Here is a 55,110-nt window from a genome sequence, read left to right on the forward strand (position 1 = left end):
CAGATCGATCTCCACCTCGCCGACAATCTGTTCGACGAGGCGCACGACGGTTGCGGACAACATGGTCGACAACATGCCGCTGGGCGCGGGCGCGAGCAGGTCCAGCGCCTCGGCCAGGCGCGCGCGCGCATCGGTATCGGCGGAATTGGCCTCGGCGGTGACGCGGCAGCCTTCGTCGAAGCCCAGCGTGAAAGCCTCCATACGGGCTTCCTCGACCAGATCGACTTCCGGCTCCACCTCGATCACAGCGCCGCGCATCGCGGCGGTCAGCTGCCCCGCAGGCGCGGTATAGAGGCTGCGAAAGCCGCCTTCGGCCGGGCGGAAGCCCGCGACGGTGACCGGCGCGACGTCCCGAACCGCCTCTGCGCCCCAGATCCTAGACAAAGTCGTTGCCCTTTCCGCCGAGCATGATGGTGCCGGCGTCCGCCATGCGGCGCGCGGTCGCGATGATGAGTTTTTGCGCGTCGATCACTTCGGCCAGGCGAATAGGGCCGCGCTCCTCGATCTCGTCGGCGATCGCCTGCGCCGCGCGGGCGGACATGCAGCTGAAAATCTTGCCCTTGAGCAGGTCGTTCGCGCCCTTGAGCGCGACAACCAGCACCGTGCTGTCGATCGTGCGCATCAGCGTGCCCAGATTCTTGTCATCCATGTCGATGAGGTTGTCGAAGACGAACATCTCCTCCTCGATCGTCTGGGCGATCATCTTGTCGCGCTTGGCGACGGCTTTCATGATCCGCTGTTCATTGTCCTTGCGGACATTGTTCATGATCGCGGCCGCCTCAACCGTGCCGCCGCGCTGGGATGCAGCGCCCTGCTTGGAGGCGGGACCGCGCAGCAGCAGTTGCTCCAGATCCTCCAGCGCCTCGTTCGACACGGGGCCGAGCGTGGCGATACGATAGACGATTTCCTCCTGATATTCGGACGGCAGCAATTGCAGCACGTCGGCCGCGACCGGCGCCTCCAGATGCGCCAGCACGATCGCCATAATCTGGGGATGCTCCATTTCGATGAGCACCGCGATTTCCTTGGCATCCATCCATTTGAGCATTTCCAGCTGGGTGGAGCGGGTCGGCGGGGTGATGCGCGCCAGGATGGTTTCCGCGCGCTCCTCGCCCAGCGCCTTGGTCATCGCGCCGCGGATATGGCGAGTCGCGCCATAGCCGATGGTGGTGCGCTTCTTGGCCTTGGTGACGAAATGGTCGAGCGCCTCGTTCACTTCCTCCGGGTCGACATCCTGCACGTCATACATGGCATAGCCAAGCTGGCGCACTTCGTCGGGTTCCAGGCGGGAAAGGATCTGCGCGGCTTCATCCTCGTTGAACAGCATCAGCAGGACGGCGGCGGCGGCGCTGCCCTTGAGCGCCTCGGGACGGCCAGGGACGATCTCAGGCATTTTCCTTTTCCTTCTTCGCGTCCTTCAGCAGATCGCGCACCACCAGGGCGGCGCGATCCGGGTCCTGCTTCACGAAGTTGCGAATGAGGTCGGCGCGCTGCGCATAGTCATAGGTGGACGAAATCATGTCGAGCGTCACCGGGGCGGAGGGGTCGGCCGGATTGGCGACCGCTTGCTTGGTGAGTTCGGTCGAGATCGCCTGGCCGATCACCTGCTTCTGTTCGGCGCGTTCGGCAGCCGCAGCCTCCTGCGCGGCGGCGCGGCGTTTGAGCAGCGGGCGGCCGATGCCGAAGATCACCAGCAGCGCAACCAGCAAGGCCGACACGTTGCGCGCCAGCGGCGCGATCCAGTCCGCTTCATACCAGGGCGTCTCGGCGGTCGCTTCCTTGACGAAGCTGCGCGAGGAGAGCGCGACCACGTCGCCACGGGTCTGGTCGAAACCGACCGCGCCCTTCACCAATGCTTCCAGCGCGGCGATTTCCTGCGGCGAACGGGGCTTGCCGTCCGGGCCATTGTCCAGCGCGACCGCGACCGACAGCCGCTTGACCGTGCCGGTGGCGTCGCGGACGACGGACACTTCGCGGCCCAGTTCGAAATTGCGGTTGAATGTTTCCTCGGTCTTCATCAGCGGATCGGCGGGCGTGCCGGGACCCTGCGCCTGAGCCGTCTGGCCCTGCGTCACCGCCTGGCCATTGGGGTTGGTCTGCGTGACCGTGGGGTCGACGGGCGCCTGGTTGCTGAGCGCGCCGGGGATGCCGCTCGCCTCGCCCTTGCCCTGCCCGCGCGGGTCGGACGCCCAGCTGCCCGCTTCGCTGCGCAGCCGCGCTTCGTCCTGCGGATAGGTTTCGCGGGTCGCCTGGCGTTCGGCGAAATTCAGTTCGGCATGGACTTCGGTCGAAAAATTGCCGTCGCCCAAAATCGGCGTCAGCAGCGCGATCACCGACTGGCGATAGCGATCCTCGATCTTGCCCTGCATCGCAAGCTGGCGGTCATCGCCCGCATTGCCATCATTGTCGGTCAGCAACCGGCCATTCTGGTCGACCAGCGAGATATCGTCCGGGCTGAGTTCAGGGATGGAGGACGCGACCAGATGGACGATCGCGCTCACCTGCTGCTGGGTCAGTTGCCGGCCCTGCGCCAGGCGCAGCATCACCGATGCCGACGGCTTGGTGCGTTCGCGCAGGAACACGCTGGGTGGTTCGACGGCCAGATGCACCTTGGCGGTTTCGACGCTGTCGATCGCCTCGATCGTGCGAGCGAGGTCCATTTCGCGGGCCGAGCGCAGCTTTTCGCCCTCGACCGCGCGGCTGGCGCCCATCGGCAGGCTGTCGATCATGCTGTTGCCGTCGGGCGCGCTCTTGGGCAGGCCCTGGGCGGCGAGCATCATCTTCGCCTTGAAATAATCATCTTCCGCGACCGTCATCGCGCCCGAATTGTCGAAGTCGTAGCGCACGCCATTCTGGTCCAGCACCTGCGCGACGGCCGACTTGTCGGAATCGGGCAGGCCCCGGAACAGGTCGCGTTGCGGCGGCTCGCGCAGCGCGAGCCAGGCCGCGCCGGCGACCGCGACGGTGCCAATGAGGCCCAGCAGCGGCAGGCTTTTCGCCACGGCGGGCTGTTTCATGAAGCCGGTGACGCGCGCCTTGATCGCGTCCATGCCCTTGGCGCCATTGCCGCCAAAGCCGGTGGTCGCCCCTGCGGGCAGAGCGGGCGCTGCGGCGCCGACGGCGGTGGAAAGTGCGTTCTCGCTCATCGATTATACCGGCATGCTCATGATGTCCTTGTAGGCGGACAGGAGTTTGTTGCGGACTTGCAGGGTCGCTTCGAAGCTGACCGACGCCTGTTGCTTGGCCAGCATGACGCCGGCGATGTCGGTGGTTTCGCCACGCTCGAACGAGGCGGCGGCCTCACCGGCCTGCGTTTGCAAGCCATTGACCTGTTGCAGCGCGCTGCTCAGCGCCTCGGTAAAGGCGCCGGGCTTGCTATCCTGAACGCCGCCAGCCGCGCCCGCGCCCGTAGCAGGGCCGGTCTGGGCGATATCGCGCAACGCTGCGTTCTTTTGCAGGATGGCGTTGCGGATCGCCATCACGCTGTCCGTAGGGGAAATGCCGTTCATGTCACGCGCTCCTGTCAGGCGGCGGCAAGGTCACGCATCTCGGCGAGCCGATAGCGCAGGGTGCGTTCCGAAATGCCCAGCTTGCGCGCGGCGGCGGCACGGTGGCCGTCGGTTTCGCGCAGCGCCAGCCGCACCGCTTCCAGCTTGGAATGGCGGGTCAGGTCGCGCAGCAGGATCGGTTCGGCGGCGCTCATCGGCGCGGCAGTGCCGGCAACGACGCCCAGCGGCTGCGGCGCGCCGGCCATGTGCAGGTCGTCGGCGTCGATCCGATCGCCCTCGCGCAGCACCAGCGCGCGCTGGAGCACATTGCCCAGTTCACGGGCATTGCCGGGCCAGCCATGGGCGGCCAGTTTGTCGAGCGCGGCGGCGGTCGGCCAGACGAAGCCAGCCTTTGCGCCGTCCTGCTGGCGCAACAGCATGGCGGCGGCGATCGCGGCGATGTCGCCCCGGCGTTCGGCCAGCGGGCGCAGTTCCAGCGCCATGACGTTCAGGCGCCAGTAAAGATCTTCGCGGAAGCGCCCGGCGGCGACTTCGGCGGCGAGGTTGCGGTTGCATGCGGCGATGATGCGGACATTGACCGGCACCGGATGCGTCGCGCCCACGGGCAACACTTCGCCTTCCTGCAAGGCGCGCAGCAGCTTGGCCTGGAGCGCCAGCGGCAGCTCGGCGATTTCATCGAGGAACAGCGTGCCGCCATCGGCTGCCAGGAACAGGCCTTCGGACGATTGGGCCGCGCCGGTGAAGCTGCCCTTCTTGTGCCCGAACAGCATCGCTTCCATCATGGTTTCGGGCAACGCCGCGCAGTTGACGGCGATGAAGTCATGCGCGGTGCGGCCGGACCGGGCATGAAGGAAGCGCGCCATGCCTTCCTTGCCGGTGCCGGTGTCGCCCTGGATGAGCACGGTGGCGTCGCTGCGCGCGACCCGGGCGGCGAGCGACATGAGATGCGCGCTGGCGGCATCGCCCACGGCCGGAACCGATACGGGCCGCGCGAGTTCAGCGATCAGGGCAAAGGCAAAGCCCATGTCCTCAAGGCCGAAGGCGACACGCGCCGGCAAGCCATTGGCGGCAGCTACCAGCGATGGCGCGCCGTCGATCAGGCTGATCAGGATGTCGCGATGCGTTGCGTGACCGATCTCGGTCGCCAGCAGCACCCGGCGGCTGTCCTTTTCACGCGGGCTTTGCGCATCGACGATACGGACGCTGTAGAAAGCATTTTCGAGCCAGTGCTGCAGCCCGGGAACGAGCGCGCAGACCCCACGGCTCACGTCAAACGATGACATGAACTTTTCCCACCTATTTGTCTGGCTTGTGCCCCCGCACGCCCCAGTCCCTTCGATGGTTAACTTTTACCCGTTCCGTGGTTATCAGATGGTTAACACGGCAAGTTTGTTGCCGCTTGCCGGCAAATAATTTCCGCCGCTGCCGCCGCTTGCAGGCTTTAGATTATCGCGCGCGCGTAAAAAGCCCTGAAAACCGGCCGATTCCAGAAAAATCGCATATAGCCCTAAAAGCCTCAGCCGCCCCGCCGTTATCCCCTTTCGAGGCCGCAAGCAGCCTGATGGCAGCGACCTGATCGACACACGGAAAGGGAATATCATGACTGTTATCGGAACCAACACCGCAGCGCTGCGCTCGGCCAACGCTTCCTCGATGGCCAGCAAGTCGCTGAGCACCGCCATGGAGCGCCTGTCGACCGGCAAGCGCATCAACAGCGCCAAGGACGACGCCGCCGGCCTCGCCATCGCTTCGTCGATGACCGCACAGATCAAGGGCATGACCCAGGGCGTGCGCAATGCCAATGACGGCATCAGCCTGGCGCAGACGGCCGAAGGCGGCCTGGGCGAAGTCAGCAACATGTTGCAGCGTATGCGTGAACTGACGGTTCAGGCGCTGAACGGCACCAACGACGCCGACGCCAAGAGCAACATCCAGGCGGAAATTTCGCAGCTCGCCACCCAGATCACCGACACGCTGGCGAACACCGAATTCAACGGCACCAAGCTGTTCGACGGTTCGACCGCCACGGTCAGCATCCAGGCTGGCGCGAACGCCGCCGACACGGTCGACATCGACCTGGACGACGTCGCTGGCAACGCCGACGTGACCGCAGCGCTCGCCGTCGACGCCACCACGGCGACGACCGCTGACCTCGCCACGTTCGACGATGCGCTCAAGGCGATCGCGACGACCCGTGCGAACCTGGGTGCGGTTCAGAACCGCCTCGAATCGACGGTCAACAACCTGACCAACAACATCACCAGCCTGACCGATGCGAAGAGCCGCATCGAAGACGCCGACTTCTCGGCCGAAACGACCGCTCTCGCCAAGCAGCAGATCCTGAGCCAGGCGTCGACCGCGATGCTGGCCCAGGCCAACCAGAGCCAGCAGGGCGTGCTCAAGCTGATCGGCTAAGACTGACGAAATTGGACGGCTGAGGCCTTGGTCACCGCCAGCCGTCCAATGGAGCTTCCGGCGCATCAACAGTCCCCACCGCGCCGGCGGCGACACCTTCGATCGAACGACCTCCCTGTTTGAAGCCTCCGTCCCCCCGGGCGGAGGCTTCTTCGTTTCGGGAGGGATACAAGTCCGGGCTTGATCGTTTTGCCGCTCGATGAGCCAGACCATGATCCAGATCGACCGGCGCGCGATGATCGCGGCTTCGGGCGCCGCCCTCCTCCTGCCCTCCATGCTCCATGCACAAGGCCTGACCGGCAACCGCCCCACCCCCTTTTCCTGGGACCGGCTGGTGGCGCACGCGCAGCAGTTGACCCGCACCCCCTTCAAGGAAACCCCCGCCCATCCGGGCGCGGCCAAGGTCGACTATATCGCCCAGCATGAAGCGCGCTTTCGCGACGACCGCACCTTGTGGGGCGACCTGCCCGGTGACACTGGCATCCGCTTCTTCCCGCTGTCGCAATATTCGACCCAGCCGGTCAGCATCGCGACGGTCGAAAATGGCAGAGCGACGCCGCTGCGCTATGATGCCGACATGTTCGATGCGCCGGCCGGCAATGCGGTAAAGGCACTTGGCCCCAATGCGGGCTTTGCCGGTTTTCGCATCATGAACGCGGCGCGCGACGGCGACTGGCTGTCCTTCCTGGGCGCCAGCTATTTTCGCGCGCCCAGCCCGCAAAAGCAGTTCGGCCTGTCCGCCCGCGCCATCGCAATCAACACGAGCCTGGGCAAAGAGGAATTTCCCCGCTTCACCCATTTCTGGCTGGAGCGAACGGGCAAGAGCAGCGTCACAATTTATGCCTTGCTCGACGGCGCGTCGATTACCGGCGCCTATCGCTTCGTCAGCCGATTGGGGGCCGATGGCGTCACGCAGGATGTGACCGCCGCCCTGTTCCCGCGCCGGCCGATCGAGGAACTGGGGCTGATGGCGATGACCAGCATGTTCTGGTATGATCAGGCGAACCGGGGCAAGGGCACCGACTGGCGGCCCGAAATCCACGACAGCGACATATTGTCGATCGCCAGCGCCGACGGCACCGCCCATGCCCGTCCGATCATCAACCCGCCCAACCCACTGGTAAGCGCCTTTGCCGAGCGCGATCCCAAGGGCTTCGGCTTGGTCCAGCGCGACCGCGATTTCGACCATTATCAGGATGACGGGGTCTATTATGATCGCCGCCCGACGCTGTGGGCGGCCCCGTCCGCGCCGCTTGGCGCAGGCGAGGTGCGGCTCTACAGCTTCCCGACCGACAGCGAATATACCGACAATGTCGTCGCCTACTGGGCGCCGTCGGCGCCTGCGACACCGGGCCGGCGGATCGACGCCAGCTATCGCGTGGACTGGAGCGCAGCGCGCGCACCCGCGTCGGAAGCGCTGGGGAACGAGGTCGCGATCGTCCAGAATGTCTGGCGCGGGCGCGGCGACGAAGAAGGCAGCGACCGGCTGGTCATCGATTTTGCCGGCGTCGCCGATGGCGCAAAGCCCGAAATCTGGACCGACATCAGCGCGGGCACGATGATCAAGACAGCGGGCTATCCCGTGCTCGGCCAGCCTGGCCTGTATCGCATGGTGCTCGACCTCAAGCGCGAAGGGGCCGGGCTGACCGATATTCGGGCGCAGTTGCGGCTGGGCGATCGTGCAATCAGCGAATATGTGCACTATCCTGTCGGCCCCTGAGCGGAACCGTTACGGACCCGATCGGTTCTGACGCTTTGGGTCAACAGGGAACGGGGCCGAAATCATGGACGAGCACGTCGTGCCGACGACCGACCCGCCGGCCGGGGACAAGCCCCTGCCCCGCGCCTTTGAACAGGTGCCCGCGCAAAGTCCGCTCGCCATGCCGGAGCAGGATTTCGACACGACGCCGCCGCTGATCGCGCGGCGCCGCTTCAATATCGACCTGTGGGCGCGCCGCCTGCTGGTGATCGCGCTGACGCTGATCCCTGCCGCGCTGGCCGCCCATGAAATGCGCCGGTCCATCGGGCTGGACGGCATCAGCGCGTTGGAGGGTGTCTATCTCGCCCTCTTCATCTCCCTTTTCGCCTGGATCGCCTTCGGCTTTGCGACCGCCGCCATCGGGTTCCTGCTGCTGACCGTGGGCAAGGGGCGCAGCGTCACCCCCCGCCCCCTGCGCGCGTCCGAACCGCTGCGCGGCAAGACCGCGATCCTGCTGCCGGTGTGCAATGAGGATTTTCTGGGCGTACTTGGCCGCCTGTCGATCATGGAGCGCAGCCTGGCGCAGGTGATGGGCCGGGAGCGGTTCGAATTCTTCATCCTGTCCGATTCAAACGTGGAAAGCGGCGAAACCGAAAAGCGCGCCTATCTGGAAATGCGCGACTCTTTTTCGCGCCCGGTCCATTATCGCCGCCGCGCGCTCAATATCGGGCGCAAGCCCGGCAACATCGCCGAATGGGTAACGCGTTTTGGTGGCGGCTATGATCACATGATCGTGCTGGACGCCGACAGCATCATGAGCGGGCAGACCATGGCGCGGCTGGCCGCCGATATGGAGCGGCACCCGCATGTCGGCCTTATCCAGACCGTGCCCACAGTCATGGGCGCGGCAACGCTGTTCGCGCGCTGGCAGCAATTTGCCAGCCGCCTGTTCGGCCCGATTTCCGCTGCGGGCATGATCTGGTGGGCGGGCAGCGAAGGCATGTTCTGGGGCCATAACGCGATCGTGCGCGTGCGCGCCTTCGCCGAAAGCTGCGGCCTGCCCGAACTGCCCGGTCGCGCACCCTTTGGCGGCCATATCCTCAGCCACGACATGCTGGAAGCCGCGCTGTTGCGCCGGCGCGGCTGGGACGTGCACATGGTGACGGCGGACGACAGTTTCGAAGAATTTCCGCCGTCCATGCCCGACCTGTTCACCCGCGACCGCCGCTGGTGCCAGGGCAATATCCAGCATGTGCCGCTGCTGATCCGCATTGCGGGCCTGCACCCTCTAAGCCGGTTCCAGCTGCTGGTCGGGGCGACCGCCTATTGCACATCCCCCATGTGGCTGGCGCTAATGCTGGTGGTGCTGGGCGGCGCGGCCAGCGGCATCTGGCCGCCGGCAGAGGTGCTGCCATCGGGCGCCCTGCTGGGCGTTACGGCGCTGCTGTTGTTCGGCCCGAAAATCCTCGCGATATTCTGGGCGATGGCGGACCCGGCGCGGCGCATCGGCTTTGGCGGCGCAGTGCGCATGACGCGCGGCGTCCTAGTCGACATCATCCTGTCCATCCTGATGGCGCCGGTCGCGATGCTGACCCAGACGATCAACCTTGTCACCATATTGATGGGTCGCAAGGCCAGCTGGAACGGCCAGACCCGCGACCGCGACGGCATGGCGATCGGCAGCGCGATCTGGCTGTTCAAATGGCATATCTTGCTGGGCGTCGGCCTGACCTGGCTGGCGGTGGAGGCGGGCGCGGTCGGCTGGACGCTGCCGGTGGTCGCTGGCCTGTTCGCAGCGCCCCTGCTCGCGGCGATTACCGCGCGCAAGGATTTGGGCGCACGGGCGGAAAGAAGCGGTCTGTTTCAGGTCGCCGACCCATGGTGGCGAACGCAAAGCTATCGCCCTCTGCGTTTCCGCTGGCCAAATGGGGAAAAGCGCCGCGCGATCGCGGCCAACGACGAATAGTCAAAAAATGCGCCCCGACTGATAGCGGGCTAGGCTGCGCCCGTCACTCGTCCCAATCGCGCAATTTCTCGCGCAGCTTGTCGAGCGCGGCCTTCTTGATCTGGCACACGCGCGCCGCGCCGATGTCCAGCGTCTGGCCGATTTCCTCCAGGTTCATTTCCTCGACGAAATAGAGTTGCAGCACCATCGCCTCGCGCTGGGGCAGTTCGCTGATGCAGGCAGCCATTGCCTTCTTGAGTGATTCGCGCTCCAGCACCTGGTCGGCGCGGTCCTCGACATCGGCGAACCACATGGACTGGTCGGAATAGACTTCGTCCATGCTGGTATGCTGGACCATTTCGACGCTGTCGGCGGCCTCGCGATAGGCGGCCGGCTCCAGCCCCATCTCGCTCGACATTTCCGCCTCGGTCGGCAACCGGCCCAGCTGCTGCTCCAGCCGATTGCGGACCCCGGCAATTTCTTTCCGCCTCGCCATTGCCGACCGGCAAAGCGTTGCCTGCCGCCGCAAATGGTCGATCATCGCGCCGCGCACGCGCAGTTGCGCATAGGCGGCAAAGCCAAGCCCGCGATCCTCGAAACTGTTGGCGGCCTCGACCAGCGCGACCATGCCGATCTGGAGGAGGTCCTCCACCTCGATGGCGGTCGAAACCCGCCCATGGACATGCCAGGCGATCTTGCGCACCAGCGGCATATATTGGCGGGCCAGCCGCTCGGGGCTATGCTCGCCCGGTTTGCCATAAGTGTGGGCGCCAACCGCGATCTTGTTCATATACATGACCTAGTCCCAGTTTCTTCAAGCCACGCGTTCGCGCATCTGATCCGGCCGGGGCAGCGGATCATGGCGGGGCGCGGGGCGCGATTCATTGCCTACCACCGCAACCACTTCCACACCCTTACCGTCGGGAATTTCCAGGAAGGACAGGACCGGCGTTTCGGGCAGATGCGGCTTGAACAGACGCGCAAGCGCGCGCCGCGCGACGGGTGATGTGACGATGGCGAAATTGCGTGCCTGGCCCAGCATCGGGCGGGCGGCGTTCACCACCTGCTCGACAATGCGGTTGGCGAGGCTCGGCTCGATCGGATGGCGGGCATCGCCTGCGACGCGCATCGCCTGCGCCAGCATCGCTTCCAGCTCGCCGTCCAGCGTAATGACCGGCAGCGGCATCTTCACCGGCACCAGCCCCTGGATGATCAGCGCGCCGATCCGCTGGCGCACCGCTTCGACCAGCTGCTCGTGGCTCATGTCGGGGCGACCGCCATCGACCATCGCCTCGCAGATGCGGCGGAAATCCTTGAGCGCGATGCCTTCGCTCAGCAGCGCGCGGCACAGCGCGCTGATCTGCGTGAGGTTGAGCAGGCCCGGCGTCAACCCATCGACCAGTTGCGGGGCGACGTCCTTCAGATTGTCGAGCAGCTTGCGCGCTTCGTCCAGGCCGAACATTTCGGCCGCGTTCATCGCGATCAACTGGTTGAGATGCGTCGCGACCACCGTCGGCGGATCGACCACGGTATAGCCCGCGACCACCGCCTCGCTGCGCTTGGCCTGCGAAATCCACACCGCGTCGAGGCCAAAGGTCGGATCCTTGGCCGGGCGGCCGGTGACGGTGCCTTCCAGCGCGCCGCTGTCGAGCGCCAGCAGATCGTCGGGCCAGATTTCATCCTCGCCCACGACGACGCCGGCGATGGTGATGCGATATTGATTGGGCTCCAGCGCCAGATTGTCCTTCACGCGCACCATCGGCACGACGAAGCCCAGTTCCTTGGACAGCTGGCGGCGGATTCCAGTGATGCGGGCCATGAGCGGCGCACCCTTGCGCTCGTCCACTAGGGAGATGAGGCCATAGCCGATCTCCAGCCCGAGGATCGCGCCGTCCGACACGTCGTCCCATTCGATCAGCGCGGGGTTGGGCGCGGGCGGCGGCGGCGCGGGCTCGGCGGCCTTTTTCTGGCTCGCCTTGCGCAATTGCCAGGCGATACCGCCGGCAACGGCAGCGGCCGGCAGGATGATCATGTGCGGCATGCCCGGCAGGATGCCCAGGAAGCCAAGGATCGCGGCGACCGGCACCCAGGCGCGGCCTGTGCCGAATTGCCCGGCGACTTGCGCCGACAGATCCTGCTCGCTCTTGACGCGGGTGACGATGGACGCCGCCGCGATCGAGAGCAGCAACGCCGGAATCTGCGCGACCAGCGCGTCGCCGATCGCCAGGATGATGTAGGTCTGCGCGGCCTCGCCAATGGCCAGGCCATGGCTGACCACGCCCAAGATGATGCCGCCGATGATGTTGATGACCAGGATCAGGATGCCCGCGACCGCGTCACCCTTCACGAACTTGCTGGCGCCGTCCATCGACCCGTAGAAATCCGCTTCGGTCGCGACTTCGGCACGGCGGATCTTGGCCTCTTCAGGGGTCAGAAGACCGGCGTTCAAGTCGGCGTCGATCGCCATCTGCTTGCCCGGCAGGGCGTCCAGCGTGAAGCGGGCCGACACTTCGGACACGCGGCCCGCGCCCTTGGTGATGACGACCAGGTTGATGATCATCAGGATGGCGAAGACGAAGATGCCCACGACATAGTCGCCGCCGATCAGGAAATGGCCGAACGCCTCGATCACCTGCCCCGCCGCATCCGCGCCCTCATGCCCCGACACCAGCACCACGCGGGTCGAGGCGACGTTGAGCGCCAGGCGCAGCAAAGTCGCGAACAGAAGGACCGTCGGGAAGCTGGAGAAATCGAGCGGCTTGGCGGCGTTCAGCGCCACCATCAGCACGGCGAGCGAAATCATGATGTTGGTGATGAAGCCGATGTCCAGCATGACCGCCGGGACCGGCACCATCATGAACAGGACCACCATCAGGGTCGCGAAGGGCAGCACCGCGCCCTTGACGGCGCTCATCCAGATCTTCGCTTTGACTTGGGCAGGGGACATGGTCGGCCGTTACCTTCCGAGGGTGGCAAGCATGAGATAGGCAAGACGCGCCGTCTGCGGCTGCGGCCGGACGCTGACGTCGGGCTGCTGGCTGAGGCGCTGGGTTTCGATCCGCACATAATCGGCGGGCTGGACGGTCCGTGCGCCACTCGGCAGGCTGGCAGCGGCGCTGGAGGCGTCGGCATATTGGACCGGGCCGCCCAGGCTGTCGGAGCTTTTCTGCAACTTGGCGGCGAAACGGTCGCGAATTTCCGAAAAGCTGCGCGCATTGCCGGACCGGTCGTAAAAGATAGACCGGTTGGCGCGCGCGGCGGACGGGAAGAGCGAGGCGGCGCTCGCGCCGGGCGCGCGGTCATGGACCGACAGGAATTTGGTCGCGCCGCCCACCCCCAGGAAATGCGCGAGATAGAGATCGACCGGCTCGGCCTCCCGGCCCAACTTCGATTCCAGATAGGCCTTATTGTCGGCGGCATGCTGCGCGGCCATCACCGACGCGGTTTCGGGATGCTTACGCAGATCGAGAATCTGCTGGCGCAATTGCGGGTCGGACACATGATAGCGGCCGTTGCTGCCCTGGCTGATCGCGTCCGACGCCCAGCCCAGCCCATATTCGCTGCCATGCTTGTCGATGACGGCAAGCCAGCTCTGGTCGATGAACTGATAAAGGCCGGTGGCGGAGGAGGTGGTGGCCCGCGCGGTCGGATTGAGGCTCGATTCGATCTTCGCCTGCCCCAGCAGATAGCTGAAGTCGACACCCGTGCGCCGGCTCGCCATGGCGATCGCGTTGGTGACGCGATTGCCGGTCGATCCGGAAGTTGCCGAAATGTCTGCGAATGCCGACACGATGCTCTAAATCCCCAATTGCTAGCGAGGACATTAGAGCAAGGCTTGTGCCAAGATTTGGTTAACGCGCAGGCAGGAATTTGTCCGCCCCGCAACGAAAAACGGCGCCCGAAGGCGCCGCTTTAGGTTTAACGCAGAAAAATTTTCAGCGGCCGTAGGTCAGGGGCGCGGCGCGCGCGCCGTGCGACGCCAAGATGGACAGGCGCTGGCTGGCATGATCGGCCAGCAGATTGACGCGCACCCGCGCGCTTTCGATCAGCGGCAGCATCGCGCTGATCCGCTCCACCACCGCCGGGTCGGACCGCCAGGCGCCAATGGCGCGCACCCCGGCGGCGGCGCGGCTGACCCGGTCGCTCGCCTGCTCGATCGCCGACACGTCACTGCCGGTCAGCGCGTCGCGCAGGCCGTCAAATGCTGCGAACAGATCATCAAGGGCGGCAAGGCCGAGCGGCATGGCGGCAAATCCTTATTTCTGGGGCAGATCGAGTTCGAGCATGCGTTCGGCGATCGCATCCGCGTTCACCGGATAATTGCCCGACGCGATCGCGCTCTTGATCGCGGCAATCTTGTCCATGTCCACCGGCGCGCCTTCGGCCGCCATGCGGGCAGCGGGGCTGGCGACGTCCGCCGCCGCTGACGCCGGCACGGAACCGGTTGGCGCGGCAGCGCGCGTCTTGCCGCTTTCGCGCAGGCTGGTCGCGCCGATCGCATTGCCGATGCTCTGTCCAACAGAGTTGATCATGATCTTAATCCTTCACTCGTCCTTTGACCCTTATAACGGACAAGTTCAAAAATCATTAAATCCTGGAATGCGCACCATGCCCATTTCGACGATCTGGGCGAAAACCGGCGGACTTTTGCGGTCTTCGCGCACGCGGATCGTGTCGCCGATCGCGCCGCCTTCGTCCGCGATCATCATGCGCGACACGCTGAAACGGGCATTGCCGGCCATCAGCTGCACCGGATCGCCCTTGCGCACCACATCTTCCCTGGGCGCGGCGGCGACAGCGGCGCGGGTAAAGCCGTTCGACGGCCCAGCGCGTGGATTGGAACCGGGCACGGGGCCATAGCTGGCGGCGGCGACGCCCTTGACCAGCGGCACGCGGATGCGCCAGCCCAGCGCTTCGCACTTGACCATCGCCGCGCCGAAAACGGGACCTTCGACCGTGGGGGTGCTGGGGCAGGACGCCAGGCGCAGCCGGCGATCGACAGGTGCGGCCGGACCGCCCGGCTCACCCATATTGGCGCCGACGGTCATCGCGACAAGGCTGTCGATGCGATCGAGATTTTCGAACGTCTGCTGCGCCAGCGCGGGCTGCACAGTGGCAATCGCGGCGATGGCGGAGAGGAGGAACGAAAGGCGAAGCACGGCAGTCTCCTGTCAGGACTAAAGTTTCTGCCAGTCGAATACGCAATTTTCGTGCCAGTCGGTTCAACCCGCGGCTTTGCTGCCGGGGGCGACGCGGATCCATTGCCCCTGCCCCGCCTGTCCGTCCGCCTGGTCCAGGCCCCGGATCAGCAGCCGGTCGCGGACCAGCCCGCGCGCCTGCAACGCCCGCGCAACCGCGCCCAGTCGCGCGGCGGCCAGATCCCATTCGTCGAACCGCTCGTGGCGGGCGTCCGCACCATGGCTGCGGATTTCCACCGCCGGCGCATTGGCGAAGCGGCGCGCAAGGGCGGCAATCTGCGCCTCCCCTCGCGCGCTCAGCAGCGCTTCGCCCGGCAGGAACAGGTCAGCGGCGCGGATCTCCACGCCATCGGCCATCGGCCGGCCGCCAAATTGCCGGCTGACCTGCGCCAGCATCGCATCGCGCCGCGCCGCGATCCGCTCGCCTGCAACAGCACGAAGAAGGCAAGCAGCAACAGCAGCAGATCGGCAAAGCTGATTGCCCAGCGATTGCGCCGCACAAGGGGGAGTGGGCGCGCGCTCATGCCACTTCGCGCATGGCCGCGCGGCGCAACGGCGCATTTTCGCGCCGCGCGATCACCAGCATCCGGTCCGCCGCCTCCCGCTGCCAGGCCAGTTCCCGCTCCGACAGGTCGGCCAGGCGCGCGGCGATGGGCGCTGCGATGATGTTGGCGATGACGACGCCATAGAAGGTGGTGAGCAGCGCCAGCGCCATCGACGGCCCCAGCGCGGCGGGATCATCCATCGCCGCGAACATGCCGATCAGGCCCAATATCGTGCCCGCCATGCCCAGCGCTGGCGCGGCATCCGCCACCGACAGCCAGACGCGATGCGCCGCGCCATGACGCTGCGCCCGGTCAGCGAGCGCCTGCGTCGCCCACAGCGCGAATTGTTCGGTGCGGTCGCAATTGGCCAGCTTGTGCGCGGCCTGCGTCAGGAAGGGATGAGCGGTCTTCACCCGGTCGGTGCAGGACAGTCCGCGCAGCTGCGCGACATGGTCGATCTGAAGCAGGGCGGCGCGCGCGGCGTCCTGATCGCGCAGCGGATTGGCGCGCAGCAACGGCGCCAGTGCTCCGATCGCGCGCCCACAAGCTGCAAGGCCGTTCTGGAACAGCGCCACCAGGGCAATCCCGCCCAGCATCGCCAGCAGCGTTGCCGGATCGAACAAATGGCTGAAAATCGCGAGCATGCGCCGTGTCGTCCCCATCGTTCATCGGCGGCCGGCAACGCCCTGCCGCCGACCGGCAAAAACTTGCCGCCCTTGCCGTCTCGCCTGCGAAAAGCCCGTATTCCCCAGCTTTGCCGCCTTGCCGATGCGTCACCCACGCAAATTGGCACGGCTCTTGCTGATCACAGGCTGGATCACCCGCAGGCGATGCCATCAGGCTTCAGAACGGCGGGTGAAGGATAAACTTTAGAGCGAATTTTTGAGCATGTCGGTCGAAGACAATCTGTTTGGGATCCATGGAAAGGCGCTGGCGCTTCGCTCGCAGCGCCTGTCCCTGCTCGCGTCCAACATCGCCAATGCCTCCACGCCCGGTTACAAGGCGCGCGACATCGACTTTGAAGCCGCGCTTAAGGAAGCGACGGCGCAATCGTCGGGCGCGACCTCCACCGACATGGGCAAGGCGGTCGAAGACGCCATGGGCTATCGCGTGCCGCTTCAGCCCAGCCTTGACGGCAATACGGTCGAACTCAGCACCGAACAGACGCTGTTTGCCGAAAACGCTGTCAAATATCGCACGACCCTCTCCTTCCTCGAGGGCCGGATCAACACCATCAACCGCGCGCTGAAGGGAGAATGAGCATGAGCGGCAATGGCGCCATGAACATCTTCGACATCGCCGGCCGCGCCATGAGCGCGCAGCTGGTGCGTCTCAACACGACCGCGTCCAACATGGCGAATGCCGGCAATGTCACCGGCAGCGCGCAAGATGCCTATCGCGCGATCAAGCCAGTCTTCACGTCCGTCACGGACAGCCCCGGCGTGTCGACGGTCAAGGTTTCGGACGTCGTCACCACCAAGGCCGAGCCGACCAAGCGCCACGACCCCAATCATCCGCTGGCCGACGCCAATGGCGATGTGTGGGAAGCGGCGGTCGACAGCAATGCCGAGCTGGTCGACATGATCGAGACTGCCCGCATGTACCAGAACAACGTCCAGGTGCTCAACACCGCCAAATCCCTGATGCTCGAAACCATAAGGATCGGCAAATGACGAGCGTTTCCACCGTCACCGACAGCGCGGGGCTTTCGGTCTATAATCCCAATGCGACCGTTGGCACCGGCAGCGCGACGATGGATCAGGCCAGCTTCCTCAAGCTCCTGACCGCGCAGATGCAATATCAGGACCCGTTCGAACCCGTCGACAATGCCGAGATGGTGTCGCAGATGGCGACCATCACCAATTCGAGCGGCATCGCCGAGATGAACGCCAACCTGGCGTCGATCAAGGAGGAGCTGACCGGCACGCGCCTGGGCGATGCGGCCAGCTGGATCGGCAAGTCGATGCTGGTCCAAAGCAATGTCGCCGTGCCCGACGCCAGCGGCTATTATGCCGGGCAGGTCAGCTTCGCCGACGCCACCAACGGCGCGACCGTCGACCTGGTCGATGGCAGCGGCAATGTCGTCAAGACCATTGACTTAGGGTCGCAGCAGGCGGGCGACGTCACCTTCTACTGGGATGGCAAGGACGACATGGGCGAAACCGTGTCCACCGACGCCCTGCAGGTGAAGGTCAACGGCGCCACCCCCAGGAAGGTCGCGACCTGGGCCACCATCGCCGCCGTCCAGTCACCCGCGGACGGTTCCTCTTCCAAACTGATCACCGCGCTCGGCAGCTACAGCCCGTCCGACGCGCTGAGCCTGATGTAGTTCTTAACCCCATCCTTTTCACCCAAGGAGCAACGCCATGTCCTTCTATGTTTCGCTTTCCGGTCTCAAGGGCGCGCAGGCCGACCTGTCCGCCATTTCCAACAATGTCGCCAACGTGAACTCGACTGCCTTCAAGAAGAGCAAGGCGCAGTTCGGCGATATCTTCGCCGCCTCGCCGATGCAGACGACGCATCAGGTCGCGGGTCAGGGCGTGCGCGTGCAGGGCATCACCCAGCAGTTCACGCAGGGCACGATCGAAACCACTGACAAGACGCTGGACCTTGCCATCACGGGCGAAGGCTTCTTCACCGTGAAAGGCGAGGATGGCACGATCAGCTACACCCGCAACGGCGCCTTTTCGGTCGATAATGACCGCTTCGCCGTCGACACCACCGGTTCGCGCATTCAGGTGTTCGCCGTCGATCCTGAAACCGGCGACCTCACCACCCCGCCGACGAGCGCCACGGGTCCGGGCGACCTCACCGACCTGCAAATCCCGACCACCTATAATAACGAAGCCGACGGCGCGCAGCTGACCAGCGTCGGCGTGTCGAAGGAAGGGCTTGTTTCGGCCATTTACGCCGATGGCAGCACCGTTTACCTGGGCCAGGTCGCGATGGCGTCCTTCAACAGCCTGGAAGGGCTGCGCCAGCAGGGCGACGCGCACTGGACCTCCACCGTGGAGAGCGGCAACCCGATCCTGGGCACCGCCAATCAGGGCATGTTCGGTTCGGTCAATTCCGGCTCGCTGGAACGCTCCAACGTCGACATCACCGACGAACTGGTCCAGCTGATCGCCGCCCAGCGCAATTTCCAGGCGAACAGCAAGGCGATCGAGGCGGCCAATACGCTGACCACCACCATCGTCAACATCCGTACCTAAGCGGTTTAGGCGCGGGATCAGGAGGAACAGCCCATGGACCGGCTCGTCAACACGGCACTGACGGCGATGCGCGGCGCGATGGCGCGGCAGGCGTCGATCGCGAACAACCTTGCCAATGCCAACACCGTTGGCTTTCGCGCGGAAATCGCCAATGCCGAAACGCGCTGGATCCAGGGCGAAAGCTTCGACACCCGCGCCCAGGCCTCCGAACAGGTGATCGCCGCCGACATGGCGCAAGGCGCGGTCACCGAAACGGGCAATCCGCTCGACGTGGCGCTGGACGGGGACGCACTGCTCACCGTTCAGGCCACCGACGGCAGCGAAGCCTATACGCGCCGCGGCGACCTCAAGGTTTCCGACAGCGGCCTGCTGACCACCGGCGACGGCCTGCCCGTGCTGGGCGAAGGCGGCCCGGTCATCCTGCCGCAGATGGACAGCGTCTCCATCGCCAAGGATGGCAGCATCTGGGGCGTGCCGCAGGGCGGCGATCCGGCCAACCCGCAGCAGGTCGACAAGCTCAAGCTGGTCAATGCGGCCGGCTCCAGCATCGCCAAGGGCAATGACGGCCTGTTCCGCGAAGTCAATGGCGGCGCCCTGCCCTCCGATCCGCTCGCCACCGTGACATCGGGATCGCTGGAAGGATCGAACGTCAATTCGACCCAGGCGCTGATCGACATGATCGAGGCCAGCCGCGCCTGGGAGACGCAGGTCAAGATGATCGACACCGCCAAACAGCTGGACGATGGCGGCGCGTCGCTGATGCGCCTCGACGGCTAGACCCTATGGTTAATATTGGCACGCCTCTTGCTTTGATGCGTGCATGAGCGGTCCGAGTGAGGATCGCATAACCGACTGAGCGGTCCGCGCGAGGATCGCGCCACGGAGAATGCACGATGAGCAACGCCGCCCTTCATGTCGCCCGCACCGGCCTTGACGCGCAGAACACGAAGATGCGCGTCATCGCCAACAACCTGGCGAACGTCAACACGACCGGTTTCAAGAAGGACCGCGCCGATTTCGAGACGCTGGCCTATCAGCAGATCGTGCAGGCCGGCGCCAATTCCGACGCGGAAAACAAGTTCGCCACCGGGCTGAACCTGGGATCGGGCGTGGCGCTCCAAGGCACCAGCAAGATCAATACGCAGGGCACGCTGACCCAGACCAGCAATGCGCTGGACATGGCGATCGAAGGATCGGGCTATTTCCAGGTGCAGCAGCCCGACGGCTCCATCGCCTATTCGCGCGCGGGCAATTTCAGCGTCACCGCCGAAGGCACGATCGTCACCGGCGACGGGCTGCCGCTCATCCCCCAGATCACCGTGCCGCAGGGCGCGACATCGGTGTCGATCGGCAATGACGGCACCGTTTCCGCGACCTTGCAGGGCGAAAGCGAACCAAGCCAGCTTGGCCAGATCGAACTGGCCAGCTTCATGAATCCGTCGGGCCTGCAATCGATCGGCGGCAATCTGCTGGTCGAAACCGCCGCCAGCGGCACGCCGCAGGTCGGCGTCGCTGGGCTGGAAGGGCGCGGGGTCATCCGGTCGGGCTATCTGGAAACGTCCAACGTCAACATCGTCGAGGAACTGGTCGACATGATCGAGACGCAGCGCGCCTATGAGGTGAACAGCAAGATGATCAAGGCGACCGACGAAATGCTCCAGTACGTCAACCAGAATATCTGAGCTGTGACGATGCGCATCTCCTTCACCCTTGTCGCCGCCGTTTCCGTGCTTGCCCTTGCCGCATCGCCCGCCGATGCGCGCAAGAAGAAGCGCGAGGTGGAGCGCGAATATTTCGCGCCGACCGTCATCGCCCAGCCGGCCGCGCCTGCGGCCAACGGCTCCATCTTCCAGACGTCGGTCGGCTATACGCCGCTGACCAGCGGCGCGCGCGCCACCACCGTCGGCGACATCATCACCATCGTGCTGGTCGAACGCACCCAGGCGTCCAAGAGCAACAGCGCCGACACCAGCCGCAGCGGCTCCTTCGGGCTGACGCCGCCAAGCACCGGCGTTCTTTCCAAGCTCTTTTCGCCCAGCGATGTCGCCATGGGCGGCAATAACGGATTCACCGGCAAGGGCGCGGCGACCCAGTCGAACGCGCTGTCGGGCGAAATCACCGTCACCATCGCGCAAGTCTATCCCAATGGCACCATGCTGGTGAAGGGCGAGAAGGCGTTGACGCTCAATCGCGGCGACGAATTCATCCAGATCAGCGGCCTTGTCCGCCAGGCCGACATCAGCCCGGACAACCGCATCGCCTCCACCCGCGTCGCCGACGCCAAGATCATCTACAAGGGCAAGGGCGAGATCGCCAATGCCAGCCGCCAGGGCTGGCTCCAGCGTTTCTTCTCCGCGATCAGCCCCTTCTGATGGAGAGCCAAGTGAGCGTTTTCCACCGCCTCTTTTCGCTGGTCGCGCTGTTCGCCGCCTTCGCCCTCGTCACGCCCGCCCATGCCGAGCGGATCAAGGATTTGGGCACGTTCCAGGGCGTGCGCCCCAACCAGCTGACCGGCTACGGCATCGTCGTGGGCCTGGCTGGCACGGGCGACGACAGCATCGAATATGCAACGCAGGGCATGAAGGGCGTCGTGTCGCGCTTTGGCCTGACGCTGCCACAGGGCGTCAACCCGGCGCTTAAGAACGCCGCCGCCGTGCTGGTGACGGCCGACCTGCCCGCCTTTTCCAAGCCCGGCCAGCGGCTGGACGTCACCGTGTCGGCGCTGGGCAAGGCCAAGTCGCTGCGCGGCGGCACGCTGATCATGACCCCGCTGCGCGGCGCGGACAATGAAATCTACGCCATGGCGCAGGGCAACCTCGCCGTCGGCGGCCTCGGCGTATCGGGTGCCGACGGCAGCCAGGTGTCGGTCAACATCCCCTCGGCCGGCCGCATCCCCAGCGGGGCGACAGTCGAGCGCGCGGTTGCGACCGGTTTCGACACCGCTCCCACCCTGACCTTCAACCTCGCCGAAGCGGACCTGACCACCGCTCTGCGCGTGGCCGATGGCATCAACCGTGCCTTTGGCGACAATCGGGCGAGCGCGGTCGACGCTGTTTCGGTGACGATCGCCGCCGCGCCGGGCGCGGAGCAGCGCATCATGATGATGGGCATGATCGAAAATATCGAGGTCGCGCCCGCCGACGCCCCGGCCCGCGTCATTGTCAACGCGCGCACCGGCACGGTCGTCATCAACGGCGCGGTCAAGATCCATCCGGCCGCCGTCGCGCACGGAAAACTGACGGTCAGCGTCAATGAATCGCCGCGCATCGTGCAGCCCGCCCCCTTCAGCCAGGGGCAGACTGCGGTCGAACCGTCGAGCAACATCAGCATCGACGAACAGAAAAAACCGATGATCAATTTTAAAGGTGGGGCGTCGCTGGCCGATATAGTCAAGGCGGTCAACGCCATCGGGGCATCCCCGGCGGACATGGTCGCGATCCTCGAAGCCTTGAAACAGGCGGGCGCGATGAAAGCCGATCTGGTGGTGCTGTGATGCAGGTGACGACAACTTCTCCGACGACGGCAGCGGCCGGGTCCGGCGCAGGGGGCGCGGATCGCGCCGCGCTGGACAAGGTCGCGCAGCAGTTCGAAGCGGTGTTCCTGCGCCAGATGATCGGCGCGATGCGCTCGGCCAGCCTGGCCGAGGGCATCACCGATTCCAGCGCCACCCAGCAATTTCAGGACATGGCCGACGCGCGCACCGCCGACGCGATGGCGAGCAAGGGCGCCATGGGCATCGCCGAACTGCTGATCAAGCAATTTGGCGCGCGCGTCGCCCCCACAACTGCCGACGCGCCCGCCCCTGACGGCGCGGCCGGGACGCCCGGCGCATGAGCGATCTTTTCATCATCGGGTCGTCGGGGACCAAGGCCTATCGCACCGCGATGGCCGCCATTTCCGAAAATATCGCCAATGCCGGCACCGACGGCTATGCCCGGCGCACGGTGACGACGGCGGAATCGGGGGCATCGACCTCCACCATGTCGCTCTACATCGCCAAGGCCAATTTCGGCGGCACGCAGGTGATGGGCGTCGATCGCGCGAGCGATCCCTATCTCGACGCGACTGTACGCACGACCGGCATGAACCTGGGCAGCGCGACGGCGCGGCTGCGCTGGCTGACCGACGCAGAAACCGCGATGAACGACAGCAGCACCGGCGTAGGCCAGCTGATGACCAGCATGTTCCAGAATATGGAAAAGCTGGCCGCTAGCCCTGGCGACACGTCACTGCGCGTCACCACGCTCGACAGCATCAGTCGCGTGGCGCAATCGTTCAACCAGACTGCGGCCGACCTCAAAAATGTGTCGGACGGCATCGCGACCGAAGCCACCGCCTCGGTCCAGACGATCAACCGTTCGCTGTCCGCGCTCGCCAATATCAACAACAGCCTGCTGCGCGCGCAGCCGGGCACATCCGCTTATGCGCAGTTGCTCGACAGCCGCGACGCCGCCTTGCAGGACCTGTCGGAAAATCTGAACGTCACGATCAGCTTTGGCGCGCATGACAGCGCCGAAATCAGCTTCGCCGGGCAGACGTTGGTCAGTGGCAACAGCGCCGCCAGCCTGTCGGTCGCGGCCAATGACGATGGCACGCTGGCGCTCAGCCTGAGCGACGGCACCGCGCTCAGCGCGCCTGCCAACGGCACGCTGGGCGGCCTGTTTTCCGCCGCGCAGACCGTCACCGAACGCCGCGCCAGCCTCGACACGCTGGCCGAACAGTTCGTCACCGACGTCAATGCCTGGCACGCGCAGGGCCTGACCGACGCCGGCACGGCGGGCGTTCCGCTGCTGTCCTATGGCGGCGGCGCGGCCAATGTCGCGGCACTCGTCACCGATCCCGCGCTGCTGGCGCTCAAATCCGCTGACGGCACGCTCAACGGCAATCTTTTGACCGTCACCTCCACCCTGCGCGGCAATGGCAGCGTCGAACAGGCCTGGACCTCGCTGGTCGCCACCCACGCCAACCTGCTGGGCGCGACCCAGGCGGAATTTGACACCGCCACCAACCGCAGCGACCAGGCCGTCGCCGCGCGAGAAGCGGTAAGCGGCGTCGATCTCGACATGGAAGCGGCCGACCTGCTGCGCCTGCAACAGGCCTATTCGGGCTGCGCCAAAATCCTGCAGATCGCCAAGGAAACCATCGATTCCATCCTCAACATCATCTGACCGGCAAAGGGCTGACTCATGGTAGGCATCACCAACAAGATCATGCTCGCTGAAATGCGCCGGCAGCAGAAATTGTCGCAAAGCATCGTCGACGGGCAGACCGCCATTTCGACCGGCATCACGCTTAACAAGCCGTCCGACAATGCGCTCGCCTGGGTGCAGGTGTCCGACATCGGCCGCGCGCAGGCGCAGCAGGCCGCCTGGCAGGCCAATGTCAGCTATGGCACGACCCGCGCCGCCACCGCCGAATCCAATCTGTCGGAAATCAACAGTCTCCTCACCCGCGCGCAGGAACTGGTGACGTCGGCCCGCAACGGGTCGCTCAACGACACCAGCCGCGCCGCCATCGTCGAGGAATTGGGCACGATCCGCACCACGATCGACGAAATGCTCAACCAGACCGACTATCAGGGCACGCCGGTGTTCGATGATGGGCAAAGCACGCTTGTCCCGGTCAGCCGGGGCCTCAACCTCGCCGTCGTCGGCACGAGGCAGGAAGTGTCCGAAGGCATCGACGTCAACGGCGCGCCCATGTCGATCAACGATGTCCTCTCCGCCAGCATCAGCGCGATCCAAAGCGGCGTCGACGCCGACATCGCCACCTCGCTCGACGGGGTCAAGGCGGCGCAGGCGCACATCACAGTCGAGCAGGCGAAGCAGGGCGTGCGCAGCGACCGGCTGGAAGTCATCGGCGACCGGCTGACCGATGTCGACATCGACCTCACCGAACGGCGGGCGGACCTGGAATCCACCGATCTTCAGCAAGTCATCTCGCGCCTTCAATCCCAGCTTCTGCAACTGGAAGCGGCGCAGTCCGCCTATGCGCGGATCAACCAGAAGACGCTGTTCGACATCATTGGCTGACGGCCGGGTAAAAAGCAGCCCTTGTCCTAAAGCGGATGCTAACCAGTCCGTATTAACCAGAAAGGGACCGGCGCACCGGCGCTGACGCAGCCACCGCCACACAGGCGCTACTTTCGGGGATAATCATGTTCGCAATCATCGGCCTTGTCGTGCTTCTGGGCATGGTGTTCGGCGGCTTCATCTTCACCGGCGGCGATATCGGCCCGGTGCTCCACGCGCTTCCGCACGAAATGCTGATCATCGGCGGCGCGGCGGTCGGCGCGCTCATCATCGGCAATTCGGGCGCGGACTTGAAAGCGCTGGGCGGCGGCCTTGCCAAGGTGTTCAAGGGGCCGGCCTACAAGAAGCAGGATTTCCTCGACTGCATCTTCCTCGTCAGCAAGCTCATGAAGACGCTGCGGGTCGAAGGGCCGGTCGCGCTCGAACCCCATATCGAGGATCCGGGCACCTCCCCCATTTTCGCCGAATATCCCAAGTTGATGAAGGACAAGACGCTCATCCACCTCATCAGCGACACGCTGCGGCTGGTGGTCGTCTCGTCGGGCACGCTTGATCCCCATGCGGTGGAGGAGGTGATGGACAACAGCCTCAAGACCCATCACCATGAAGCCCTCAAGCCCGCCGACAATCTTCAGGGCCTGGCCGACGCGCTGCCGGCGCTGGGCATCGTCGCGGCGGTGCTGGGCGTGGTCAAGACCATGGGCTCGATCGACCAGCCGCCTTCGGTGCTGGGCGCGATGATCGGGTCGGCGCTGGTCGGCACTTTCCTGGGCGTGCTGCTCGCCTATGGCATGGTCAACCCCTTCGCCAATCGCTGCCGCACGGTGATCGAGCAGGACGGGGCGATCTATCATGTCGTCAAGCAGATCATCATCGCCTCGCTGCACGGCCACCCGCAACCGCTGGTGATCGAAGCCGCGCGCTCCAGCCTCATCCACGCCAACCAGCCCGGCTTTGCCGAGGTGTTCGACGGCATGCGGAACAAATAAGCCATGGCCGAGAAAAAGCGCGGCGCGAACGAGCCTGAACCAAGGCCGGTCATCGTCAAGAAAATCATCGTCGAAGGACATGGCGGTCATCATGGCGGCGCATGGAAGGTCGCCTATGCCGACTTCGTGACGGCGATGATGGCCTTCTTCCTGCTGATGTGGCTGCTGGGCGCGACCACCGAAAAGCAGCGCAAGGCGCTGGCTGACTATTTCACCCCGACGCTGGTCGAACTCAAAATGGCATCGGCCGGGTCGACCGGGCTGATGGGCGGCGACAGCCTGACGGGGAAGGATAATTATCCGACCACCGGCGGCGTGGGCAACCTGTCCATCACCATCCCGCGCGACGCCACCGGCACCAAGGACCAGGGCGGCAAGGCGATGCGCGCGGCCGATCGGCAGAAGTTCGAATCGATCAAGAAGGATCTGGAAGCGCGCATGAACCGCAAGGGTCTGTCGCGCCTGCGCAAGAATGTCCGCTTCACCGAAACCCGCGAGGGGCTGCGCATCGACCTGATCGACGAAGCCGATTTCGCGATGTTCGCCATGGGCACCGACCGGCTCGTCACCGAAGCGCGCGCGCTGGTGGGCGAAGTGGCGAGCGTGCTCAAGACCATGCCCAATGACCTCATCGTGCGCGGCCATACCGATGCCCTGCCCTATGCGTCGGGCAAGGCGATGAACAATTGGCGCCTGTCATCGGCCCGCGCGGAATCGACGCGCCAGGCGCTGGCGGACAGCGGCATCGGCAATCCCCGCTTCGCCCGGATCGAAGGCGTCGCCGACCGCGAACCCTTCGTGAAAGACAATCGCTACGATCCGCGCAACCGGCGCATGTCGATCATCCTGGGCTGGAGCCGCGGCGGTGGCGGGGATACCAGTGACGAGGACATAGACGCTGAAACCCGCGCGGCGATCAAGGAACGCGACGACCCCCGCCGCGTCGCGCAGGAACAGGCGCGCAAGCTCGACATGGGCGGCACCGCCCTCCCCGCCGGCGTCGACCTGCTCAACCCCGCCGCGCCCGGCACATCGAGCAAGCCGGGCAAGCATTGAGGCACGGGAAACGGAATTTGCGCGCGTGACGCACCGGTCAGGTCAGTTTGAACCGGGCAGCGCGTGATCATCGGATGGGTTGCGAACAATCTCTCGCCATCGTCACCCCCGCATCCATCGTCATTCCCGCGAACGCGGGGATCCATCTCCCGGCACTGAACATGGCATGACATCGGAAGATGGGTTCCCGCCGCTGCGGGAATGACGGGGATGGGTGGATTGCGGACTGTCGCCTTTCGGGTGGTCAGGTGAGAAGAGCAGGCACGGCTAGCCCTTTGGACGAAGCCACTTGGTTACGTCAGGCTCCATCCAGCCCAAGTCCTCGCGCAGATCGAACGCGTAGCATTGGTTCCGCAACGTCTCGATCGCCAAGCCAAGGCCCATTCGATAGCCGTCGTCGAATTCGGTATTCCCGGTGATATCCACCAGACGCTGCTGAAGGTCGATCACGGTATCCCGTAACATTAGGGCATGGGGGGAGGGTTCGTCTCTCATAGCCTATCATCGCAGGTAGGCCGTGCACTGACAACAGAGCGCGGCAGAAATGTCAGCTATCGAGATCAGCGAACCAACTCAGCTAGGTTGGACGTTGGTCGCCTACAGACCACCCCCTTAATTCCGAATGCCAATGTATGAATGTCAAACCTGATAAGAAAATACAGAATGATAATATCGCAATGCCCCACCATTCCAGAGTTTCAGGGACGAAGTGAAATGACAGCGCCATCAGGGGAGCCTCAATCAAAAGAAGGCAGGCAATCGTCAACCACGCCGATAGATTGAGAGGTAAGTAGTTATATCCGAGCCAGCGCCGGAAGCGGGGTTTGTCCATCGGCGTATAATAGCAGCACATCCAATGTCTGCAATCGCGGCGCTGCTTAGAGCAATTGAATGGCAAAAAATGGTCGATATACGACCTTCAATTTCACCAAAGAAGAGCAATCGGGCGCAGGCGAGACAAGACATGCCGCTGGCTTATGATGGCTGGCTCACACCTCCGCTAGTCCGGCAGCCTCCGCACATAAGGGGGTAGAAACCCTACCCACCCAATGCACCACCGCGCCCGCCATGCCGGGCTTGACCCGGCATCCCGCTCTTCCTTGCACAGATGCACGCAAACAAAAGGACCCACGCGGTCACGGACATACCGCGCCGCCCAGCGCGTCCTCGCTCAATGCACGAAGCGCGCCACCACGTCGCGGTAGGAGCGGCTGACCTTCACCTGCGCGCCGCTTTCCAGCACCAGGAAACATTCGCCATTGGTGTGGGGCTTGACCTGCCGTACCTGGCTCAGATTGACGATGGTGGAGCGGTGGACACGCTGGAAATTGCGCGGGTCCAGCCGCTTTTCCAGGTCCTTCATCGTTTCGCGCAGAATCAGCGAATTGTCGGCGGTGTAGATGCACATATAGTCGCCGGCCGCGTCGATGCGCTCGATCGAATCCACATCGACGCGGAAAATCTGGCCACGGTCCTTGATGTTGATGAGCTTTTCAAAGCGATTGGACGCAGGCGCGCCATCCTCGCTCGCGGCGAAATCGGTCATCGCCTGGGGCGCGACCTCGGCCAGCACCTCACGCAGCTTTTCGACCTCCTGCCCCTGCCGCTTTTCGGTCAGGCGCTGGCGCACGCGGTCGAGCGCGTCAGCCAGGCGCCCTTCCTCCACCGGCTTCATCAGATAATCGACCGCCTGCGCCTCGAACGCGCGGATCGCATGGTCGCTATAGGCGGTGACGAAGATGAACAGGGGCGGTTCGACCTCCATCATGCCCTGAACGACGGAAAAGCCGTCAAAGCCGGGCATCTGGATATCGAGGAACACAAGGTCGGGTTTATGCGTCTTGATGGCGCGGATGGCTTCGCGGCCGTTGGTGCAGGTTTCGACGATTTCGACATCCTCATGCGCTTGCAGACGCAGGGCCAGCCCCTGAATGGCCAGGCTTTCGTCGTCGACGAGGATTGTTCTGATGGTCATGCGGCGACTTTCGATCTTTCATCCATGTTAAGCGGAATTTCGATGATGACCGAAAATCCGCCCGGCGTGGAACGCGTTTCAAAGCGCTGTCGTTCCCCGAAGGCCTGAATTAACCGGTCCCGGATGTTCGGCAGGCCAACACCTGTTCCCTCGCTCATGGGAATGTGCGGCTTGATGGCGCCATCGTTCAATCCCGGCCCGGTGTCCGATACGATGATCCGGACATTATCCCCGGCAGGTTGCGCCGTGACCGTGATATCGGCCCCTTCCTCCTTGGGCGTGACCGCATATTTGATCGCGTTTTCGACCAGCGGCTGCAACAGCAGCGATGGCAGGCGCGCATGCGACACGGCGGGATCGATCACGAAGGCCGGGCGCAGCCGCTCCTCGAAGCGCATCTTCTCGATCTCCAGATACAGCTTGAGCGTCTCCACCTCCTGCGCGATCGTCACCTGCGCGGTCGGTTCGTTGATCAGCGTGTAGCGCAGGAAGGACGACAGGCGCGAGAGCATCGCATTGGCCCTGTCCGTCTGCTTCAAAAGCACCAGCGTCGATATGCTGTTGAGCGTATTGAACAGGAAATGCGGATTGAGCTGATAGCGCAGCATCGCCAGCTGCGCGCTCGACGCCTGGGTTTCGAGGCGCGTGAGCTGGTCCGCCTGCTCCTCCACCGTCAGGTAGAAATTGATCGCATAATAAAGCGCGGACCAAGCCCCGATCAGCGTCACCGACAGATAGAAGGCGCCCAGGAACAGCTGCACGCCCGCCGTGTCGCCGCTGCGGTTCTGCGTGGAAAAGACCCAGGCGTCGATGAACGCCACCAGCGCCGCGGCCAGCACCACGGTCAGGATCGACACGCCCCAGGTGACGATCGGCCGTTGCTTGAGCAGATAACGGAACGCCACCGCTATCAGCAGCGTCACCGAATAGCCTGTGACCGTTGAGATCAGCACCGGGATCAGGCTGGAAAAGGATTGCCCGTTCGCGATGGTCGACGAACCACGCAGCAGGAATGCGCCGGCCCATCCCAGCGATTGCAGGTTCCAGAAGGCGCGGTTCTTGTCAGCGAAAAAGGGCTGGGGCTGGATGCGGGTCACGGACATGGGACCCATGCCTATGCCATTATCGCCCGGTCGGGAAGCCGGCTCACGCAGCGGCAGCCGGTTCCTCAGCCATGGGCGTCACTTCGTCGGGACACAGCCACACCAGGTCGGCCAGTTCCAGCGTGCGTCCGTCCTGCGCCTGAATCGCGATGGGGCGGATCGGCTGCCCGTCGCGCTTGTCGGCCAGCACTTGGCACGCCTGCGTCCCGCAGCCCCAGCGTTCGCCCCATTGGCGCAGCGCCACCATGGCGGGGGCCAGATCCTGCCCCTTTGGCGTCAGGCGATATTCCACCTTGCGCCGGTCGCATTGCATCGGCTGGCGCACCAATATGCCGTTTTCCACCAGCCGGGCGAGCCGGTTGGCCAGGATGTTGCGGGCGATGCCCAGAGTCGACTGGAATTCCTCGAAATGGCGGATGCCCGACAGCGCGCCGCGCAGGATGAGGAAGGACCAGCGCTCTCCCATCATCTCCAGCGCGCTGGGCAGCGCGCATTGTTCCAGATCCTGTGCCAGATTATGTTTCATCTGTCCCACATATAGCGCAAAGCAACACCCGTTGCAAAATCGCCACCTTATTATCGCAACATGGCGTTTTTTTGTTGCACGACAAGAGGGTTCCCACACAATCGGCGGCGATGCTGCGTCAATATGAACTTGTCGAACGGGTAAAGCGCTACGATCCGGAAGCGGACGAGGCGATGATCAACCGCGCCTATGTCTTCTCGGTCCAGAAGCACGGCTCGCAGAAGCGCGCCAGCGGCGACCCCTATTTCAGCCACCCGATCGAAGTCGCCGGCATCCTCACCGACTTCAACCTCGACGATCAGACCATCGTCACCGCCCTCCTCCACGATACGATCGAGGATACGCTCGTCACCTATGACGAGATCGAAAGCGCCTTTGGCCCCGACGTCGCCCGCATGGTCGATGGCGTGACCAAGCTTTCCAAGATCGAGGCCATGTCCGAAAATGAGCGGGCGGCTGAAAATCTGCGCAAGTTCCTGCTCGCCATGTCCGACGATATTCGCGTGCTGCTGGTCAAGCTTGCCGATCGCCTGCACAATATGCGCACGCTGCACTTCATCAAGAATGAGGGCAAGCGCCGCCGCATCGCGCGCGAAACCATGGATATCTACGCCCCGCTGGCCGAGCGGATCGGCATGTACGATTTCATGCGCGAGATGCAGCTGCTCGCCTTTCGCGAGCTGGAGCCGGAGGCCTATGACAGCATCACCCGCCGCCTGGAGCATCTGAAGGAAGGCGGCCATGACAAGGTCGACCGCATCGGCGCGGAGCTGCAATTGCTGCTGGGCGGCAACGACCTGTCCGTCACCGTCTCGGGCCGCGAGAAACACCCCTATTCCATCTGGCGCAAGATGCAGGAGCGGCACATCAGCTTCGAACAGCTGACCGATGTCATGGCGTTCCGCGTCATCACCGACAGCCCGGCCGATTGCTACCGCGCGCTCGGCATCATCCACCAGACCTTCAAGATGGTGCCCGGCCGGTTCAAGGATTATATCTCCACGCCCAAGCGCAACGGCTATCGCTCGCTCCACACCACCGTCATCCATCAGGACAATGCCCGCATAGAGGTGCAGATTCGCAGCCGCGCGATGCACAGCGATGCCGAACTGGGCCTTGCCGCCCATTGGGCCTACAAGCAGAAGGGCGACGCGACCGATCATCACGCCGCCTGGCTGCGCGACCTGGTCGAAATCCTCGAACAGAGCCAGGACGCGGACGAGCTGCTCGAACATACCCGCATGGCGATGTATCAGGACCGCATCTTCGCCTTCACCCCCAAGGGCGAGCTGCACCAGCTGCCCAAGGGCTCGACCCCGGTCGATTTCGCCTATGCCGTCCACACCAGCCTTGGCAACCAGACCGTGGGGGCAAAGGTCAACGGCCGCGTCGTGCCGCTGCGCACCTCGCTCGACAATGGCGACCAGGTCGAAATATTGAAGTCGGAGGGGCAGGAGCCGCAGCCCGGCTGGCTCTCCTTCGCCATCACGGGCAAGGCGCGCGCCGCCATTCGCCGCTTCATCCGCCAGAAACAGCGCGGGGAAGAGATCAAGCTGGGTGAGAAACTCTATGAGGAAATTATCGGCCGCTTCCCTGCCGACCTTGCCAGCGAACTGGGCGACAAGGCGCTCAATGCCGCGCTCAAACGCCTGAAGCTGGAGGATCGCGCCGCGCTGATGGTCGCCATCGCCACCCACCGCGTGCTCGACCATGAAGTGATGGAGGCGCTGGTCCCCGGCTCCACCAGCGCGCAGGGGATGGAGGAAGCCCATCCGCGCCAGCATGAACCCGTGTCGATCCGCGGCCTCACCCCCGGCATCGCCTATAATCTGGGCGATTGCTGCCACCCGGTGCCCGGCGACCGCATCGTGGGCGTGCGCCGCACCGGCGAACCGATCGAGGTCCACACCATCGACTGCCGCTCGCTCGAGGTGGAGCAGGATGACGACTGGGTCGATTTGAGCTGGGACAGCAAGTCCAAGGGCGGCACCGCCCGCCTCTCCGTCATCGTCAAGAACCAGCCCGGCGCGCTGGCCGCCGTCGCCAACGTGTTCGGCGCGACCAAGGCGAACATCCTCAACCTCCAGCTCGTCAACCGCGAAGGCCCCTTCCACACCGACGTCATCGACCTGGAAGTGGCCGACGCCCAGCATCTGATGCGGATATTGTCGGCGCTACGGGCGATCGATGTCGTGGTGCAGGCGGACCGGGTTTGAGTGGATTTGCGCCCATCCAAGCCGTTCGACCGCGAATTTTCTGATGCGTGAAAACAGACCGTCAGATTATGACTCGGTCTGGGACATATCTCCCATTCCCGCCAGCTTTTCAAACGTCAGCTTTCGAAACGCGCTGACATTCTTACTTTCGGGCACCTTGACTCAATGAACGAGCATAATTGGCCGTTTCAGGATCGGCACGTAACTGGAGAAACAGACATGCTGCAGCGCCAAGCATCTGCTAATGAAGGCGCATGATGACGCGACAGACACTTCCATGCCCGTGATCGTGATGCTGGAGATCGAGGCCGGCTCGCCGGATCTCTGGCCTGCGGAGTTTTTCGAATCGCTCGGCTCTCCAAGCTGCGCCCGGGTCAGCGAGACTCTGTGCCTTGCTGCGATCGATCGCCGCGCTGCGGACATCCGCGAACGCCTCACGACCTACACAAAGCGATCCGCCGTTGGGGCGGCCGAGATCTGGGCCCAGTTCCCCGAATATAAATCGGAATACTATGTGAAGATCGAGCGCATGACGCCTTATGGGCCGGCGAGCAGAGAAGTCCGGCTGGGCGATGTCGTGAATGGCGACCGCCTGACCGAAATGGCGCTCACGCTCTATGATCAGCGATCCTTCGGTGACCCACCGCCAAATCCCAAGGCCCGCGAAACGATCAGAGTTTCCAAGGCGGATCTGGGCACATTCGTGTTCCTCCTCGAAACGGGTATCTCGCCAGCTGCGGCACTATCCCAGATCGAAAGTATCAAAGGCAAGGAACTCTATTTCTGCCGTATCTTTTCGATTGTGGGCCTGCCCGATCCTGAAATCGTCCCAGGTGTCCGCTTCCTAACGATGCGGGAATTCCTCGCTACCGACTGTCTACAGTTAATCGCCGCCCATAACGCTCAGCATGCAGCGAATGTCGAACAGTTCAGAAGCAAGGGCATCACGATTCCATCGCTCCAGATTACGCTGCCGCAGGACGCCAGCGGCGTTTTCCTTGCCGATCTCTCATGCATGAGCAAATCCTACGCCGACGCCCTTGTCAGCCGCCTGCTCGCAGCGGTCGCGCTCACCTCGGGCGTGTCGGGCCAGATTACCCTACAAATGAATATAGACGACGATCGCTTTTCGTCCCACGTGCGTTCAGAACATTGGAGCCGCCCCTATCAGAACAGAGCTGGCTTCTGGCAGAATGTCGCCTGGGCTGACAACCCGGTCCTACAGACTCTCATCTCGCTCATCGCCAGATCGACCGAGGGCAAGTTCATCGCTGGCAAGGAGGATTACCGGCTGCTTGCGATCGATACGGTGGAGGACAGTCGCCGGCCTGGGATCGCCGTGCTGCAACTCGCCCAGCTTTGGATGGCGATAGAGCGGCTGCTGTCCTTCAAGAACGAAACCACCATCCAACTCGCGCTTGCTTTGTCCGCGCTGTCCCCCGCGACGGATCGGGTCAAGGCTTTCGAGGTGATCAGGAAATCTTATAATCTGCGCTCGCAGATCGTTCACGGCTATGCCTTCAAGCGAGATGAAACCATCAACGCCGAAATCCAGCAACATGCCCAAACTTTCCGCGAAGTGCTGGCACTCGCGCTCGACCCTATGATGACCAACGGGGACAGCCTGCGTACTGCGATGGTCGCGCACGTCCTGTCTGGCGCCGCCTCACCGATGACGGTCACACTACCCCCGCCCTAATCACCAACGCGCCGCGCCTCCTGCCAGGCGCACTCCAGCAGCACCGTCTCTACCGCGACCCTGCTATCGTCTTGCATGCCGATAGACGCGTTCTTGGCCGCTAGGCCCTGTGCCAAAGCAGTCCGCTCAGCCGGACGACGAGATGAGCGGTGCGATCGTCCTTCTCGCCTTCGACTAGATCCTTGGGATCAGCGGAGACACACTTTACTCCGATGGCGACTACCAGTTTTGAGCCTATGGGCGGCCTTCTAAAGGAGGCCGCCCATTTTGACTTTGTCTTCGCAAGGGAGGTCTGCTTTTTGGGCGGGCTTCTCATCGCGTGAATGGCCAGGAAGGGTGTGCTGCTGGACCGACGAATGGTATAAGAATGGCGGTTCCCGACAGGATCGGTCACTCATGCTTACGCAGTGGGCAGACGTAAATTTGTCGGCAGCCGACGCCGCTTAAAGGGCCGCTCTCCTTGAAACCCCGCTCTGAACCGGACGGTTGCCTACCGCCCACTCCCTCCTATTCCCCTTCCCTAATAGGAGTTTCTCTGGTCTATCCTTGTCGATGGACCGGCCCGCCGCCTTACCCCTTTTTCTCCCGCCGCGCGCGCCCGCATGCCCCGCAGACAGGTGTCGCTTCGTGGTCGCCTTGTGGTCGCTTCATGGTTGCGTCACTTCTGGTTTTTCCCTGTTTTGCGTCGACAAAGCCCGACGACACTGTGAACTTCGTAGGAAAAATTTCCCCGCCCCCTTTCGGCCCACGCGTCCCACGCCCCGCCCCCGCGCCAGATTTGGCGTGACATTGCCGGCCGCTTTCGCTAAGGGCGCACCCGCAGGCCGTGGCAGCGATGCCGTCGGCCTTCCGTCCGAGACAGTCGGTGAAGGGAATATGCCCTTCTTAATGCCCGGCCTAGACGGGGAAAAGCTCTTTACCGGACGGGCGCTTGCCCGATTCGGGTCTGCCTGTTCCTTTTGGGGGTCCAGGCCGGTTGATCTCTCCCCTTCGGACTTTGTGCCCCGTGCGCCCACCCGGCGTGCGGGTTTTGAGCCGTCCTGGCGCGGGCCTTCACCGGCGCTGCGCGGGACATGAAGTGGAGTAATGGCATGGATCGTAATCAGAAAGCTGAGGTCGTTTCCGCGCTGAACGCAGAGCTGGCAGAAGTTGGCGTGGTCGTCGTGACCCGCAACCTCGGCATGACCGTCGCCCAGTCGACCGTCCTGCGCCAGAAGATGCGCGACGCCGGTGCGTCCTACAAGGTTACGAAGAACCGCCTCGCCCGCATCGCCCTTGATGGCACCGCCTATACCGCGCTGAGCGACATGCTCACCGGTCCGGTCGGCCTCGCCACCTCGGTCGATCCGGTCGCCGCCGCCAAGGTTGCGATCGATTTCGCCAAGACCAACGACAAGCTTGAGATCGTTGGCGGCGCGATGGGTGAAGTGCTGCTCGATGCAGAGGGCGTCAAGGCGCTCGCATCGATGCCGTCGCTGGATGAACTGCGTGCAAAGCTGGTCGGCCTTCTGGTCGCGCCCGCTACCAAGCTCGCAACCGTCACCCAGGCGCCGGCCGCGCAGCTCGCGCGTGTCTTCAACGCCTATGCGGAGAAGGAAGCGGCATAAGCCGTTCGCCCTCCGATTTTTTGACCCAAATCTGACGGGGCGCATCGCCCCAAATAAGGAACTGAACACATGGCAGACATCAACGCTCTGGTCGACCAGCTTTCGGCCCTCACCGTCCTCGAAGCCGCCGAGCTGTCCAAGGCTCTGGAAGAAAAGTGGGGCGTTTCGGCCGCCGCTGCCGTCGCCGTTGCCGGCCCCGCCGCTGGCGCCCCGGCCGCTGCCGCTGAAGAAGTGAAGGACGAATTCGACGTCGTCCTGACCGGCGACGGTGGCAAGAAGATCAACGTCATCAAGGAAGTCCGCGCCATCACGGGCCTGGGCCTGACCGAAGCCAAGGCGCTGGTCGAAGGCGCGCCCAAGGCCGTCAAGGAAGGCGTGAACAAGGAAGAAGCCGAAAAGCTCAAGAAGCAGCTGGAAGAAGCCGGCGCGACCGTCGAGCTGAAGTAATCGGCCAGGCGTTCGCGAGGGGGCATTCCTCCTTGCGGACGCGCCGATCCGGCCTTTGCGCCGGAGCAGGAATGGGCGGCGCCATCACGGTGCTGCCCTTTTCGCTTTCATGGGGCACGCGATTCGCATGTTCCCTTCCCGCCCCGCCTCCCTTATCCTGGCGCGGCCCATGTCCGCCTCCTCCGCCCTCATCGACCGCTGGCGCGCCCATCTCGCCCTCGACCGCCGCCGCTCGGTCCACACCGTCCGTGCCTATCAGGCCACCGCCGAAAGGCTGGTCGCCTTCCTGGAACAGCATCGCGGCGAGGCGGTGACGCAGGCGATGCTGGCAAGCCTGGAACAGGCCGATCTGCGCGCCTTCCTCACCAGCCGGCGCATGGATGGCATCGGCAACCTCTCCGCCGCCCGCGAGCTTTCGGCGGTCCGCGGCTTCCTCCGGTTCGTCGGCGGTGAGGATGCCAGGCCGCCCCGGCTCAAGGGACCAAGGGTGAAGCGCGGCCTCCCCCGCCCCGTCTCCCCCGACGAAGCCATGGCGCTCGCCGCCGACATCGCCGAAACCGCCCGCGAAGGCTGGATCGGCGCCCGTGACTGGGCGGTGCTGCTGCTGCTCTACGGCGCGGGGCTGCGGATTGGCGAGGCGATGGGCCTCACTGGCGCCGTCTGGCCGCTGGGCGACACGCTGCGCGTCACCGGCAAGCGCGGCAAGACCCGGCTCGTCCCCCTGCTGCCGCAACTGCGTGCCGCCATAGAAAGCTACGTCGCCGCCTGCCCCTACCCGCTGGAGCGCGACGCCCCGCTGTTCCGCGGCGCGCGCGGCGGCCCGCTCTCCCCAGCATTGATCCGCCGCGCCGTACAAGGCGCGCGCGGACGCCTCGGCCTGTCGGAGCGCACCACGCCCCACGCCCTGCGCCACAGCTTCGCCACACATCTGCTGGGTCGCGGCGCGGATCTGCGCAGCCTGCAGGAACTGCTCGGCCATGCCAGCCTATCGTCCACGCAAATTTACACCCAGGTCGATGCCGCCCATCTGCTCGACATCTACCGCAACGCGCATCCCCGCGCCTGACCCCGTCAGCCGCGCGGCCGCCAGGTCGCCAGACGCCAAAGATAGAAGATCACGGCACCGATCACGCATACCGTCGCCGCCGGCCCCAGATAGCGGTCGATATCCTGGAAATGCCGCCCCAGCGCAAAGCCGGCATAGGCTAGGATGATGTTCCAGATCAGCGCCCCACCCGCCGTCCACAACAGGAAGCGGATATGGCCCATGCGAAACAGGCCGGCGGGCAGGGATATCATCGTGCGGAACGCCGGCAGGAAGCGGAAGACGAAGACGACGACCTGGCCATATTTGCCGAACAGGCGATCCAGCGCCTCGACATCGCGCCATTCCAGCGTCGCCCAGCGGCCATAACGATCGACCAGCGGCTTCAACCGCTCGAACCCCAACATATGCCCGACCAGATACCAGAAATAATTGCCGATCGTCGTGCCAATCGTCCCGGCCAGCAGCAGCCACTCCATCGCCATCCGCCCCTGCCCGACGCGGATGCCACCAATGCCCATGATGAGTTCGGACGGAATGGGCGGGAAGACATTTTCCAGCACCATTAGCAAACCGATGCCCCAATAACCGCCCGCATCGATCAGGCGCAGAACCCAGTCGGTCATGTCAGCGGCTCATGGTCTGGAAAAGGATCACGGCGGCTTAACGCGCCAACCCCTGGTCCGTTCAGTCTGCCGCTCGCGCCGCCAGCCGCGCGTCGATCGCATCCCAGATCATGCCGCCGGTGTCGGTGCCGTCAAACGCCTCGATCGATACGATGCCGGTGGGCGAGGTGACGTTGATTTCGGTCAGCCATTCGCCCCCGATCACGTCGATACCCACAAACAGCAGCCCGCGCGCCTTGAGCTCCGGCCCAAGCGCCGCGCAGATTTCCCGCTCCTTGTCCGTGAGTTCGGTCTTGGCCGCCGATCCCCCAACCGCCAGGTTCGACCGGATTTCGCCCTTGCCCGGTATGCGGTTGACCGCGCCCATCACCTCGCCATCGACCAGCACGATGCGCTTGTCCCCTTGCGCGACGCCTGGGATGAAGGCCTGCACCATGAAGGGTTCGACCCACTTTTCCTTGAACAGTTCGACCAGCGAGGACAGGTTTGCGCCATTCGCGCCGACATGGAATACGGCCACGCCGCCATTGCCGTAAAGCGGCTTCACCACGATCTCCCCATGTTCGGCTAGGAAGCTTTTTACTTCTGCTAAGTCCCGGGTGATCATGGTGGGTGGCATGAAGCGCGCATAATCGAGCACGAACAGCTTTTCGGGCGCATCGCGCACGCTGGCCGGATCATTGACCACCAGCGTTTCGGCCTGCACCCGCTCCAACAAATGGGTCGCGGTGATGTAGCTCAGGTCAAAGGGAGGGTCCTGCCGCATCAGCACGACATCGACGTCGCGGCCCAGATCCAGCGTTTCCCAGTCGCCCAACGCGAAATGATCCCCGGCAACCTTCTGCACCTTCACCGGACGCGCCTTCGCAAGCACCCGGCCGTCGCGATAGGTCAGGTCGGGCGCGAGATAGTGATAGAGTTTGTGCCCGCGCGCCTGCCCCGACAGCATGATGTGAAAGGTCGAATCGCCGGCGATGTTGATGCCCTCCATCGCGTCCATCTGCACCGCGACGGTCAGGGGATTAAACTCAATCATTTCCGAACACCTTCCACTCAGGAGAACAGGACGCGCCGGGCGGCCGTCACCCCCCATGCCAGACATTGGTCAGATGGCGTGGCGGTCGGCCCGGCGCAAGAAGGATCACGTCTATTCGCATGTCGTCACCCGGCTTCGCCAAGTCGTGCCAGAGGATTTCGGCCGCCGCCGCCACCCGCGCCAGGCGGCGTTCGTCAATCGCCATGTCCAGTTCCGCAGCGGTCGCCCTCGCCTTCACCTCGACAAAGGCGAGCATCGCGCCGCGCCGCGCCACCAGATCCACTTCGCCCGCGCGCGTCCGCATACGGCGGCCGACGATCTGCCACCCTTTGAGCCGCAGCCACCAGGCGGCGATGCGCTCCCCCTGTCGCCCGCGCTGTTCGGCCTGGGCGCGGCTCATCCCTTGAGGTCCATCGCCCGATCATAGAGGGTCCGGCGGTCCAGCCCGAACTTCTTCGCGACCTCGCCAGCGGCTTTCGACACGGGCAGGCGCGTCATTGCCTCCAGCAGGGCGGCGTCGGCATCCTCGGCACTGGCAGGCGGCGCATCGCCGGGTGGACCTACGATGACCACGATTTCGCCCTTGGGCGGCGCGTCGGCGTAGCGCATGGACAGGGCGGTAAGCGTGCCCGTCGCCGTTTCTTCGAATGTCTTGCTGATTTCCCTACTGACGGCAGCATCCCGATCACCCAGATGCGCGGCCATGGCCGACAGGCTGTCGGACAGGCGTGGCCCGCTTTCATAGAAGACCAGCGTCGCGCGGAGCGCCGCCACTTCGTCCAGCGCGTCGCCGCGCGCCTTGGCCTTGGACGGGAGGAAGCCCATGAAAAGAAAGCGATCGGTCGGCAGTCCCGACAAGGTGAGGGCCGCGATCACCGCGCTGGGGCCGGGCAGCGTCGTCACCTTGCGTCCCGCCGCCCGCGCGTCCCGCACCAGCTTATACCCCGGATCGGAAATGAGCGGGGTCCCCGCATCCGACAGCAGCGCCACCGATTCGCTCGCCATCCGGTCGATCAGACGCTGGCGCACATGGTCGGCGCTGTGGTCATGATAGGGCAGCATCGGCCGGTCGGACCCGGCATGACGCAGCAGGCGGGCGCTGACCCGCGTATCTTCGACCGCGACCACGTCAGCCCGCCGCAATATCTCGGCCGCGCGCGGGGTCAGGTCTCCAAGGTTGCCGATCGGCCCCGCGACGATGTAAAGCCCGGGCTCCAGCCCAGAAAGTTCAGTTTCCATAAGGACGCCAGATGACAGAGACGGATGCCCCCCGGCAAGCGAACATCTTCGCTTCGATGAAGCGCGGTGCGCGCGTCGCCTTCATGGGCGCGGCCCTGTTCCTGGCCGCCTGTCAGTCGATCGTGCCCAAGGGACCGGCCCCCACCGCGCCCACGGCGCCCACGCGGCCGACGACACCCGAAGTCGTCCAGGGCCTGCCCACCGACACCGCCCGCCACCGCGTGGCGCTGCTCGTGCCGATGAGTGGCGCCAATGCAGGCGTAGGGCAATCTATCGCCAACGCTACAACGCTGGCGTTGCTCGATACCAAGACCGACAAGGTGCGCATCACCACCTATGACACCGCGCTGGGCGCGGCGGCCGCGGTGAACAAGGCGCTGGCCGATGGCAACCGCCTGATCCTGGGGCCGTTGCTGGCGGAAGACGCGCGGGTCGTCGGGCCGATCGCGGCGCGGGCCAACGTGCCGGTCATCAGCTTTTCCAATGACAGCAGCGTCGCCGGCAATGGCGTCTATATCATGGGCTACAACCCCAACCAGTCGATCGAGCGGGTGGTCGACTTCGCCAAGTCAAAGGGCCTGAGTCAGTTCGGCGCGCTGGTGCCGCGCGGCACCTATGGCGAGCGAGCCGGCAACGCGATGCTGCGCGCGGTCGAACAGGCGGGCGGCACGGTCGTGTCGATGCAGACTTTCGACCGGTCTGCGGGATCGATCGCCGCAGCGGTCAAGGCTTTGCAGGCGTCCTCCAGCTATGACGCGCTGCTGATCGCCGATTCCGGGCGCGTCGCGTTGCAGGTTGCGCCGATCCTGCGCAAGAATGGCGGCGGCAGCGCGCGATTGCTGGGCACGGAATTGTGGAACGCGGAGCCATCGCTCGCCAGCAATCCGGCGCTGCGCGGTGCATGGTTCGCCAGCGTGTCGGATGGCCTCTATCGCCAACTCGTCGCCAAATATCGCGCCCGTTACGGATCAGCTCCGTTCCGCCTGTCGTCGCTGGGCTATGATGCGGTGTTGCTGACCGTGCGAATTGCGCAGCAGTGGAACGCCGGCGCGCCCTTCCCCGCCGCCCGGCTGCGCGACGCGGGAGGATTTTCCGGTATCGACGGCGCATTCCGCTTCACCCGCACGGGGGTCGCCGAACGGGCGCTGGAAGTGTCGGAAGTCGGCGCGGGCAATTTCACTGTCATCGATCCGGCCCCGCGCAGTTTTGGCGAGTGAATTGCAGCTGGCGGCTTGCGCGCTTCCGATCCGTTTCCGGCTATATGCCAGCCCTGACCGGAAAGAGTTGACCCCATGTCGCTGACCGTCCGCATCCTCATTGCCCTGGTCGCTGGGCTGGTCTGTGGCATCGCCATCGCCGAATGGGGCGGCGCCTGGGACGCCGCGATCGTCGGCGTGGCGCAACCGATTGGCAAGGCGTGGCTTGGCGGATTGCAGATGCCGCTCATCCCGCTGATCTTCGCTCTGTTGGTGACAGGCATCGCGCAGGCAGCGACCACAGCGCGCAACAATGGCCTCGCTGGGCGGGCGATCGGCCTGTTTGCAATTCTGCTGGTCGGCGCAGCCGGTGTCGCGGCACTGGCTGGCCCGCTCCTGCTGACGCTATGGCCAGTTCCGGAAGGTGCGGTCGGCGCGTTGGCGGGCGCGGGACCGGTAAGCGAGGTTCCGGATGTGCGGCCGTCAGCCGAATGGCTGCTAGGCTTCATCCCAGTCAATCCGCTCAAGTCGGCAGCCGATGGGCAAGTGGTGGCGATCGTGTTGTTCGCGTTGATATTCGGCTTTGCGGTGACCCGGATCGCGGCGGAACGGCGCGCGCAGCTGACTGGCTTTTTCCAGGCGCTGGCCGACGCGCTGCTCGTGGTTGTAAACTGGGTCTTGTGGCTGGCCCCGCTGGGCGTATTCGCGCTCGCGCTGGTCGCGGGCGCGCGATCGGGCCTCGCAACGGCCGGCGCTCTGCTTCACTATATCCTGTTCATCGTGGCCTTGTGCCTGCTGGTGACGCTGCTCGTCTATCCACTCGCGGTCCTGCTTGGCCGAATCGGTGTCGGCCGTTTCGCCCGCGCTGTCTTCCCAGCCCAAGCCATCGCCTTTTCCACGCAAAGCTCGATCGCGTCCCTGCCCGCGATGATTCAGGCAAGCGACGGCGCGCTGGCGGTGCGGGAAACGAGCCGGTCCATCGTCCTGCCGCTGGCGATTTCCCTGTTTCGTATCACCAGCCCGCCCGCCAATCTGGGCGTCGCCCTCTATGTCGCCGCCATGAATGGCATCGACCTGGGTGCGACACAATTGATCCTGGGTGTTCTGGTGGCAGCTGTGGTCAGCCTGGCGGCTGTCGGCTTGCCGAGCCAGATCACCTTCTTCACGACCACCGGCCCCATCTGCCTTGCCATGGGCGTGCCAGTCGAGGCGCTGCCTCTCTTGCTGGCGGTCGAGACGGTGCCCGACATCTTCCGCACTGTCGGCAATGTCACCGCCGACATGGGCGTTGCACGCATCCTGGACCAGCGCGCCGCAGACTGACGGGCACTTGTCAGGGCGTGCGACGCACGCTGATGATCTTTACGGGTGTTTCGAGCATCTGGCCTTTCATGACGCCTTCGCCTTTGGTCGGCGATTTAGGCGCGATGAGGATCGCCTTTATTACGTCCAGCCCCTCCACTACATGGGCGAAGACCGCAAATCCCTGATTGTCGCCGGGCGCGTCTGGATGAGCGTCCATCGACGGCATCCGCCCCAACACGACGAAAAAGTCGCCGGTCGCGCTGCCCGGCGCATAACGCGCCATGGATAGCGCCCCTTCATCATGGACCAGGCCCGTCTGGCTGGTCGGTTCATGCGCAATCGGCGGCAATATGCGCTTGGGGTCATTCTGCGTACCGCCCTGCACGAAGCCGTAATCGGCAGCCCCGACGCCGCGGTAGAAGGCTGTGCCGTCGAGCCGCTTCTGATCGACATATTTCAGGAAGTTGGCTGCGGTGGCAGGCGCCTTTCCACTGTGCACTACAATGACAACGGGCCCCTGCTCCGTCAGCATCGTTACCCGCACGTCGGCGGGATCGGCAGGGGGCGCTGCTATCTGCGCAGACGCAGGCGCGATGGACAGGAGGGCGGCGAGGAACAGGGCAAGCTGGCGAATCATACCGATAGCCTAGCCGATCAGGCGCGACGCGCCAGAGGGGGCTTTTAGCCCTCCAGCAAACGCTGCAATGCACGGACATCGGCATCCATGTCCGGGCTGGTTTCGCGCAGCGCCTCGATCGTGCGTACGGCATGGATCACGGTGCTGTGGTCACGCCCACCGAAGATACGGCCGATTTCGGGCAGCGAACGCGGCGTCATTTTCTTGGCAAGATACATGGCTACCTGACGCGGACGGGCGACGGCCCGGGCGCGGCGCTTGGAGCGCATTTCCGCCGGATCGATCTTGAAATGCGCGGCGCAGGCCTTCTGGATTTCATCCACGGTGATGCGGCGGGCATTGGCGCGAACAGCATCGGCCAGCATCTGCTGGGCAAAATCGAGATCGATCGCGCGCCCGGTCAACTGGCCATAAGCGACCAGCTTGTTGAAGCCGCCTTCCAGTTCGCGCACGTTTGACCGGATCGAGCGGGCGAGGAAATCGATCACCATGTCGGGGACAATCATATCGCCGGCCAGAGCACGTTTTGATTCGAGGATGGCGAGACGCAGGTCGAGATCGGCAGGGCGGATATCCGCCACCAGGCCACCGGCCAGGCGCGAGAGGATACGCGCGTCGATCGATTCGAGCCTCTGCGGCGCACGGTCGGCGGTGACGACGATGCGCGCGCCGCTATCGATCAGGTCATTGATCGTGTGAAGAAATTCCTCCTGCGTCGATCCCTTGCCCGCGATGAATTGGATATCGTCGATCAGCAGCAGACGCGCGGCCCGTAGGCGCGCCTTGAACGCCATCGTTTCGTTGGCGCGCATCGCATTCACAAATTCCATCATGAAGCGTTCGGCCGACATATAGAGGACCGGCGCCTTCGGCGAATGCGCGGAGAAAGCCGCGGCGATACCGTGCAACAAATGGGTCTTGCCCTGTCCCGTGCCGCCATGAATGAACAGCGGCGTGAAACGGGGTTGGGCCTCACCCGCCATCGCCTGTGCGGCGGACCAGGCCAGCCGGTTCGTATCGCCGACGACGAAATCGTCGAGCCGGTGGCGCGGCTGGAAGTTCGACGCCACGATCGCCTCTTCCATCACGGGTTCGGTTTGGATGGACGGCGCGACCTCCAGCAGGCGAGGCCCACAAGCGTCCGGCGCGCGGCGCACACGCACTTCGCGCACCCCGACCCCGGCGCTGCGCCAGGCCATGCGCAAGCGATCGCCAAACTGGCCCGACACGAAATTCGCGCTGAAGTCAGTGGCGACCAGCAGGTCGAGAGTCTGCGATTCGGGGCAATAGTCGCCAAGACGCGCCGGCTTTAGCCATTGGTCGAACAGGCGCGCGCCGACGTCACGGCGCAGACCGGTCCGGATCACGCTCCAGGCAGAATCCAGGCCGGTGCCAATCTCACTGTCCGTTGCCTGACGTTCCACCAAAGCTGCCCCGACTTTCATACCCTAAGCGACCCCCGAGATCAGTCAGAACGGCGCAAGAATAGCTATTCGGAAAAGCCATTACTTTTCCGATCATCATGCATCGTCTGACCTAATGACGACCGCCTCAAAAACGATTCGAGCGGCGGCCGGAGGAGCAAAATAGACAGGCGCGCTTCGCCGGATCAAGGCCGGAACACTTCAAAAAAATGAAATAAAGCCGTTGACTCGGCAAAGCCGCGGAAAAGGCCAACTTGGCATTTTATCACGATATTTCAGTTATTTATTTAGTCACAATCCTGCCGAATCCGGTCGAATCGCAGGATTTGCGCGTGTCTGGCCGATGACAACAATGTGACGTAAAAACGAAAGGCCCGCTCCGGCCATCCGGAGCGGGCTCTGATGTTCGTTATTCCCTTGCGGGGGGGTGTCAGGCGATCGCGCTGACGGCCTTGGTCAGGCGGCCGAACTTGCGAGCGGCGGTGTTCTTGTGCAGCACGCCACGTGCAACGCCACGCGCCAGTTCAGGCTGAACGGTCTGCAGCGCAGTGGTGGCGGCGTCCTTGTCGCCAGCAACGATGGCGGCTTCCACCTTCTTCACCAGGGTGCGGATCCGGCTGATGCGGGCGCCATTGATTGCGGCGCGACGCTCGTTGCGACGGATGCGCTTCTTGGCTTGCGGCGTATTGGCCATTCTATTCCTCGGTTCTCGTCAAATCTCGGGAAGAGGCCCGCCGAAAATGCCGACATGCCTCGTGAAGGTGCGCCCCTTACAGAGTATCGGGGCAGGCGTCAACGGATTCGGACACGGCTATTTCTGGCATGTGGGGCAATAAAAGGTCGACCGACCGCCATCGACGCGCCGCCGGACCGTGCCGCCGCATGGACAGGGTTCCCCTTCCCTGCCGTAGACGCGCCATTGCTTGGAAAAATAGCCCAGTTCTCCGTCAGGCCGCGCATAATCGCGCAAGGTCGACCCGCCAGCCGTAATGGCGGCGGTCAGCACGGTACGAATCGCCTCCACCAAAAGCGCCAGACGGGCCGCGCCGATTCGCCCTGCTGCCCGAGTGGGGGCGATGCCGGCCATGTTGAGCGCTTCACAAACATAGATGTTGCCGAGACCTGCCACGATGCGCTGGTCCAGCAGCGCCGCCTTGATCGAGGTTGCCCTGCCTTTCAACGCTGTGGCCAGCATTGCCGGCGAAAAATCATCACCCAGGGGCTCGGGTCCCATGCGGGTGAAAGGCGCATAGCCGGTCCAGGCGTCAGCGCGCACCAGATCAAGCGATCCGAACCGACGAGGATCGTTGAGCGAGAGAATCCGGCCCTGATCGGTTTCGACCAGCAGATGATCATGAGGGCCAATCTCCGCCGGATCGATCCGCCAACGCCCCGACATACCGAGGTGAAAGATCATCATGTCACCCCGGTCGGTTTCGATAAGGCCATATTTGGCGCGCCGCGACAGGCCGGTCACGATGGCGCCCGTCATGCGTTGGCGCAAATCGACCGGAATGGGAAAGCGCAGGTCGGCGCGGCGCGGCTCGACGCGCGTGAGCCGGCTTCCCTGCAAGACTGAGCGCAGGCCCGCCACGGTGGTTTCTACTTCGGGAAGTTCAGGCATGAGCCGTTATGTAGGCGCTAGCGTCCCGCCGCAACAGAGGCATCCGGAGCAAGATCCGGCCAGCGGGCGATCAGGGCCGCGGTCACGCCATTGGTCCACCCGAAGCCGTCCTGCAGCGGATATTCGCCCCCGCCGCCCGGCTTGCGGTCTTCAACATCATATTTTTCCAGCATCTTGCCGGTTTCACGGAAGGCCGCGTCCACCGTCGATATCCAACGGCGGGCTATGTCTCTGGCAAGCGACGGATGGCCCGCGCGCGCCAGTCCGTCGATCGCCATCCATTGCAGGGGCGCCCAGCCATTGGGGCTGTCCCATTGCTGCCCTGTCGCAAGCCGGGTCGTACGCAGGCCGCCCTCCCCGACGAGCTGATCGCGCGTGAGCCGGGCAACGGCATCGGCTTGGGCTTTGGTGGACAGGCCGACGAACAGGGGGAAGAGCGTGGCCGCCGACACGATGGGCGTGGCTTGTCGGCTATCCATGTCCCAATCGGCATAGCGTCCCGCATCCGGTAGCCAGAGCCAGCGGTCGATGGCGGCTTTGCGCGCCGCGGCGAATTGATGGAACTGACGCGCGCAACCGGCATCGCCCGCTGTCGCGCATCGTTCGGCAATGGCGCGCTCCAGCCGCCAGAGCAGGCTGTTGAGGTCGACGGGCACGATATGCGTGGTGCGGATCGTAGACAGGCGTTTGGGATCGGCCAGCCAGCGGGAGGAAAAGTCCCAGCCGCTTTCCGCGCCGGCGCGCAGGTCGCGATAGACGTCGCCCCTGGCCCTGTTGCTTTGACGCGCGGTCGCGACATCTTCGGCCCAGCTTTCATCGCGCGGTCCGGGCCGATCACCCCAATAGCGGTTGAGCAGCGCGCCATCGGGCATGCGCACCACGCGGAGGGCGGCCCCTGATTTGGATGCGCGATCGCGACCGCGCATCCAGAAGTCATGTTCGGCGCGCAAGGCGGCCAGGTGACGGGGATCGGTTGGGTTGCTGGCCAGATCGACCATCAGCGACAGAAAGGGAGGCTGCGACCGCCCCAGATAATAAGTGCGAGTGCCGTTGGGGATGAAGCCGTAGCGGGCAATGAGGCTTTCAAAATCGGCGAGCATCGAATCGATCAGGGGTTGCTGCCCATCCGCCTTGAGGCCGAGCATGGTGAAATAGCTGTCCCAATAATAGATTTCGCGAAATCGCCCGCCCGGCACGACATAGGGCGCAGGCAAGGAGAGGGCCGATGAGCCGGCAGGCGGATTGAGCGCCGGCCGGGTGAGCTGCGGCCAGAGAGCGCGGATATGGTCGCGGAGCGTTGGGGCCGGCCGCTCGTCCTGCTCGCCCGGCACGCTGAAATGGCGCAGGACAAACTGGCGCAGGGCCGCGCCCTTTGGCTGTTCCCGCCGATAGGCCTCCACAATGGCGGCAGGGTCGCCTTTTGGCACGGCGTCGACGAAGGTCTTCCCATCCTCGAAGACCCGCTCGCTCTGCACCGCTTCGAACAAGGGACCGTAGATTTGCTGCGGGCTGGGTGGCGGCGCAGCTTGCGCCAGGCAGAGCAGCGCGGCGAGCGCGACGGCGAAGTGGACAGGTCGGCGCATATCGACATTCCCCCATATCGGTCGGTCAGGCGGAGGAATGAATGACGCAGGCGAAACGTTCCGGCCACGGCTGCCTTCGCGCTGGCATGGGACGACAACAGCGGCTAGAGCGAAAGGCATGAGCGAAACAGCATCCTTCGGCTATCGCGACGTCGATGCCGCCGAAAAAGCGGGCATGGTCCGCGCGGTCTTTTCCAATGTCGCAGCCAAATATGATTTGATGAATGACGCCATGTCAGGCGGCGCGCATCGGCTGTGGAAGGACCAGTTCGTCCGCCGGGTGAAGCCGCAGGCCGGTGAAGAGATTCTCGACATGGCCGGCGGAACGGGCGACATCGCGTTCCGTATGCACCGCCATGGCGCGCAGGTGACTGTGTCGGACATCAATCCCGAAATGCTGGCCGTCGGCGTCGAGCGCGCGCAGAAGAAGGGATATGAGGGCCTGATCTGGTCGGAGCAGAATGCCGAAGACCTGACCTTTGGCGATCGCGCATTCGATGCCTACACGATCGCCTTTGGCATCCGAAACGTCACCCATATCGACAAGGCGCTCAAGGAGGCGCACCGGGTACTCAAGTTCGGTGGCCGGTTCTTCTGCCTGGAATTTTCCACGACGACCTGGCCGGGTTTTTCGGACGTCTATGACGTCTATTCGCACAAGCTGGTGCCGCACCTCGGCAAACTGTTCGCCAATGACGCCGACAGCTACCGCTATCTGATCGAATCGATCCGACGTTTCCCGCCCATGCCCAAATTTGAAGCGATGATCCGGGACGCGGGTTTCACGAACACCAAGGTCGAGCCGATCATGGGCGGGCTGGTCGCTATCCACAGCGGGTGGAAGATCTGACCCGCGCATGACGTCCCACATCACCCATATCTGGCGGCTCCTGAAATGGGGGCGCATCTTGGCGCGGCATGGCGCGCTGCGTGGGATCGAGCGCGATCCGCTGACGCCCGCACCGGTGCGCCGCCTGGTACGGATCGCCCGCCTGGGCGCGCGCGTGCCACGGCAACCGCGCTATGCCGATGCGTTTCAGGCGATCGGCCCGGCCGCGATCAAGCTGGGCCAAACGCTGGCGACCCGGCCCGATCTGGTCGGTGAGGAAGCGGCCAACGACCTGCTGCGGTTGCAGGACGCCCTGCCCCCCGTGCCGTTCGACACGATCCGCGCCCAGATCGAGCAAAGTTTCGGGCGGCCGCTGGAGGCATTGTACAGCCGGTTCGACGAAGCCCCGGTGGGTGCGGCGTCGATCGCGCAGGTCCATCACGCGCTCACCACCGATGGGCGGGACGTTGCGGTCAAGGTGATCCGCCCCGGCGTCATTGATCAGTTCAACCGCGACATCCAGACCTATGAATGGGCCGCAGCCCATATCGAGCAGCTGGGCGGGGAAGTCGCTCGACTGCGCCCGCGCCTGGTGATCGCCAACCTTAAGCGCTGGACCGCACGCGAGTTGGACCTGCGACGCGAAGCGGCGTCGGCGTCGGAACTGGCCGAGGCGATGGAGGCGATGCCAGGCTATCGCATCCCCGCCATCGACTGGGACCGCACCAGCGGCAAGGTCATGACGATGGAGTGGATCGACGGCATCAAGATCGCCGATCGCGCCGCGCTGGTCGCGGCAGGCCACGACATGAAGGATCTGGCCGCCCGCCTGGTCAACGCCTTCCTGCGGCAGGCGATCGCCGAAGGCTTCTTTCACGCCGACATGCATCAGGGCAATTTGTTCGTGACGGCAAGCGGCGAGATCGTCGCGATCGACTTCGGCATCATGGGCCGGATCGACCGGCGCGCGCGCATGTGGCTTGCGGAAATTCTCTACGGCCTCATCACCGGCAACTACAAGCGCGTCGCCGAAATTCATTTCGAGGCGCAATATGTCCCCGCCCATCATAATGTCGCCGAGTTCGCGACGGCGCTGCGTGCAGTGGGCGAGCCGATGCGCGGCAAGGCGGCGAGCGAACTGTCGGTGGGCGGTATGCTGGACGGCCTGTTCGCCATCACCCGCGATTTCGACATGCAGACCCAGCCGCATTTGCTGCTCTTGCAAAAGACCATGGTGATGGTGGAGGGAGTAGCCCATTCGCTCGACCCCGACATCAATATGTGGGAAACGAGCGGCCCCTATGTGAAGGGCTGGCTGCGCGACGAACTTGGGCCGGAGGCCAAGGCGGCCGATACGCTGATCGAGAATTGGCGCACGCTCCAGCGTCTGCCGGGTCTCATCAAACGGATAGAAGACGCCTTTCCCGAAAAGGGCGGCGCCCCGCCCCCTCCCCCGCTGAACGAAGTCAGGCTGATCCGCGTGGGCGGCGGGTGGCGCTACGCGCTGGTGGCGATAGTCGCAGCAGCGGCTGGCGTGGGAGCGACTTTGCTATTATCTTCTTCAGTATGACACGCGAGGAAGCCAGCGCCCGGATTTCGCCCGCTCCACATTGGCACGGTGGCGCATGGCATCGGCGAGTTGCTGGCGCTATGCGGCGCGGACTTGGATAGCCTTTCCGAATGACCCGTCGCGTCCTCCTTATCATTTCCGGCGGGATCGCCGCCTACAAGTCGCTGGAGCTTGTCCGTGCCTTGCGCAAGCGCGGTATCGCTGTGCGGGCGGTGCTTACCAAGAGCGCCGAACAGTTCGTGACGCAGCTGTCGCTGGGCGTGTTGACCGAGGATCAGGTGTATGACGACCTGTTCGACCTGAAGGCCGAGCGCGAGATCGGGCATATCCAGCTCAGCCGTCAGGCCGACCTGGTGGTGGTCGCGCCTGCCACCGCCAATATCCTGGCGAAGATGGCGACCGGCATTGCGGACGACTTGGCGACGACGCTGCTGCTGGCCACCGACAAGCCGGTGCTGGCTGTCCCCGCCATGAATGTGCGCATGTGGCACCATAAGGCGACGCAGCGCAATCTGGCGCAGTTGCGCGCCGATGGCGTGCACGTCATGGAACCGGAGGACGGCGAAATGGCGTGCGGCGAATATGGCAAGGGGCGGTTGCCCGAGCCCGAGGCCATAGCGGTGGAGGTCGAGCGGCTGCTTGCCTTGCCTTTGCGGGCCGATCCGCTGGCCGGACAGTGCGATTTTACGGGCAATAGGGGATCGCTGTCGGGAAAGCATATCCTGGTCACCGCCGGGCCGACGCATGAGCCGATCGACCCGGTGCGTTACATCGCCAACCGGTCCTCAGGGAAACAGGGTTTCGCCATCGCCGCCGCCGCCGCGCATGCAGGCGCACGCGTGACGCTGGTCGCCGGGCCGGTGCAGCTACCGACGCCGGCAGGCGTGGCCCGGATCGATGTGGAAACGGCGCGCGAGATGCTGTCCGCCGTTGACGCGTCGCTGCCGGCAGACGCCGCCATCATGGTCGCGGCCGTTGCCGACTGGCGCACGGCCGACGCCGCCGGGCAGAAGATCAAGAAGGATGGCTCAGGTCAGCCGGCCCCGCTGGCCCTCGTGGAAAATCCCGACATTCTTGCGACATTGGGGCGTCATGCTCTGCGCCCCAAGCTGCTGGTAGGTTTTGCCGCCGAGACGCAAAAGATTGCAGACCATGCGCAGGCCAAACTGGCAAAGAAAGGCGCGGACTGGATCGTCGCCAATGACGTGTCCGGCGCGCCGGGCGACAGCGTGATGGGCGGCGACGACAATGCGGTGCAGATCGTCAGCGCGCAGGGCATCGAAAGCTGGCCGTGCCTGCCCAAGCAAGTCGTCGCCGACAAACTTATCGAAAAGGTCGCTCATGCCCTCACCCTTTCCGCCGATTGAAATAAGGATCAAGCGCCTGCCCCATGGTGGAGGGCTGCCCCTGCCCGCCTACGCGACCGCGCAGGCCGCCGGCATGGACGTGGTATCGGCCGAGGAACTGGTACTGCCGCCGGGCGGACGCCACGCCGTCGCGACCGGCTTTGCCATGGCGATACCCGAAGGCTATGAGATACAGGCGCGCCCGCGATCGGGTCTGGCGCTGAAACATGGCATCAGCCTGCCGAACACGCCGGGCACGATCGATGCCGATTATCGCGGCGAAGTGAAGATCATCCTTATCAATTTGGGCGACGAGCCCTTTGCCATCGCGCGCGGCGACCGGGTCGCCCAATTGGTGGTCGCGCCGGTCCAGCTTGCCAGTTTCGCAGAAGTCGATAGTCTCGACGATACCGCCCGGGGAAAGGGCGGCTTTGGTTCGACCGGAGTGTGACGCCATGACCATCCTGCTTTCCCTGATGCTGGCCGCGGCGCCTGTACCGGCGGCGCTACCCGCGATGCCGCAGGATCTGAGCCAGGTTCCGGTCATCGACCGCTGGCTGGGCCGCAGGATTTCGCCGCGCTGGTCGGAAGATGTGGCGCGTCAATATCGCAAGGGCAATTGTTCGGGCGCGGTGCCCTATGAAGGGTCCAACCTGCTGGAAATCGACATGCTGTTCCTGCTGTCGGGTGATGGCAAGCCGCTCAAGGTCGCGCCGGTCAACGCCCAATGCCCCGAAGTCGAACAGTTTGTCAGCAATCGCATCCTGGGATCACTGCGCGGGTCATTCCCGAAAAGCGGATCGGCAGAACCGCACTGGATGCGATCGCAGGTGCGTTTCCTCTGGTCGGACGCACCGTGACGCTCACCGACGCGCAACTGGACCGCTATGCCCGGCATATCGTGTTGCGGGAAATTGGCGGTGCGGGCCAGATGCGACTTCTGAACGCGGACGTCGTTGTTATCGGCGCGGGCGGCATCGGTAGCCCCGCGATCCTGTATCTGGCGGCTGCGGGCGTTGGCACGATCCGCGTGATCGACGATGATGTGGTGGCCCTGTCCAACCTGCAACGGCAGGTGCTGTTCGGCACCGACGATATAGGGAGTCCTAAGGCGGAAGCGGCAATGGCGGCGGTGGCGCGGATCAACCCCGACGTGAAGCTGATCCCCATCAACGCGCGGATCGATGCCGACAATGCCGGCCTGATGTTCCGCGACGCGGACGTGGTGCTGGACGGGTGCGACAATTTCGCGACTCGGTTGATCGTCGCCGATGCCGCGCAGCGACTGCGCATCCCGCTTGTGTCGGCGGCCGTCGGCCCGTTCGAAGGACATATTGCGACCTATCGGGGGTGGGAGGCGGACAAACCCTGCTACCGCTGCCTGGTGGGCGATCCGCAAGATGCGCCGGAGCGCAACTGCGCCGAAACCGGCGTGATCGGCGCGCTGACCGGCACGATCGGCAGTCTGGCGGCGCTGGAGACGATCCGCGCGCTTGTCCCGTTCGGGACGGACATGGCCGGCAAATTGCTGATCGCCGATCTTTTGACCATGCGATTTCGCACAGTGGATGTTGCCAAGGACCCGGCCTGTTCGGGATGCGCGATGGAACTATGCGCTCCCTGACCATCATCGTTGCGGCACCGGACCCGGAGCGTTTGCGCGGTGCGCTGACATTGGCGGCGGCGCAGGCGGCGCTAGGGGGTCGGGCACGGCTGTTCCTGCAACTGGACGCCGTGGCACTGCTTCGTGCACCGATCGCGGCGCCGCGTGATGCCGGTCATAAGGCTGCGGGACTGCCGTCGCTTGAAGACCTGCTCGCAGAGGCGCTTTCGCTGGGCGTCGCATTGAGCGCCTGCCAGAGCGGGATGAGCCTTGCCGGCCTATCCCTCGCCGACCTGCCCCCAGGGACAGAGGTCACCGGGCCGATCGCCCTGTTGCAGGCCCAGACCGAGGCAGATCGCCTGATCTTCGCCTGAACCGATCAACGCAGGATCGGCAGGCGCCAATGGAGACCCGGCGGCCGGGCGTGGACTACGGGGCCAGGCGACAGGGCTTCCGCCCGCCAGCCTAACGCCACGGGCAGCACGCCGACATGCGCCGCGCCCCATAAGGCGGCAAGGCATATCAGGATAGCCGCACTGGCGCGCACCAGCTTCATTCCCCCGCTCCTTCTTCGTCGCGCAGGAAAATATCCTCTATTTGCAGCGCAAACAAGTCAGCGATGCGGAAGGCGAGCGGGAGCGAGGGATCATATTTCCCGGTTTCGATCGCGTTGACGCTCTGGCGCGAAATGCCCAGTCGCGTAGCAAGCTCCCCCTGGCTCCAGTCGCGCTCGGCGCGCAGCAGCTTGAGCCGGTTCTTCACGCCCGCGCCCAGCTCAGGCAGCGGGACACGCCGATCGCGATGACGAAGACGGGGATGGCCGCCCAGGCGGGGACATGAGGAACGAGTCGGAATTGCTCGAGGAAACCCCAGATGGTTGCCAGCACCAGCAGGGCTCCGGTGCCGAACAGGGCGGATTGCGCCAGTTTCAGGCGGAGATATTCATCCTGTTCCTCGATCAGCAACCGCGCCATCGCGGCGACCATGGCCAAGGCGCCGGCGGCCGGCAACAAGGCAAGCCCCCAGAGCAGCGCGCCTGTCGGTTCCCAGTTTTTGTAGGCGTAGACCGCCAGGAACAGGCCCAGCGTGTAGAGCAGGCTGCCCGCCACCATCCGGCGATTATAGCGGCGCATGGCGGGCGACAGATTGCCTTCGAACCGTGCCGACCGCTCGGCCGCCCGGACGATCGGGATGGTCATGCTAGTGGCGGTCAGCATGATCGCCAGCGTCCCGGCCCAGCCAAGGTCGAATTTGTGGACAATGAGGCCCGCAACACCCATCGCGCCGCAAAAGGCGAGGCACCACAGAAGGACGGGATGCCGCGAACGGGCGGTCGGAATAGGCGGCATGGCAAAGCTCCTTTGACATAATGTCAAGTTTCATTGACATAGACGAACGCTACTTGTCAAGGACAGTTGACATTGCGGTTCATGATCGAGACTTGTCTTCCCGCTCGACTTGGGTCCGGACAGGGCGCTAAGAAGGGCGCATGATGAAGCTCTTTATCGGCAACAAGGCCTATTCCAGCTGGTCGCTACGCGGCTGGCTGGCGTGCAAGCTGTCCGGCCTGCCCTTCGAGGAAGTCGTCGTTCCGCTCTATGACCAGGCATGGGAGCAGCGGCGCGAGGGCGACGAATTCGCGCCATCATCAGGCAAGGTGCCGATCCTGTGGGACGGCGACGACATCGTCGTGTGGGACAGCCTGGCCATCGTCGAATATCTGAATGAAAAGAGCGGCGACGACCGGTTCTGGCCGGCCGATCCCGCGCCGCGCGCCATGGCGCGGTCGATGGCGGCGGAGATGCACAGCAGCTTTGCCGCGCTGCGCCGCGAGCACAGCATGAATATCCGCCAGATCTACCACCCCGTCCCGC

60 protein-coding genes and 1 pseudogene (2 of these 61 running past the window's edge) are annotated in these 55,110 nt (G+C 64.5%); 31 read left to right on the top strand and 30 right to left on the bottom strand.

Annotated features, from left to right (window positions below; all coding sequences use genetic code 11):
• The 6 genes from LL253_RS08975 to LL253_RS09000 all read right to left on the bottom strand — a co-directional run.
• Positions 1-384 carry the 5' portion of a FliH/SctL family protein gene (locus LL253_RS08975; RefSeq protein WP_228226968.1) on the bottom strand. 255 nt of this gene lie to the left of the window's left edge, so 384 of the gene's 639 nt are visible here — the first part of the coding sequence; the start codon lies at positions 382-384; its stop codon lies beyond the left edge, outside the window.
• Positions 377-1,393, bottom strand: a complete 1,017-nt coding sequence (fliG, locus tag LL253_RS08980; protein WP_009820828.1) for a flagellar motor switch protein FliG — start codon at positions 1,391-1,393, stop codon at positions 377-379. The genes LL253_RS08975 and fliG overlap by 8 nt, the downstream gene beginning before the upstream one ends.
• On the bottom strand, positions 1,386-3,146 hold the full coding sequence (gene fliF / locus LL253_RS08985; protein WP_009820827.1) for a flagellar basal-body MS-ring/collar protein FliF: 1,761 nt from the start codon (positions 3,144-3,146) through the stop codon (positions 1,386-1,388). The genes fliG and fliF overlap by 8 nt, the downstream gene beginning before the upstream one ends.
• Positions 3,147-3,149: 3 nt before the next feature.
• The gene (fliE, locus tag LL253_RS08990) at positions 3,150-3,509 is read right to left on the bottom strand and encodes a flagellar hook-basal body complex protein FliE (protein ID WP_037542053.1); all 360 of its coding nucleotides are present in this window, start codon (positions 3,507-3,509) and stop codon (positions 3,150-3,152) included.
• 14 nt (positions 3,510-3,523) lie between these two features.
• Positions 3,524-4,792, bottom strand: a complete 1,269-nt coding sequence (locus tag LL253_RS08995; RefSeq protein WP_228226969.1) for a sigma 54-interacting transcriptional regulator — start codon at positions 4,790-4,792, stop codon at positions 3,524-3,526.
• An 84-nt stretch (positions 4,793-4,876) separates the two neighbouring features.
• On the bottom strand, positions 4,877-5,191 hold the full coding sequence (locus LL253_RS09000; protein WP_228226970.1) for a hypothetical protein: 315 nt from the start codon (positions 5,189-5,191) through the stop codon (positions 4,877-4,879).
• On the opposite strand from LL253_RS09000, the gene LL253_RS09005 reads away from it, so the two are divergent.
• The 3 genes from LL253_RS09005 (at position 5,109) to mdoH (ending at position 9,589) form a co-directional block, all read left to right on the top strand.
• Positions 5,109-5,924, top strand: a complete 816-nt coding sequence (locus LL253_RS09005) for a flagellin N-terminal helical domain-containing protein (RefSeq protein ID WP_037542052.1) — start codon at positions 5,109-5,111, stop codon at positions 5,922-5,924. The genes LL253_RS09000 and LL253_RS09005 overlap by 83 nt on opposite strands.
• Positions 5,925-6,135: 211 nt before the next feature.
• On the top strand, positions 6,136-7,644 hold the full coding sequence (locus LL253_RS09010; RefSeq protein ID WP_228227018.1) for a glucan biosynthesis protein: 1,509 nt from the start codon (positions 6,136-6,138) through the stop codon (positions 7,642-7,644).
• A 64-nt stretch (positions 7,645-7,708) separates the two neighbouring features.
• On the top strand, positions 7,709-9,589 hold the full coding sequence (gene mdoH / locus LL253_RS09015; RefSeq protein ID WP_009820822.1) for a glucans biosynthesis glucosyltransferase MdoH: 1,881 nt from the start codon (positions 7,709-7,711) through the stop codon (positions 9,587-9,589).
• Between the two features lie 43 nt (positions 9,590-9,632).
• Here mdoH and LL253_RS09020 read toward each other — a convergent pair whose 3' ends face one another.
• From LL253_RS09020 to LL253_RS09060, 8 genes and pseudogenes are all read right to left on the bottom strand, one after another.
• Positions 9,633-10,364: a sigma-70 family RNA polymerase sigma factor gene (locus LL253_RS09020; RefSeq protein ID WP_009820821.1), complete on the bottom strand. Its 732-nt coding sequence runs from the start codon at positions 10,362-10,364 to the stop codon at positions 9,633-9,635.
• 18 nt (positions 10,365-10,382) lie between these two features.
• Positions 10,383-12,515 (bottom strand): flagellar biosynthesis protein FlhA, encoded by a 2,133-nt coding sequence (gene flhA, locus LL253_RS09025; RefSeq protein WP_228226971.1) that lies wholly within the window; start codon positions 12,513-12,515, stop codon positions 10,383-10,385.
• 9 nt (positions 12,516-12,524) lie between these two features.
• Positions 12,525-13,358 carry a lysozyme family protein gene (locus LL253_RS09030; protein WP_228226972.1) on the bottom strand — a complete coding sequence of 278 codons (834 nt, stop codon included), beginning with the start codon at positions 13,356-13,358 and terminating at the stop codon, positions 12,525-12,527.
• 145 nt (positions 13,359-13,503) lie between these two features.
• Positions 13,504-13,812 carry a hypothetical protein gene (locus LL253_RS09035; RefSeq protein WP_009820817.1) on the bottom strand — a complete coding sequence of 103 codons (309 nt, stop codon included), beginning with the start codon at positions 13,810-13,812 and terminating at the stop codon, positions 13,504-13,506.
• A 12-nt stretch (positions 13,813-13,824) separates the two neighbouring features.
• Positions 13,825-14,100, bottom strand: a complete 276-nt coding sequence (flgM, locus tag LL253_RS09040; protein WP_009820816.1) for a flagellar biosynthesis anti-sigma factor FlgM — start codon at positions 14,098-14,100, stop codon at positions 13,825-13,827.
• 45 nt (positions 14,101-14,145) lie between these two features.
• Entirely contained in the window at positions 14,146-14,727 is a 582-nt protein-coding gene (locus LL253_RS09045) for a flagella basal body P-ring formation protein FlgA (protein WP_228226973.1), read from the bottom strand.
• Positions 14,728-14,790: 63 nt separating this feature from the next.
• A pseudogene (locus LL253_RS09050) lies at positions 14,791-15,290 on the bottom strand (flagellar motor protein MotB).
• Positions 15,287-15,955: a MotA/TolQ/ExbB proton channel family protein gene (locus LL253_RS09060; RefSeq protein ID WP_228221766.1), complete on the bottom strand. Its 669-nt coding sequence runs from the start codon at positions 15,953-15,955 to the stop codon at positions 15,287-15,289. The pseudogene LL253_RS09050 and the gene LL253_RS09060 overlap by 4 nt, the downstream one beginning before the upstream one ends.
• Before the next feature lie 244 nt (positions 15,956-16,199).
• Here LL253_RS09060 and flgB point away from each other — a divergent pair, with 244 nt between their 5' ends.
• The 13 genes from flgB (at position 16,200) to LL253_RS09125 (ending at position 26,600) form a co-directional block, all read left to right on the top strand.
• Complete coding sequence (gene flgB / locus LL253_RS09065; RefSeq protein WP_009820812.1) at positions 16,200-16,571, top strand: flagellar basal body rod protein FlgB; 372 nt, start codon at positions 16,200-16,202, stop codon at positions 16,569-16,571.
• A gap of 2 nt (positions 16,572-16,573) precedes the next feature.
• A complete protein-coding gene (flgC, locus tag LL253_RS09070; protein WP_021228793.1) occupies positions 16,574-16,984 on the top strand; it encodes a flagellar basal body rod protein FlgC in 411 nt (136 codons plus the stop codon).
• Positions 16,981-17,640 (top strand): flagellar hook assembly protein FlgD, encoded by a 660-nt coding sequence (locus LL253_RS09075; protein WP_228226975.1) that lies wholly within the window; start codon positions 16,981-16,983, stop codon positions 17,638-17,640. The genes flgC and LL253_RS09075 overlap by 4 nt, the downstream gene beginning before the upstream one ends.
• Before the next feature lie 37 nt (positions 17,641-17,677).
• The gene (locus tag LL253_RS09080) at positions 17,678-18,523 is read left to right on the top strand and encodes a flagellar hook-basal body complex protein (RefSeq protein ID WP_009820809.1); all 846 of its coding nucleotides are present in this window, start codon (positions 17,678-17,680) and stop codon (positions 18,521-18,523) included.
• Positions 18,524-18,556: 33 nt separating this feature from the next.
• A complete protein-coding gene (locus tag LL253_RS09085; RefSeq protein ID WP_009820808.1) occupies positions 18,557-19,300 on the top strand; it encodes a flagellar basal body rod protein FlgF in 744 nt (247 codons plus the stop codon).
• Between the two features lie 116 nt (positions 19,301-19,416).
• Positions 19,417-20,205, top strand: coding sequence for a flagellar basal-body rod protein FlgG (flgG, locus tag LL253_RS09090; RefSeq protein ID WP_228221768.1), 789 nt, complete (start codon positions 19,417-19,419; stop codon positions 20,203-20,205).
• A 9-nt stretch (positions 20,206-20,214) separates the two neighbouring features.
• A complete protein-coding gene (locus LL253_RS09095; protein ID WP_009820806.1) occupies positions 20,215-20,895 on the top strand; it encodes a flagellar basal body L-ring protein FlgH in 681 nt (226 codons plus the stop codon).
• Positions 20,895-22,016: a flagellar basal body P-ring protein FlgI gene (locus LL253_RS09100; protein WP_228226976.1), complete on the top strand. Its 1,122-nt coding sequence runs from the start codon at positions 20,895-20,897 to the stop codon at positions 22,014-22,016. The genes LL253_RS09095 and LL253_RS09100 overlap by 1 nt, the downstream gene beginning before the upstream one ends.
• Positions 22,016-22,357 (top strand): rod-binding protein, encoded by a 342-nt coding sequence (locus LL253_RS09105; protein ID WP_228226977.1) that lies wholly within the window; start codon positions 22,016-22,018, stop codon positions 22,355-22,357. The genes LL253_RS09100 and LL253_RS09105 overlap by 1 nt, the downstream gene beginning before the upstream one ends.
• On the top strand, positions 22,354-23,691 hold the full coding sequence (gene flgK / locus LL253_RS09110) for a flagellar hook-associated protein FlgK (protein ID WP_228226978.1): 1,338 nt from the start codon (positions 22,354-22,356) through the stop codon (positions 23,689-23,691). Before LL253_RS09105 ends, flgK begins: the two co-directional genes overlap by 4 nt.
• An 18-nt stretch (positions 23,692-23,709) precedes the next feature.
• The gene (locus LL253_RS09115) at positions 23,710-24,555 is read left to right on the top strand and encodes a flagellin (protein ID WP_228221772.1); all 846 of its coding nucleotides are present in this window, start codon (positions 23,710-23,712) and stop codon (positions 24,553-24,555) included.
• A gap of 125 nt (positions 24,556-24,680) precedes the next feature.
• Positions 24,681-25,544, top strand: coding sequence for a flagellar motor stator protein MotA (motA, locus tag LL253_RS09120; protein ID WP_009820801.1), 864 nt, complete (start codon positions 24,681-24,683; stop codon positions 25,542-25,544).
• Between the two features lie 3 nt (positions 25,545-25,547).
• A complete protein-coding gene (locus LL253_RS09125) occupies positions 25,548-26,600 on the top strand; it encodes a flagellar motor protein MotB (RefSeq protein WP_228226979.1) in 1,053 nt (350 codons plus the stop codon).
• A 267-nt stretch (positions 26,601-26,867) separates the two neighbouring features.
• Here the strand turns inward: LL253_RS09125 and LL253_RS09130 are convergent, their stop codons facing one another.
• The 4 genes from LL253_RS09130 to LL253_RS09145 all read right to left on the bottom strand — a co-directional run bounded on the left by LL253_RS09130 (position 26,868) and on the right by LL253_RS09145 (position 30,204).
• Positions 26,868-27,065: a hypothetical protein gene (locus LL253_RS09130; RefSeq protein WP_228220648.1), complete on the bottom strand. Its 198-nt coding sequence runs from the start codon at positions 27,063-27,065 to the stop codon at positions 26,868-26,870.
• 706 nt (positions 27,066-27,771) lie between these two features.
• Positions 27,772-28,575 (bottom strand): LytR/AlgR family response regulator transcription factor, encoded by an 804-nt coding sequence (locus LL253_RS09135; RefSeq protein ID WP_009820797.1) that lies wholly within the window; start codon positions 28,573-28,575, stop codon positions 27,772-27,774.
• Complete coding sequence (locus LL253_RS09140; RefSeq protein WP_009820796.1) at positions 28,572-29,678, bottom strand: sensor histidine kinase; 1,107 nt, start codon at positions 29,676-29,678, stop codon at positions 28,572-28,574. The genes LL253_RS09135 and LL253_RS09140 overlap by 4 nt, the downstream gene beginning before the upstream one ends.
• A 43-nt stretch (positions 29,679-29,721) precedes the next feature.
• A complete protein-coding gene (locus tag LL253_RS09145) occupies positions 29,722-30,204 on the bottom strand; it encodes a winged helix-turn-helix transcriptional regulator (protein WP_009820795.1) in 483 nt (160 codons plus the stop codon).
• A gap of 110 nt (positions 30,205-30,314) precedes the next feature.
• Between LL253_RS09145 and LL253_RS09150 the strand changes: the two genes are divergently transcribed.
• The 5 genes from LL253_RS09150 (at position 30,315) to LL253_RS09170 (ending at position 37,239) form a co-directional block, all read left to right on the top strand.
• Positions 30,315-32,420, top strand: coding sequence for a RelA/SpoT family protein (locus LL253_RS09150; RefSeq protein WP_228226980.1), 2,106 nt, complete (start codon positions 30,315-30,317; stop codon positions 32,418-32,420).
• A gap of 277 nt (positions 32,421-32,697) precedes the next feature.
• A complete protein-coding gene (locus LL253_RS09155; protein WP_228226981.1) occupies positions 32,698-34,119 on the top strand; it encodes a HEPN domain-containing protein in 1,422 nt (473 codons plus the stop codon).
• 1,091 nt (positions 34,120-35,210) lie between these two features.
• Positions 35,211-35,726: a 50S ribosomal protein L10 gene (rplJ, locus tag LL253_RS09160; RefSeq protein WP_037542042.1), complete on the top strand. Its 516-nt coding sequence runs from the start codon at positions 35,211-35,213 to the stop codon at positions 35,724-35,726.
• A 69-nt stretch (positions 35,727-35,795) separates the two neighbouring features.
• Entirely contained in the window at positions 35,796-36,173 is a 378-nt protein-coding gene (gene rplL / locus LL253_RS09165; RefSeq protein ID WP_009820791.1) for a 50S ribosomal protein L7/L12, read from the top strand.
• Between the two features lie 169 nt (positions 36,174-36,342).
• Positions 36,343-37,239 (top strand): tyrosine recombinase XerC, encoded by an 897-nt coding sequence (locus LL253_RS09170; RefSeq protein WP_037542475.1) that lies wholly within the window; start codon positions 36,343-36,345, stop codon positions 37,237-37,239.
• A 5-nt stretch (positions 37,240-37,244) separates the two neighbouring features.
• Here the strand turns inward: LL253_RS09170 and LL253_RS09175 are convergent, their stop codons facing one another.
• The 4 genes from LL253_RS09175 to rsmI form a co-directional block, all read right to left on the bottom strand.
• Complete coding sequence (locus LL253_RS09175; RefSeq protein WP_009820789.1) at positions 37,245-37,844, bottom strand: DedA family protein; 600 nt, start codon at positions 37,842-37,844, stop codon at positions 37,245-37,247.
• A gap of 61 nt (positions 37,845-37,905) precedes the next feature.
• Entirely contained in the window at positions 37,906-38,880 is a 975-nt protein-coding gene (gene gshB, locus LL253_RS09180) for a glutathione synthase (RefSeq protein WP_228226982.1), read from the bottom strand.
• A 46-nt stretch (positions 38,881-38,926) separates the two neighbouring features.
• Entirely contained in the window at positions 38,927-39,280 is a 354-nt protein-coding gene (locus LL253_RS09185) for a YraN family protein (protein ID WP_228226983.1), read from the bottom strand.
• Positions 39,277-40,119, bottom strand: a complete 843-nt coding sequence (gene rsmI / locus LL253_RS09190) for a 16S rRNA (cytidine(1402)-2'-O)-methyltransferase (protein WP_009820786.1) — start codon at positions 40,117-40,119, stop codon at positions 39,277-39,279. Before rsmI ends, LL253_RS09185 begins: the two co-directional genes overlap by 4 nt.
• 11 nt (positions 40,120-40,130) lie before the next feature.
• Here rsmI and LL253_RS09195 point away from each other — a divergent pair, with 11 nt between their 5' ends.
• Together LL253_RS09195 and LL253_RS09200 are read left to right on the top strand one after the other, a co-directional pair.
• Positions 40,131-41,336 carry a penicillin-binding protein activator gene (locus tag LL253_RS09195; RefSeq protein ID WP_009820785.1) on the top strand — a complete coding sequence of 402 codons (1,206 nt, stop codon included), beginning with the start codon at positions 40,131-40,133 and terminating at the stop codon, positions 41,334-41,336.
• 75 nt (positions 41,337-41,411) lie between these two features.
• The gene (locus tag LL253_RS09200; protein ID WP_228226984.1) at positions 41,412-42,638 is read left to right on the top strand and encodes a dicarboxylate/amino acid:cation symporter; all 1,227 of its coding nucleotides are present in this window, start codon (positions 41,412-41,414) and stop codon (positions 42,636-42,638) included.
• A 10-nt stretch (positions 42,639-42,648) separates the two neighbouring features.
• Here LL253_RS09200 and LL253_RS09205 read toward each other — a convergent pair whose 3' ends face one another.
• The 5 genes from LL253_RS09205 to treF all read right to left on the bottom strand — a co-directional run bounded on the left by LL253_RS09205 (position 42,649) and on the right by treF (position 47,888).
• On the bottom strand, positions 42,649-43,257 hold the full coding sequence (locus LL253_RS09205) for a peptidylprolyl isomerase (protein ID WP_228226985.1): 609 nt from the start codon (positions 43,255-43,257) through the stop codon (positions 42,649-42,651).
• Between the two features lie 44 nt (positions 43,258-43,301).
• Positions 43,302-44,702, bottom strand: coding sequence for a chromosomal replication initiator protein DnaA (gene dnaA / locus LL253_RS09210; RefSeq protein WP_228226986.1), 1,401 nt, complete (start codon positions 44,700-44,702; stop codon positions 43,302-43,304).
• Between the two features lie 409 nt (positions 44,703-45,111).
• On the bottom strand, positions 45,112-45,375 hold the full coding sequence (gene rpsT / locus LL253_RS09215; protein ID WP_009820781.1) for a 30S ribosomal protein S20: 264 nt from the start codon (positions 45,373-45,375) through the stop codon (positions 45,112-45,114).
• Positions 45,376-45,492: 117 nt separating this feature from the next.
• Positions 45,493-46,305: a bifunctional DNA-formamidopyrimidine glycosylase/DNA-(apurinic or apyrimidinic site) lyase gene (mutM, locus tag LL253_RS09220; protein WP_228226987.1), complete on the bottom strand. Its 813-nt coding sequence runs from the start codon at positions 46,303-46,305 to the stop codon at positions 45,493-45,495.
• Between the two features lie 17 nt (positions 46,306-46,322).
• Positions 46,323-47,888 (bottom strand): alpha,alpha-trehalase TreF, encoded by a 1,566-nt coding sequence (gene treF / locus LL253_RS09225; protein ID WP_228226988.1) that lies wholly within the window; start codon positions 47,886-47,888, stop codon positions 46,323-46,325.
• 118 nt (positions 47,889-48,006) lie between these two features.
• Between treF and LL253_RS09230 the strand changes: the two genes are divergently transcribed.
• From LL253_RS09230 to LL253_RS09260, 7 genes are all read left to right on the top strand, one after another.
• Entirely contained in the window at positions 48,007-48,738 is a 732-nt protein-coding gene (locus LL253_RS09230; protein ID WP_228226989.1) for a class I SAM-dependent methyltransferase, read from the top strand.
• Positions 48,739-48,745: 7 nt separating this feature from the next.
• Entirely contained in the window at positions 48,746-50,287 is a 1,542-nt protein-coding gene (ubiB, locus tag LL253_RS09235; protein ID WP_228226990.1) for a 2-polyprenylphenol 6-hydroxylase, read from the top strand.
• Between the two features lie 110 nt (positions 50,288-50,397).
• The gene (gene coaBC / locus LL253_RS09240; RefSeq protein ID WP_228226991.1) at positions 50,398-51,654 is read left to right on the top strand and encodes a bifunctional phosphopantothenoylcysteine decarboxylase/phosphopantothenate--cysteine ligase CoaBC; all 1,257 of its coding nucleotides are present in this window, start codon (positions 50,398-50,400) and stop codon (positions 51,652-51,654) included.
• A complete protein-coding gene (gene dut / locus LL253_RS09245; protein WP_228221840.1) occupies positions 51,629-52,084 on the top strand; it encodes a dUTP diphosphatase in 456 nt (151 codons plus the stop codon). Before coaBC ends, dut begins: the two co-directional genes overlap by 26 nt.
• Positions 52,085-52,088: 4 nt before the next feature.
• Positions 52,089-52,493 carry a hypothetical protein gene (locus tag LL253_RS09250; RefSeq protein WP_009820773.1) on the top strand — a complete coding sequence of 135 codons (405 nt, stop codon included), beginning with the start codon at positions 52,089-52,091 and terminating at the stop codon, positions 52,491-52,493.
• Positions 52,490-53,257 carry a HesA/MoeB/ThiF family protein gene (locus LL253_RS09255; RefSeq protein WP_228226992.1) on the top strand — a complete coding sequence of 256 codons (768 nt, stop codon included), beginning with the start codon at positions 52,490-52,492 and terminating at the stop codon, positions 53,255-53,257. Before LL253_RS09250 ends, LL253_RS09255 begins: the two co-directional genes overlap by 4 nt.
• Positions 53,245-53,610 carry a DsrE family protein gene (locus LL253_RS09260; protein ID WP_228226993.1) on the top strand — a complete coding sequence of 122 codons (366 nt, stop codon included), beginning with the start codon at positions 53,245-53,247 and terminating at the stop codon, positions 53,608-53,610. Before LL253_RS09255 ends, LL253_RS09260 begins: the two co-directional genes overlap by 13 nt.
• Positions 53,611-53,615: 5 nt before the next feature.
• Here LL253_RS09260 and LL253_RS09265 read toward each other — a convergent pair whose 3' ends face one another.
• Genes LL253_RS09265 through LL253_RS09275 form a run of 3 tightly spaced genes read right to left on the bottom strand, consistent with a single transcriptional unit; the run spans position 53,616 to position 54,585 of the window.
• Positions 53,616-53,792, bottom strand: coding sequence for a hypothetical protein (locus LL253_RS09265; protein ID WP_009820770.1), 177 nt, complete (start codon positions 53,790-53,792; stop codon positions 53,616-53,618).
• Entirely contained in the window at positions 53,789-53,998 is a 210-nt protein-coding gene (locus tag LL253_RS09270) for a helix-turn-helix transcriptional regulator (protein WP_009820769.1), read from the bottom strand. The genes LL253_RS09265 and LL253_RS09270 overlap by 4 nt, the downstream gene beginning before the upstream one ends.
• The gene (locus tag LL253_RS09275; protein ID WP_228226994.1) at positions 53,995-54,585 is read right to left on the bottom strand and encodes a hypothetical protein; all 591 of its coding nucleotides are present in this window, start codon (positions 54,583-54,585) and stop codon (positions 53,995-53,997) included. The genes LL253_RS09270 and LL253_RS09275 overlap by 4 nt, the downstream gene beginning before the upstream one ends.
• Before the next feature lie 140 nt (positions 54,586-54,725).
• Between LL253_RS09275 and LL253_RS09280 the strand changes: the two genes are divergently transcribed.
• On the top strand, positions 54,726-55,110 hold the 5' portion of the coding sequence (locus LL253_RS09280; protein WP_228226995.1) for a glutathione S-transferase family protein. The gene runs 290 nt beyond the window's last position; only the first 385 of its 675 coding nucleotides appear in the window; its start codon is at positions 54,726-54,728; its stop codon lies beyond the right edge, outside the window.

This window comes from Sphingobium soli, assembly GCF_020782245.1.
GTDB lineage: Bacteria > Pseudomonadota > Alphaproteobacteria > Sphingomonadales > Sphingomonadaceae > Sphingobium > Sphingobium soli.

Coding starts and splice junctions, on each gene's coding strand:
- rpsT (WP_009820781.1), bottom strand. CDS start 45,375: ATGGCCAATACGCCGCAAGCCAAGAAGCGCATCCGTCGCAACGAGCGT.
- gshB (WP_228226982.1), bottom strand. CDS start 38,880: ATGATTGAGTTTAATCCCCTGACCGTCGCGGTGCAGATGGACGCGATG.
- LL253_RS09275 (WP_228226994.1), bottom strand. CDS start 54,585: ATGCCGCCTATTCCGACCGCCCGTTCGCGGCATCCCGTCCTTCTGTGG.
- LL253_RS09260 (WP_228226993.1), top strand. CDS start 53,245: ATGCGCTCCCTGACCATCATCGTTGCGGCACCGGACCCGGAGCGTTTG.
- LL253_RS09265 (WP_009820770.1), bottom strand. CDS start 53,792: ATGAAGCTGGTGCGCGCCAGTGCGGCTATCCTGATATGCCTTGCCGCC.
- LL253_RS09130 (WP_228220648.1), bottom strand. CDS start 27,065: ATGTTACGGGATACCGTGATCGACCTTCAGCAGCGTCTGGTGGATATC.
- LL253_RS09080 (WP_009820809.1), top strand. CDS start 17,678: ATGTCCTTCTATGTTTCGCTTTCCGGTCTCAAGGGCGCGCAGGCCGAC.
- LL253_RS08995 (WP_228226969.1), bottom strand. CDS start 4,792: ATGTCATCGTTTGACGTGAGCCGTGGGGTCTGCGCGCTCGTTCCCGGG.
- LL253_RS09075 (WP_228226975.1), top strand. CDS start 16,981: ATGACGAGCGTTTCCACCGTCACCGACAGCGCGGGGCTTTCGGTCTAT.
- dut (WP_228221840.1), top strand. CDS start 51,629: ATGCCCTCACCCTTTCCGCCGATTGAAATAAGGATCAAGCGCCTGCCC.
- LL253_RS09105 (WP_228226977.1), top strand. CDS start 22,016: ATGCAGGTGACGACAACTTCTCCGACGACGGCAGCGGCCGGGTCCGGC.
- LL253_RS09010 (WP_228227018.1), top strand. CDS start 6,136: ATGATCCAGATCGACCGGCGCGCGATGATCGCGGCTTCGGGCGCCGCC.
- flgG (WP_228221768.1), top strand. CDS start 19,417: ATGAGCAACGCCGCCCTTCATGTCGCCCGCACCGGCCTTGACGCGCAG.
- LL253_RS09020 (WP_009820821.1), bottom strand. CDS start 10,364: ATGTATATGAACAAGATCGCGGTTGGCGCCCACACTTATGGCAAACCG.
- flgK (WP_228226978.1), top strand. CDS start 22,354: ATGAGCGATCTTTTCATCATCGGGTCGTCGGGGACCAAGGCCTATCGC.
- flhA (WP_228226971.1), bottom strand. CDS start 12,515: ATGTCCCCTGCCCAAGTCAAAGCGAAGATCTGGATGAGCGCCGTCAAG.
- rplJ (WP_037542042.1), top strand. CDS start 35,211: ATGGATCGTAATCAGAAAGCTGAGGTCGTTTCCGCGCTGAACGCAGAG.
- LL253_RS09230 (WP_228226989.1), top strand. CDS start 48,007: ATGAGCGAAACAGCATCCTTCGGCTATCGCGACGTCGATGCCGCCGAA.
- fliG (WP_009820828.1), bottom strand. CDS start 1,393: ATGCCTGAGATCGTCCCTGGCCGTCCCGAGGCGCTCAAGGGCAGCGCC.
- LL253_RS09060 (WP_228221766.1), bottom strand. CDS start 15,955: ATGCTCGCGATTTTCAGCCATTTGTTCGATCCGGCAACGCTGCTGGCG.
- fliE (WP_037542053.1), bottom strand. CDS start 3,509: ATGAACGGCATTTCCCCTACGGACAGCGTGATGGCGATCCGCAACGCC.
- LL253_RS09145 (WP_009820795.1), bottom strand. CDS start 30,204: ATGAAACATAATCTGGCACAGGATCTGGAACAATGCGCGCTGCCCAGC.
- flgC (WP_021228793.1), top strand. CDS start 16,574: ATGAGCGGCAATGGCGCCATGAACATCTTCGACATCGCCGGCCGCGCC.
- LL253_RS09000 (WP_228226970.1), bottom strand. CDS start 5,191: ATGGCGGTGCTCAGCGACTTGCTGGCCATCGAGGAAGCGTTGGCCGAG.
- LL253_RS09250 (WP_009820773.1), top strand. CDS start 52,089: ATGACCATCCTGCTTTCCCTGATGCTGGCCGCGGCGCCTGTACCGGCG.
- LL253_RS09175 (WP_009820789.1), bottom strand. CDS start 37,844: ATGACCGACTGGGTTCTGCGCCTGATCGATGCGGGCGGTTATTGGGGC.
- LL253_RS09170 (WP_037542475.1), top strand. CDS start 36,343: ATGTCCGCCTCCTCCGCCCTCATCGACCGCTGGCGCGCCCATCTCGCC.
- LL253_RS09155 (WP_228226981.1), top strand. CDS start 32,698: ATGCCCGTGATCGTGATGCTGGAGATCGAGGCCGGCTCGCCGGATCTC.
- LL253_RS09115 (WP_228221772.1), top strand. CDS start 23,710: ATGGTAGGCATCACCAACAAGATCATGCTCGCTGAAATGCGCCGGCAG.
- LL253_RS09150 (WP_228226980.1), top strand. CDS start 30,315: ATGCTGCGTCAATATGAACTTGTCGAACGGGTAAAGCGCTACGATCCG.
- LL253_RS09085 (WP_009820808.1), top strand. CDS start 18,557: ATGGACCGGCTCGTCAACACGGCACTGACGGCGATGCGCGGCGCGATG.
- ubiB (WP_228226990.1), top strand. CDS start 48,746: ATGACGTCCCACATCACCCATATCTGGCGGCTCCTGAAATGGGGGCGC.
- LL253_RS09005 (WP_037542052.1), top strand. CDS start 5,109: ATGACTGTTATCGGAACCAACACCGCAGCGCTGCGCTCGGCCAACGCT.
- LL253_RS09035 (WP_009820817.1), bottom strand. CDS start 13,812: ATGCCGCTCGGCCTTGCCGCCCTTGATGATCTGTTCGCAGCATTTGAC.
- fliF (WP_009820827.1), bottom strand. CDS start 3,146: ATGAGCGAGAACGCACTTTCCACCGCCGTCGGCGCCGCAGCGCCCGCT.
- LL253_RS09125 (WP_228226979.1), top strand. CDS start 25,548: ATGGCCGAGAAAAAGCGCGGCGCGAACGAGCCTGAACCAAGGCCGGTC.
- LL253_RS09205 (WP_228226985.1), bottom strand. CDS start 43,257: ATGATTCGCCAGCTTGCCCTGTTCCTCGCCGCCCTCCTGTCCATCGCG.
- LL253_RS09095 (WP_009820806.1), top strand. CDS start 20,215: ATGCGCATCTCCTTCACCCTTGTCGCCGCCGTTTCCGTGCTTGCCCTT.
- LL253_RS09140 (WP_009820796.1), bottom strand. CDS start 29,678: ATGTCCGTGACCCGCATCCAGCCCCAGCCCTTTTTCGCTGACAAGAAC.
- motA (WP_009820801.1), top strand. CDS start 24,681: ATGTTCGCAATCATCGGCCTTGTCGTGCTTCTGGGCATGGTGTTCGGC.
- LL253_RS09195 (WP_009820785.1), top strand. CDS start 40,131: ATGACAGAGACGGATGCCCCCCGGCAAGCGAACATCTTCGCTTCGATG.
- LL253_RS09200 (WP_228226984.1), top strand. CDS start 41,412: ATGTCGCTGACCGTCCGCATCCTCATTGCCCTGGTCGCTGGGCTGGTC.
- flgB (WP_009820812.1), top strand. CDS start 16,200: ATGTCGGTCGAAGACAATCTGTTTGGGATCCATGGAAAGGCGCTGGCG.
- dnaA (WP_228226986.1), bottom strand. CDS start 44,702: ATGAAAGTCGGGGCAGCTTTGGTGGAACGTCAGGCAACGGACAGTGAG.
- rsmI (WP_009820786.1), bottom strand. CDS start 40,119: ATGGAAACTGAACTTTCTGGGCTGGAGCCCGGGCTTTACATCGTCGCG.
- LL253_RS09100 (WP_228226976.1), top strand. CDS start 20,895: ATGGAGAGCCAAGTGAGCGTTTTCCACCGCCTCTTTTCGCTGGTCGCG.
- LL253_RS09135 (WP_009820797.1), bottom strand. CDS start 28,575: ATGACCATCAGAACAATCCTCGTCGACGACGAAAGCCTGGCCATTCAG.
- LL253_RS09185 (WP_228226983.1), bottom strand. CDS start 39,280: ATGAGCCGCGCCCAGGCCGAACAGCGCGGGCGACAGGGGGAGCGCATC.
- flgM (WP_009820816.1), bottom strand. CDS start 14,100: ATGATCAACTCTGTTGGACAGAGCATCGGCAATGCGATCGGCGCGACC.
- mdoH (WP_009820822.1), top strand. CDS start 7,709: ATGGACGAGCACGTCGTGCCGACGACCGACCCGCCGGCCGGGGACAAG.
- mutM (WP_228226987.1), bottom strand. CDS start 46,305: ATGCCTGAACTTCCCGAAGTAGAAACCACCGTGGCGGGCCTGCGCTCA.
- coaBC (WP_228226991.1), top strand. CDS start 50,398: ATGACCCGTCGCGTCCTCCTTATCATTTCCGGCGGGATCGCCGCCTAC.
- treF (WP_228226988.1), bottom strand. CDS start 47,888: ATGCGCCGACCTGTCCACTTCGCCGTCGCGCTCGCCGCGCTGCTCTGC.
- rplL (WP_009820791.1), top strand. CDS start 35,796: ATGGCAGACATCAACGCTCTGGTCGACCAGCTTTCGGCCCTCACCGTC.